The sequence below is a fragment of the Paenirhizobium selenitireducens ATCC BAA-1503 genome (assembly GCF_900492185.1).
In the GTDB taxonomy this organism is placed as follows: Bacteria; Pseudomonadota; Alphaproteobacteria; order Rhizobiales; family Rhizobiaceae; genus Allorhizobium; species Allorhizobium selenitireducens_A.
Window position 1 is genome coordinate 1 of record NZ_UEYP01000015.1, and the last position, 54,859, is coordinate 54,859.

At 61.5% G+C, this 54,859-nt stretch carries 58 protein-coding genes, 4 tRNA genes and 1 pseudogene (1 of these 63 cut by a window edge); 48 read left to right on the forward strand and 15 right to left on the reverse strand.

Annotated features, from left to right (window positions below):
* A partial coding sequence (locus RHIZ70P_RS18870; protein ID WP_147294007.1) for a transposase occupies positions 1-166 on the reverse strand: 166 nt, incomplete at its 3' end.
* A gap of 242 nt (positions 167-408) precedes the next feature.
* Positions 409-666, reverse strand: coding sequence for a YjhX family toxin (locus RHIZ70P_RS18875; RefSeq protein WP_115672028.1), 258 nt, complete (start codon positions 664-666; stop codon positions 409-411).
* Between the two features lie 427 nt (positions 667-1,093).
* On the opposite strand from RHIZ70P_RS18875, the gene RHIZ70P_RS18880 reads away from it, so the two are divergent.
* On the forward strand, positions 1,094-1,603 hold the full coding sequence (locus RHIZ70P_RS18880; protein WP_115672029.1) for a GNAT family N-acetyltransferase: 510 nt from the start codon (positions 1,094-1,096) through the stop codon (positions 1,601-1,603).
* Here the strand turns inward: RHIZ70P_RS18880 and RHIZ70P_RS18885 are convergent.
* Positions 1,600-1,932, reverse strand: a complete 333-nt coding sequence (locus RHIZ70P_RS18885) for a DUF1294 domain-containing protein (RefSeq protein WP_115672030.1) — start codon at positions 1,930-1,932, stop codon at positions 1,600-1,602. The two genes, RHIZ70P_RS18880 and RHIZ70P_RS18885, sit on opposite strands and share 4 nt — an antisense overlap.
* Positions 1,933-2,070: 138 nt before the next feature.
* Between RHIZ70P_RS18885 and gatB the strand changes: the two genes are divergently transcribed.
* Together gatB and RHIZ70P_RS18895 are read left to right on the forward strand one after the other, a co-directional pair.
* Complete coding sequence (gene gatB / locus RHIZ70P_RS18890) at positions 2,071-3,576, forward strand: Asp-tRNA(Asn)/Glu-tRNA(Gln) amidotransferase subunit GatB (protein ID WP_115672031.1); 1,506 nt, start codon at positions 2,071-2,073, stop codon at positions 3,574-3,576.
* Between the two features lie 4 nt (positions 3,577-3,580).
* Positions 3,581-4,078, forward strand: a complete 498-nt coding sequence (locus tag RHIZ70P_RS18895; RefSeq protein WP_115672032.1) for a GNAT family N-acetyltransferase — start codon at positions 3,581-3,583, stop codon at positions 4,076-4,078.
* Positions 4,079-4,105: 27 nt separating this feature from the next.
* Here RHIZ70P_RS18895 and RHIZ70P_RS18900 read toward each other — a convergent pair whose 3' ends face one another.
* A complete protein-coding gene (locus RHIZ70P_RS18900) occupies positions 4,106-4,543 on the reverse strand; it encodes a hypothetical protein (RefSeq protein ID WP_115672096.1) in 438 nt (145 codons plus the stop codon).
* A 57-nt stretch (positions 4,544-4,600) separates the two neighbouring features.
* On the opposite strand from RHIZ70P_RS18900, the gene RHIZ70P_RS18905 reads away from it, so the two are divergent.
* The 4 genes and pseudogenes from RHIZ70P_RS18905 (at position 4,601) to RHIZ70P_RS18920 (ending at position 6,841) form a co-directional block, all read left to right on the forward strand.
* On the forward strand, positions 4,601-5,068 hold the full coding sequence (locus RHIZ70P_RS18905) for a GNAT family N-acetyltransferase (protein ID WP_115672033.1): 468 nt from the start codon (positions 4,601-4,603) through the stop codon (positions 5,066-5,068).
* 104 nt (positions 5,069-5,172) lie between these two features.
* Positions 5,173-5,571, forward strand: coding sequence for an NADH:ubiquinone oxidoreductase subunit NDUFA12 (locus tag RHIZ70P_RS18910; protein WP_115672034.1), 399 nt, complete (start codon positions 5,173-5,175; stop codon positions 5,569-5,571).
* Positions 5,572-5,707: 136 nt separating this feature from the next.
* Positions 5,708-6,088, forward strand: a pseudogene (locus RHIZ70P_RS23310) (DUF2155 domain-containing protein); the annotation flags it as partial.
* Between the two features lie 513 nt (positions 6,089-6,601).
* The gene (locus RHIZ70P_RS18920) at positions 6,602-6,841 is read left to right on the forward strand and encodes a hypothetical protein (protein WP_115672035.1); all 240 of its coding nucleotides are present in this window, start codon (positions 6,602-6,604) and stop codon (positions 6,839-6,841) included.
* A gap of 40 nt (positions 6,842-6,881) precedes the next feature.
* Here RHIZ70P_RS18920 and aat read toward each other — a convergent pair whose 3' ends face one another.
* From aat to RHIZ70P_RS18945, 5 genes are all read right to left on the reverse strand, one after another.
* On the reverse strand, positions 6,882-7,496 hold the full coding sequence (gene aat, locus RHIZ70P_RS18925; protein WP_115672036.1) for a leucyl/phenylalanyl-tRNA--protein transferase: 615 nt from the start codon (positions 7,494-7,496) through the stop codon (positions 6,882-6,884).
* A gap of 12 nt (positions 7,497-7,508) precedes the next feature.
* Positions 7,509-8,855 (reverse strand): acetyl-CoA carboxylase biotin carboxylase subunit, encoded by a 1,347-nt coding sequence (gene accC / locus RHIZ70P_RS18930; protein ID WP_115672037.1) that lies wholly within the window; start codon positions 8,853-8,855, stop codon positions 7,509-7,511.
* Between the two features lie 4 nt (positions 8,856-8,859).
* Positions 8,860-9,330, reverse strand: a complete 471-nt coding sequence (gene accB, locus RHIZ70P_RS18935; RefSeq protein ID WP_115672038.1) for an acetyl-CoA carboxylase biotin carboxyl carrier protein — start codon at positions 9,328-9,330, stop codon at positions 8,860-8,862.
* A gap of 22 nt (positions 9,331-9,352) precedes the next feature.
* Entirely contained in the window at positions 9,353-9,790 is a 438-nt protein-coding gene (gene aroQ / locus RHIZ70P_RS18940; RefSeq protein WP_115672039.1) for a type II 3-dehydroquinate dehydratase, read from the reverse strand.
* Between the two features lie 129 nt (positions 9,791-9,919).
* Entirely contained in the window at positions 9,920-10,681 is a 762-nt protein-coding gene (locus tag RHIZ70P_RS18945; RefSeq protein WP_115672040.1) for a DsbA family protein, read from the reverse strand.
* Between the two features lie 204 nt (positions 10,682-10,885).
* Here RHIZ70P_RS18945 and RHIZ70P_RS18950 point away from each other — a divergent pair, with 204 nt between their 5' ends.
* Entirely contained in the window at positions 10,886-12,055 is a 1,170-nt protein-coding gene (locus tag RHIZ70P_RS18950; protein WP_115672098.1) for a pyridoxal phosphate-dependent aminotransferase, read from the forward strand.
* A gap of 128 nt (positions 12,056-12,183) precedes the next feature.
* Here RHIZ70P_RS18950 and RHIZ70P_RS18955 read toward each other — a convergent pair whose 3' ends face one another.
* Positions 12,184-15,039 (reverse strand): Rne/Rng family ribonuclease, encoded by a 2,856-nt coding sequence (locus RHIZ70P_RS18955; RefSeq protein ID WP_115672041.1) that lies wholly within the window; start codon positions 15,037-15,039, stop codon positions 12,184-12,186.
* 750 nt (positions 15,040-15,789) lie between these two features.
* Here RHIZ70P_RS18955 and RHIZ70P_RS18960 point away from each other — a divergent pair.
* The 3 genes from RHIZ70P_RS18960 (at position 15,790) to prfB (ending at position 20,874) form a co-directional block, all read left to right on the forward strand.
* The gene (locus RHIZ70P_RS18960; protein WP_115672042.1) at positions 15,790-17,001 is read left to right on the forward strand and encodes an N-acetylmuramoyl-L-alanine amidase; all 1,212 of its coding nucleotides are present in this window, start codon (positions 15,790-15,792) and stop codon (positions 16,999-17,001) included.
* A gap of 189 nt (positions 17,002-17,190) precedes the next feature.
* A complete protein-coding gene (locus RHIZ70P_RS18965) occupies positions 17,191-19,644 on the forward strand; it encodes a penicillin-binding protein 1A (protein WP_115672043.1) in 2,454 nt (817 codons plus the stop codon).
* A gap of 101 nt (positions 19,645-19,745) precedes the next feature.
* Positions 19,746-20,874, forward strand: a protein-coding gene (gene prfB, locus RHIZ70P_RS18970; RefSeq protein ID WP_115672044.1) for a peptide chain release factor 2 whose coding sequence is annotated in 2 segments (ribosomal slippage) — positions 19,746-19,814 and positions 19,816-20,874 — 1,128 coding nt in all. Because the reading frame shifts where the segments join, the coding sequence is not laid out codon by codon here.
* 88 nt (positions 20,875-20,962) lie between these two features.
* Here the strand turns inward: prfB and RHIZ70P_RS18975 are convergent.
* Complete coding sequence (locus RHIZ70P_RS18975; RefSeq protein WP_235842280.1) at positions 20,963-21,508, reverse strand: hypothetical protein; 546 nt, start codon at positions 21,506-21,508, stop codon at positions 20,963-20,965.
* 13 nt (positions 21,509-21,521) lie between these two features.
* Entirely contained in the window at positions 21,522-22,295 is a 774-nt protein-coding gene (locus RHIZ70P_RS18980; RefSeq protein WP_115672045.1) for an NAD kinase, read from the reverse strand.
* Between the two features lie 171 nt (positions 22,296-22,466).
* Between RHIZ70P_RS18980 and RHIZ70P_RS18985 the strand changes: the two genes are divergently transcribed.
* Positions 22,467-22,542, forward strand: a tRNA-Thr gene (locus tag RHIZ70P_RS18985).
* 300 nt (positions 22,543-22,842) lie between these two features.
* On the opposite strand, the gene RHIZ70P_RS18990 is transcribed toward RHIZ70P_RS18985, so the two are convergent.
* Positions 22,843-23,136 carry a hypothetical protein gene (locus tag RHIZ70P_RS18990; RefSeq protein ID WP_115672046.1) on the reverse strand — a complete coding sequence of 98 codons (294 nt, stop codon included), beginning with the start codon at positions 23,134-23,136 and terminating at the stop codon, positions 22,843-22,845.
* Between the two features lie 291 nt (positions 23,137-23,427).
* Positions 23,428-24,312 carry a 23S rRNA (guanosine(2251)-2'-O)-methyltransferase RlmB gene (gene rlmB, locus RHIZ70P_RS18995; protein ID WP_115672047.1) on the reverse strand — a complete coding sequence of 295 codons (885 nt, stop codon included), beginning with the start codon at positions 24,310-24,312 and terminating at the stop codon, positions 23,428-23,430.
* 207 nt (positions 24,313-24,519) lie between these two features.
* On the opposite strand from rlmB, the gene RHIZ70P_RS19000 reads away from it, so the two are divergent.
* The 14 genes from RHIZ70P_RS19000 (at position 24,520) to RHIZ70P_RS19065 (ending at position 41,257) form a co-directional block, all read left to right on the forward strand.
* Positions 24,520-24,604 (forward strand) — tRNA-Tyr (locus RHIZ70P_RS19000).
* Between the two features lie 21 nt (positions 24,605-24,625).
* A tRNA-Gly gene (locus RHIZ70P_RS19005) sits at positions 24,626-24,699 on the forward strand.
* Positions 24,700-24,838: 139 nt separating this feature from the next.
* A complete protein-coding gene (locus RHIZ70P_RS19010) occupies positions 24,839-25,915 on the forward strand; it encodes an NAD(P)-dependent alcohol dehydrogenase (RefSeq protein WP_115672048.1) in 1,077 nt (358 codons plus the stop codon).
* A gap of 208 nt (positions 25,916-26,123) precedes the next feature.
* The gene (gene tuf / locus RHIZ70P_RS19015) at positions 26,124-27,299 is read left to right on the forward strand and encodes an elongation factor Tu (RefSeq protein WP_115672049.1); all 1,176 of its coding nucleotides are present in this window, start codon (positions 26,124-26,126) and stop codon (positions 27,297-27,299) included.
* Between the two features lie 326 nt (positions 27,300-27,625).
* Positions 27,626-27,701, forward strand: a tRNA-Trp gene (locus tag RHIZ70P_RS19020).
* A gap of 193 nt (positions 27,702-27,894) precedes the next feature.
* Positions 27,895-28,095: a preprotein translocase subunit SecE gene (gene secE / locus RHIZ70P_RS19025; RefSeq protein ID WP_115672050.1), complete on the forward strand. Its 201-nt coding sequence runs from the start codon at positions 27,895-27,897 to the stop codon at positions 28,093-28,095.
* A 15-nt stretch (positions 28,096-28,110) separates the two neighbouring features.
* Positions 28,111-28,641, forward strand: coding sequence for a transcription termination/antitermination protein NusG (gene nusG, locus RHIZ70P_RS19030; protein ID WP_115672051.1), 531 nt, complete (start codon positions 28,111-28,113; stop codon positions 28,639-28,641).
* Positions 28,642-28,789: 148 nt separating this feature from the next.
* A complete protein-coding gene (gene rplK / locus RHIZ70P_RS19035; protein ID WP_115672052.1) occupies positions 28,790-29,221 on the forward strand; it encodes a 50S ribosomal protein L11 in 432 nt (143 codons plus the stop codon).
* 2 nt (positions 29,222-29,223) lie between these two features.
* The gene (rplA, locus tag RHIZ70P_RS19040; protein ID WP_115672053.1) at positions 29,224-29,919 is read left to right on the forward strand and encodes a 50S ribosomal protein L1; all 696 of its coding nucleotides are present in this window, start codon (positions 29,224-29,226) and stop codon (positions 29,917-29,919) included.
* A 341-nt stretch (positions 29,920-30,260) separates the two neighbouring features.
* On the forward strand, positions 30,261-30,779 hold the full coding sequence (rplJ, locus tag RHIZ70P_RS19045) for a 50S ribosomal protein L10 (RefSeq protein WP_115672054.1): 519 nt from the start codon (positions 30,261-30,263) through the stop codon (positions 30,777-30,779).
* Between the two features lie 66 nt (positions 30,780-30,845).
* A complete protein-coding gene (gene rplL / locus RHIZ70P_RS19050; protein ID WP_115672055.1) occupies positions 30,846-31,223 on the forward strand; it encodes a 50S ribosomal protein L7/L12 in 378 nt (125 codons plus the stop codon).
* 256 nt (positions 31,224-31,479) lie between these two features.
* Positions 31,480-35,616 carry a DNA-directed RNA polymerase subunit beta gene (gene rpoB / locus RHIZ70P_RS19055; RefSeq protein ID WP_115672056.1) on the forward strand — a complete coding sequence of 1,379 codons (4,137 nt, stop codon included), beginning with the start codon at positions 31,480-31,482 and terminating at the stop codon, positions 35,614-35,616.
* A 186-nt stretch (positions 35,617-35,802) separates the two neighbouring features.
* Positions 35,803-40,017 carry a DNA-directed RNA polymerase subunit beta' gene (gene rpoC, locus RHIZ70P_RS19060; protein ID WP_115672057.1) on the forward strand — a complete coding sequence of 1,405 codons (4,215 nt, stop codon included), beginning with the start codon at positions 35,803-35,805 and terminating at the stop codon, positions 40,015-40,017.
* A 184-nt stretch (positions 40,018-40,201) separates the two neighbouring features.
* Entirely contained in the window at positions 40,202-41,257 is a 1,056-nt protein-coding gene (locus RHIZ70P_RS19065) for a cytochrome-c peroxidase (protein WP_115672058.1), read from the forward strand.
* 80 nt (positions 41,258-41,337) lie between these two features.
* On the opposite strand, the gene RHIZ70P_RS19070 is transcribed toward RHIZ70P_RS19065, so the two are convergent.
* Positions 41,338-41,631, reverse strand: coding sequence for a transcriptional regulator (locus RHIZ70P_RS19070; protein WP_115672059.1), 294 nt, complete (start codon positions 41,629-41,631; stop codon positions 41,338-41,340).
* Positions 41,632-42,137: 506 nt separating this feature from the next.
* On the opposite strand from RHIZ70P_RS19070, the gene rpsL reads away from it, so the two are divergent.
* From rpsL to rplR, 22 genes are all read left to right on the forward strand, one after another.
* Complete coding sequence (gene rpsL, locus RHIZ70P_RS19075; RefSeq protein ID WP_003507760.1) at positions 42,138-42,509, forward strand: 30S ribosomal protein S12; 372 nt, start codon at positions 42,138-42,140, stop codon at positions 42,507-42,509.
* 75 nt (positions 42,510-42,584) lie between these two features.
* The gene (rpsG, locus tag RHIZ70P_RS19080) at positions 42,585-43,055 is read left to right on the forward strand and encodes a 30S ribosomal protein S7 (RefSeq protein WP_115672060.1); all 471 of its coding nucleotides are present in this window, start codon (positions 42,585-42,587) and stop codon (positions 43,053-43,055) included.
* Between the two features lie 34 nt (positions 43,056-43,089).
* The gene (gene fusA / locus RHIZ70P_RS19085; RefSeq protein WP_115672061.1) at positions 43,090-45,189 is read left to right on the forward strand and encodes an elongation factor G; all 2,100 of its coding nucleotides are present in this window, start codon (positions 43,090-43,092) and stop codon (positions 45,187-45,189) included.
* 72 nt (positions 45,190-45,261) lie between these two features.
* A complete protein-coding gene (gene tuf / locus RHIZ70P_RS19090; RefSeq protein WP_115672049.1) occupies positions 45,262-46,437 on the forward strand; it encodes an elongation factor Tu in 1,176 nt (391 codons plus the stop codon).
* A 258-nt stretch (positions 46,438-46,695) separates the two neighbouring features.
* On the forward strand, positions 46,696-47,004 hold the full coding sequence (rpsJ, locus tag RHIZ70P_RS19095; RefSeq protein WP_006728688.1) for a 30S ribosomal protein S10: 309 nt from the start codon (positions 46,696-46,698) through the stop codon (positions 47,002-47,004).
* 174 nt (positions 47,005-47,178) lie between these two features.
* Entirely contained in the window at positions 47,179-47,820 is a 642-nt protein-coding gene (rplC, locus tag RHIZ70P_RS19100) for a 50S ribosomal protein L3 (protein ID WP_115672062.1), read from the forward strand.
* Between the two features lie 12 nt (positions 47,821-47,832).
* Positions 47,833-48,453 (forward strand): 50S ribosomal protein L4, encoded by a 621-nt coding sequence (gene rplD / locus RHIZ70P_RS19105; protein ID WP_115672063.1) that lies wholly within the window; start codon positions 47,833-47,835, stop codon positions 48,451-48,453.
* Complete coding sequence (locus RHIZ70P_RS19110) at positions 48,450-48,743, forward strand: 50S ribosomal protein L23 (protein WP_115672064.1); 294 nt, start codon at positions 48,450-48,452, stop codon at positions 48,741-48,743. The genes rplD and RHIZ70P_RS19110 overlap by 4 nt, the downstream gene beginning before the upstream one ends.
* A gap of 17 nt (positions 48,744-48,760) precedes the next feature.
* Positions 48,761-49,597 carry a 50S ribosomal protein L2 gene (gene rplB / locus RHIZ70P_RS19115; protein ID WP_115672065.1) on the forward strand — a complete coding sequence of 279 codons (837 nt, stop codon included), beginning with the start codon at positions 48,761-48,763 and terminating at the stop codon, positions 49,595-49,597.
* A 16-nt stretch (positions 49,598-49,613) separates the two neighbouring features.
* Positions 49,614-49,892 carry a 30S ribosomal protein S19 gene (gene rpsS, locus RHIZ70P_RS19120; RefSeq protein ID WP_028735901.1) on the forward strand — a complete coding sequence of 93 codons (279 nt, stop codon included), beginning with the start codon at positions 49,614-49,616 and terminating at the stop codon, positions 49,890-49,892.
* A gap of 2 nt (positions 49,893-49,894) precedes the next feature.
* A complete protein-coding gene (gene rplV / locus RHIZ70P_RS19125) occupies positions 49,895-50,284 on the forward strand; it encodes a 50S ribosomal protein L22 (RefSeq protein WP_037172647.1) in 390 nt (129 codons plus the stop codon).
* Positions 50,284-51,018 (forward strand): 30S ribosomal protein S3, encoded by a 735-nt coding sequence (gene rpsC, locus RHIZ70P_RS19130; RefSeq protein WP_115672066.1) that lies wholly within the window; start codon positions 50,284-50,286, stop codon positions 51,016-51,018. The genes rplV and rpsC overlap by 1 nt, the downstream gene beginning before the upstream one ends.
* Positions 51,019-51,055: 37 nt before the next feature.
* Positions 51,056-51,469, forward strand: coding sequence for a 50S ribosomal protein L16 (gene rplP, locus RHIZ70P_RS19135; RefSeq protein WP_009109534.1), 414 nt, complete (start codon positions 51,056-51,058; stop codon positions 51,467-51,469).
* Positions 51,470-51,480: 11 nt separating this feature from the next.
* The gene (gene rpmC / locus RHIZ70P_RS19140) at positions 51,481-51,681 is read left to right on the forward strand and encodes a 50S ribosomal protein L29 (RefSeq protein WP_028735898.1); all 201 of its coding nucleotides are present in this window, start codon (positions 51,481-51,483) and stop codon (positions 51,679-51,681) included.
* Between the two features lie 14 nt (positions 51,682-51,695).
* Positions 51,696-51,932, forward strand: a complete 237-nt coding sequence (rpsQ, locus tag RHIZ70P_RS19145) for a 30S ribosomal protein S17 (protein ID WP_045017083.1) — start codon at positions 51,696-51,698, stop codon at positions 51,930-51,932.
* Positions 51,933-52,166: 234 nt separating this feature from the next.
* Positions 52,167-52,535 carry a 50S ribosomal protein L14 gene (gene rplN, locus RHIZ70P_RS19150; RefSeq protein WP_003495199.1) on the forward strand — a complete coding sequence of 123 codons (369 nt, stop codon included), beginning with the start codon at positions 52,167-52,169 and terminating at the stop codon, positions 52,533-52,535.
* A gap of 12 nt (positions 52,536-52,547) precedes the next feature.
* The gene (gene rplX / locus RHIZ70P_RS19155; protein WP_115672100.1) at positions 52,548-52,856 is read left to right on the forward strand and encodes a 50S ribosomal protein L24; all 309 of its coding nucleotides are present in this window, start codon (positions 52,548-52,550) and stop codon (positions 52,854-52,856) included.
* Positions 52,849-53,406 carry a 50S ribosomal protein L5 gene (gene rplE, locus RHIZ70P_RS19160; RefSeq protein WP_115672067.1) on the forward strand — a complete coding sequence of 186 codons (558 nt, stop codon included), beginning with the start codon at positions 52,849-52,851 and terminating at the stop codon, positions 53,404-53,406. The genes rplX and rplE overlap by 8 nt, the downstream gene beginning before the upstream one ends.
* A gap of 33 nt (positions 53,407-53,439) precedes the next feature.
* Positions 53,440-53,745: a 30S ribosomal protein S14 gene (gene rpsN / locus RHIZ70P_RS19165; RefSeq protein ID WP_115672068.1), complete on the forward strand. Its 306-nt coding sequence runs from the start codon at positions 53,440-53,442 to the stop codon at positions 53,743-53,745.
* A 12-nt stretch (positions 53,746-53,757) separates the two neighbouring features.
* The gene (rpsH, locus tag RHIZ70P_RS19170; RefSeq protein WP_115672069.1) at positions 53,758-54,156 is read left to right on the forward strand and encodes a 30S ribosomal protein S8; all 399 of its coding nucleotides are present in this window, start codon (positions 53,758-53,760) and stop codon (positions 54,154-54,156) included.
* Positions 54,157-54,198: 42 nt separating this feature from the next.
* Complete coding sequence (gene rplF, locus RHIZ70P_RS19175) at positions 54,199-54,732, forward strand: 50S ribosomal protein L6 (RefSeq protein ID WP_115672070.1); 534 nt, start codon at positions 54,199-54,201, stop codon at positions 54,730-54,732.
* 12 nt (positions 54,733-54,744) lie between these two features.
* On the forward strand, positions 54,745-54,859 hold the 5' end (the start) of the coding sequence (rplR, locus tag RHIZ70P_RS19180; RefSeq protein ID WP_115672071.1) for a 50S ribosomal protein L18. It continues 248 nt past the right edge of the window; only the first 115 of its 363 coding nucleotides appear in the window; the start codon lies at positions 54,745-54,747; its stop codon lies beyond the right edge, outside the window.

Below are 54,859 nucleotides of genomic sequence, written 5' to 3' on the forward strand. Positions count from 1 at the left end.
TTTGCTTTTCCGCTTCACCGTCCATGCCGCCATACTTCGCCTTGTACTTGTAGAAGGTTGCATCCGAGATGCCGTGCTTGCGGCAGACATCGACTGTCTTCGCGCCCGCCTCCTGCTCCTTCAATATCCCGATGATCTGTTCTTCCGTGAACCGTGAACGCTTCATTCGTCCGTCTCCTTGATGTGACGGACTCTACCAAATTCTGGAGGAAGTTCAGGGTCTCAGGTCAGGCTAAGCAAAACATCCCGGACTGCATTCGCGAAGGCTACTGCAATTTCACGACAATAGGTGGTGTCTTTTGTCTGCTTGGCCTTGCGCGCTATGAGGGGCGCGGCACCTACAGCGCCACTGCGCCTGCAGATTGATTTGACCGCCGGAACAGCGTCCGACGGTCGAGGAAGAACCTCTTACCTGTTGTCCGGCTGTGACCTCACCAGCACCAGGCCGCGTTCGGTGATGCGGTAGGGGTGGCCGCCGGAAGACCTGATCGCCTTCTTCTGCTTCAGCTTGCGGAAGGCGATGACGTCGAGGCCGCTGAACACCCAGCCTTCGCGGGTGAAGAGCTGGATTTTCTCGATCTTTCGATTTTCATCACGCGTGAGTTCGATGCGCCCGCCCTGGGCGAGCAGGTGGAGGATGCGCTGTTCGGCGCGGGAGATGTCCATGGTGTCGATCCGGATAAGCGCTCTGGGGCGAGCGCACAAAAACGATACCGGCGCCGCAAGGGCGTCGGGGCTTCGCTTTTTTCGGGCCCAAGCGCGCGGATCATGAGGATCGCGGGCAGGGGCCTTTACCGGGACTCCGACTGACGGAACATCCAAACTCCATTGGTTACGGCTTGAAAATGGGCGTGGCCGGCCTCCCGGTCAAGCTCCCGATGCCGCGACAGGACGTCATCGGCGGGCGCCGTGTCGAATCGGACACATCCTGGCCTCAACCGGCGGCGGTGTTCGCGCAAGGTCTCGCAATGTCCACGACCGCAGCTAACCGACCGAAAAAACTGGAGAAAAAACGGCCGGCAAGGAGCGCCGGACGGCAGGCTGGAAAATCCCGCGGCGCGATGGTCTACTATCGGTGAAAGATGGGGTGCCGATGATCACCATACGCAATGCCCGCCGCGACGAAGCGGAACTGCTGGCCGCCATCGGCTTCCGCGCCTGGGAAAAGGCGATGATCCCGGTCGGCGAGACGAAGGCCATGGTCGAGGGCGCCCGGTCCGCCTTTCTCAATTTCACCCGCTCGGGATGGCTGACGATCTCGGTGATCGAGCTGAACGGCCAGCCCGCCGGCTGGGCGGCGCGCGAGGAACTCGACGAGAACATCACCGACTTCTGGATCGATCCGGATTTCCAGGGGCAGGGCTTAGGGGCGGCGCTGCTCGAGGAGATCGAGAAGGAGGTCCTGCACCAGGGCTTCACCAAGGCCAGTCTGCAGACCCATGCCAAGAACGACGAGGCGGTGCGCTTCTTCGAGAAGCACGGCTATGCGGTGCACTGGCTGACGATCGCCTACAATCCCAAGCTTGATCGCGACGTGCAGTCGGTCGGCCTGTCGAAGCAACTGGCCGCGCCGGTCGCTCCCGCCTACGGCCAGGAATTCTAGCGCCCGGCAATCGCCAGAACGCCGGCCCGGATGGCGGCAAGGGCTGTCTCCGGGGCGAGAAGCGTGGCGAGGCCGAGGAACACCTGCAGCACGAACAGGACAGGCAGCACCACATGGAAGGGCGGCTTGCGCGTCTTGTGGCGCAGCAGTCGCTGGCCGAGAAAGGCGCCGATGCCGCCGCCGAGCAGGGCGAGCCAGAGCAGGGTGGATTCCCGCACCCGCCAGTCGCCGTTGCGCGCCGCCGCCTTGTCGTAGGCGTAGACGCCGAAGACGACGAGGTTGTAGAGCGCGGCGATCGCCACCAGGATGGGCAGGTTTGCAGAGGTCATGCGCACCACCCTAGCGGCTGTCGTTTAACGCTTTGCAAGCAGCCGGAGCCTTCGGCGCGAACCGCACAAGCCTTGCGCCACCGCCGCATTTGTTCTACCTCACGGGCTTGAGAAATCCACGCATGACACGAGCAGCCGATGACCCTTGTTGACACCCGCACGCCCGATCCGAAACGCTTCATCCCCGGCGCTACCGGTGACTGGGAGATCGTCATCGGCATGGAAGTCCACGCCCAGGTGACGAGCAATTCCAAGCTGTTTTCGGGCGCGTCGACGACCTTCGGCAATGCGCCGAACGCCAACGTGTCGCTGGTCGATGCGGCCATGCCCGGCATGCTGCCCGTCATCAACGAGGAATGCGTGGCCCAGGCCGTGCGCACCGGTCTTGGCCTGAAAGCCCAGATCAACAAGCGCTCGATCTTCGACCGTAAGAACTATTTCTATCCCGACCTGCCGCAGGGCTACCAGATTTCGCAGTTCAAGGAACCGATCGTCGGCGAGGGCAAGATCATCATCTCGCTCGGTCCCGACCGCCAGGGCAATTTCGAGGACATCGAGATCGGCATCGAGCGCCTGCATCTGGAGCAGGATGCCGGCAAGTCGATGCATGACCAGCATCCGACCATGTCCTATGTCGACCTCAACCGCTCCGGCGTCGCGCTGATGGAAATCGTCTCCAAGCCCGACATGCGCTCTTCCGACGAGGCCAAGGCCTATATGACCAAGCTGCGCTCGATCGTGCGCTATCTCGGCACCTGCGACGGTAACATGGACGAGGGCTCGATGCGCGCCGACGTCAACGTCTCCGTGCGCAAGCCCGGCGGCGAGTTCGGCACGCGCTGCGAGATCAAGAACGTCAACTCGATCCGCTTCATCGGTCAGGCCATCGAATACGAGGCCCGTCGCCAGATCGCCATCCTCGAGGACGGCGGCGTCATCGACCAGGAGACCCGTCTCTTCGATCCGGGCAAGGGCGAGACGCGCTCGATGCGCTCCAAGGAAGACGCGCATGACTATCGCTATTTCCCCGATCCGGACCTGTTGCCGCTCGAATTCGACGACGCCTTCATCGAGGCGCTGAAGAAGGACCTGCCGGAACTGCCCGACGACAAGAAGGCTCGTTTCGTGCGCGAACTCGGCCTCTCGGTCTACGACGCCTCCGTGCTGGTTTCGGAAAAGGCGATCGCCGACTATTTCGAGGCCGTGGCCGAAGGCCGCGACGGCAAGACGGCCGCCAACTGGGTTATCAACGACTTGCTGGGCGCTTTGAACAAAGCCGGAAAAGCCATTGAAGATACTCCGGTTTCGCCCGCCCAGCTGGGCGGCATCATCGATCTGATCAAGGCCGAGACCATTTCCGGCAAGATCGCCAAGGACCTGTTCGAAATCGTCTTCAACGAGGGCGGTGACCCGGCCGAGATCGTCGAGAGCCGCGGCATGAAGCAGGTCACCGACACCGGTGCCATCGAGAAGGCCGTCGACGAGATCATCGCCGCCAACCCCGACCAGGTCGCCAAGGTGCTGGCCAAGCCGACGCTTGCCGGCTGGTTCGTCGGCCAGGTGATGAAGGCGACCGGCGGCAAGGCCAACCCCCAGGCCGTCCAGGCGCTGGTCAAGGCCAAGCTCGGCATCGTCGAGGAATAAGGTCTTGTTCTTCGTCCGCACCGCCAGCCTCAAGGACGCGGATGCTCTCCGCGCCCTGCTGTCGGAGACTTTTCACGCCACCTATGACCCGCTCTACGGTGAGGCGAAGGTGCGCGAACTGGTGGATGCCTGGCACTCGATCCCGGCCCTCAAGACACGGATCGAGAAGAAGGGCGGCGAGTTCCTCGTGGCGGACGATGGACGCCAGCTCGGCGGCATGGCCTATGCGGCCATGTCAACGAAGATGGCCAAGACCGCCTTCCTGCACCAGCTCTACGTCCGGCCTTCGTGCCAGCGCATGGGCATCGGCAGGGATCTCTTCGCCGAACTGGAAACCTGCTTTCCCGATGCCGAGATCATGCGGCTCGAGGTCGAGCCGCGCAACACGGCGGCGGTCGCCTTCTATCAGGAACACGGTTTCGTCGAGGTCGACCGCACGACGAGCTGTGGCGGGCCGGACAGCGGTCTGCCGGCCATCGTCATGGAAAAGCGGCTTGGTTGAGCAATGCCCTTTTGAGCCGGCCCGGCCTCAGTTGTCCATCTCGACTTCTTCCGACCTGCCGTCCTCGTCATAGATCAGAACCGGCGTGCACTCGATCAGATAGGGCCGCTTGATGTTGTCGCAGGCAATCTTTGCCGCGGCGAGCGCCAGTTCCTTGGTGTCCCAGCCGCAGTAATATTCGTGCCAGTGCGGCCCTTCCGACGACTGCATCACGACGTCGACGCTGAAGCGTGCCGGGAAGCAATAGGCCTGTTCCAGGCAGTCCTCGTCCGTTCCGCCGCCGTCGACGCATTGCTTCTTCGCGCAGTCGAAGGCGGTGGCGGCATCCTTGCCGGTGCACACCCCGCTGGACATCTCCGGTGCCTGGACGAAGGCGATGCCTTGGCGCCCGCCTTCCTCTGCGATCACACCCGTCGCCGTGAGCGCGAACACGAAAATAAGCGTGCAAAACCCTCTCACTGTCATGCGGCCCTCCTGCATTCTCCATAACCTCGGCATCAGTAACGCGCGGAAGGGAAGAATATGCAAGGGTCGGCGATCACCATCAGGAAGGCTCGCGAGCAGGACGTCGCGGCAGTCGTTGCGATCCTCGCCTCGGACGATATCGGCGGCCATGGCGACACGACCGACGAAGCCGCGCGTGCAGACTATCTGCATGCCTTCCGCACCCTAGAGCAGGCGCCGCGCGAAACCCTCTATGTCGCCGAGTGCGACGGGGAGATCGTCGGTACGTTCCAGACGCTCCTCACCACCACCCTGACCGGGCGTGGCGCAACCTCGATGATCGTCGAAGCGGTACAGACGCGGCCCGATATGCGGGGCCGCGGCATCGGCGGCCAGATGATCGGCTTCTGCCTGGAAGAGGCAAGGCGGCTCGGTCTGCGCCAGGTACAATTGACCTCGAATGCCGCCCGCACCGATGCGCATCGCTTCTACGAACGGCTCGGATTCGCCAAGAGCCATTTCGGCTTCAAGTACAAGCTGAAATGAGTCCTGCGACACGGCGAATCACTGGACAATCGCCCATCGAGGCGGCATAAGCGGAGAACGATGACAAGCCGGTGGTCGACAAGGCCCGGAGCCAAGGACGAGATATGAAGCAGCTTCTGTTGGAACTTTTCACCTGGTGGAACGGTCAGACCATGGGCACGCGTTTCTTCACCTGGCGCAAGGGCACGAAGGTCGGCGAAGACCAGTTCGGCAACATATATTACGAGGGCGGCACCACCACCTTCGGACTGCCGCGCCGCTGGGTCATCTACAAGGGCTATGCCGACGCCTCGACCATTCCGGCCGGCTGGCATGGCTGGATGCATTACCGCACCGACGTTCCGCCATCCAAGGAAGACTACAAGGCCGCGGAATGGCAGAAACCGCACCGCGCCAATGCCACCGGCACGGCGAATGCCTATCGTCCCCAGGGTTCGATCGCCGTTGCCGGCGAGCGTCCGCGCGTCACCGGCGACTATGACGCCTGGACCCCCGGCAACTGACACCGGATTTGGCCACAATTCGGTTCTAGGGCCTCTGTGTGGAGGCCGCTCTGATCGCGGCACCCGCATATTCGAAGGCTGGAGAATGGCAGACATGAAGCGTATCGGGCGTGGCTCAACCCTGGCTGTGATGGGCATGGCGGCCTTGGCCGCATCCATCGGCACCTTGGGGAGCGTTGGCCCGGCCTTGGCCGAGCGGATCTCCAACCCGGTCGCCGAGTTCGCCGGCATCGACAAGATCACCGGCCGCATTACCTCCTTTGATGTCTACATCGACGAGACGGTGCAGTTCGGCGCCCTGCAGGTCACGCCGAAGGTCTGCTATTCCCGAGACGAGAGCGAGGCGCAGAAGATCGACGCCTTCGTCGAGGTCGACGAGATCACCCTCGACCGCAAGATCCGTCGCATTTTTTCCGGCTGGATGTTCGCTGACAGCCCGGCGCTGAATGCCGTCGAGCATGCGATCTATGACGTCTGGCTGACCGGCTGCAAGCAGACCTCCGATGTTCCGGCTCCAAAGGGCGTCAAGGCTGCTCACCCGGCTCCGGTCCCCGCCAGCGAGGCCCAGAAGGCCGCGGAGACGCAGCAGCCAGTCCAAGGGCAGCAGCAGCCTGCCGCAGGCACGCAGCCGCAGCCGGCGGGTGAGCAGGGTGGTACGTTGCCTGCCGAGACCGCCCCGGTTGCCGCCCCCCCGCTCGATGCGCCGCAAGAGATACCGGATGATGTAACCGGCGACAGCGTGCCGCCCCTCGACTTGCCCCCAGGCGGGGAGGAAGTGCCGCAGGGGCAGCCTGTACCGCCGGCAGCGGTGACGCCACCGGGAAGTGTCGGACTGTTCTGACGTCCTGAGGCAAACGGCTCAAGTGGACGAAGGGTGATGCGGTGCCGCCGCTGCCTTCTCAAGCAAGCGCGCAAAACCAATCCAAGTACTTATCTTCGCAATTCGGTTCATCCGCACGACGCAAGGAGATGCGCCGCTTGACATTGTCTCTCAATGGGAACAATCAGGGAACGAACAGGAGTTGCGATCATGGCCCTTTCTGAAAAGTTCATCGTCTTGCCGTTCAAGAAGAACCGCGGCAATCTGGTTCCGGGCGAGATGCGCCAGGCCTCCAACGCCGCTGCCGCCGAGAAGATCGCCACCGCCATGTCGGCGCGCCATATCGGCGTCGCGGCCTATTCGGTGCAGGTGGACGAGGAGAGCGGCGACATGACGAGCCCGCGCCTGCTGATCCAGTTCGGCGAAACCGCCGATCTCAACGCCGCCTGAGCCGGCATTGCGGATCTTGTCGGTCGCCTGAGGATGGGGTTCAGAACGGCAGCGTTGCACTGTCGACCGCCTTGTCGAGCAGTTTCAGATAGTCCTGCTTGGGAACGTCGATGGCGCCGAAGGTCTTGAGGTGCTCGGTGGTGAACTGCGTGTCGAGCAGGGTGAAGCCGCGCATCTTCACTCGTTCGACCAGATGCACAAGGCAGATCTTCGAGGCATTGGTGCGCCGCGAAAACATGCTTTCGCCGAAGAAGGCCGAGCCGAGCGAAACGCCGTAGAGCCCGCCGACCAGCGCCTCGCCCTCCCAGGCCTCGACCGAGTGGGCGTGGCCCAGCTTGTGCAGCGCCCCGTAGAGTTCCTTGATGGTGTCGTTGATCCAGGTGCTCGGCCGGTCTTCGGCTTCCTCGGCACACTTCTCGACCACTGCGTCGAAGGCGGTGTCGAAGCGGATGTCGAAGGGCTTCTTGCGCACCGCCTTGGCGAGGCTCTTGGAAATATGGAAGGCGTCGAGCGGCAGGATGCCGCGCATTTCCGGCTCGACCCAGAAGATTTCCGGGTCGTCTGCGGCATCCGACATCGGGAAGAGCCCGATGGAATAGGCGCGCAGCAGGAGTTCCGGGGTTATCCTCTGGTCCCTGCTGCGGCGCCCTGCCATGTCTGTCTCACCTCACGGCGCAGTCCTGGCCAGGTAGTCTTCCAGCCAGTGGATGTCGTAGTCGCCATTGGCGATGTCCTGGTTGGCCACCAGATCCTGGAACAGCGGCAGCGTCGTCTTGATGCCGTCGACGACGAACTCGTCGAGCACGCGGCGAAGGCGCATCATGCATTCGACGCGCGTGCGGCCGTGCACGATCAGCTTGCCGATCAGGCTGTCGTAGTAGGGCGGGATCTTGTAGCCGGCATAGGCGCCACTGTCGACGCGAACGCCAAGGCCGCCCGGCGCGTGGAAATGCGTGATCGTACCCGGCGAGGGAACGAAGGTGCGCGGATCCTCGGCATTGATGCGGCATTCGATGGCGTGGCCGGAAAACGTGATCTCGTCCTGCGTGACCGACAGGCCGGCGCCGGAGGCGACGCGGATCTGCTCGTGCACCAGGTCGATGCCGGTAATGGCCTCCGTGATCGGATGCTCGACCTGCAGGCGGGTGTTCATTTCGATGAAATAGAACTCGCCGTTCTCGTAGAGGAATTCGATCGTGCCGGCGCCCCGGTACTTCATCTTTTTCATCGCGTCGGCGCAGATCTGGCCGATCTTCATCCGCTGCTCGACGTTGAGGGCAGGGGAGTTGGCCTCTTCCCAGACCTTCTGGTGGCGGCGCTGCAGCGAGCAGTCGCGTTCGCCGAGGTGGATCGCATTCCCGGCGCCGTCGCCGACCACCTGCACTTCGATATGGCGAGGCTTGCCGAGATATTTTTCCATGTAGACGGCGTCGTTGCCGAATGCCGCCAGCGCCTCGGAGCGGGCCGTGGAGACGGCTTCCTCGAGCTCGGCTTCGGTCTTTGCGACCTTCATACCGCGGCCACCGCCACCGGCTGTCGCCTTGATCAGGACAGGAAAACCGATTTCCCGGGCGATCTCCAGCGCATTCTCAGGCAGAACTTCGCCGGCGGAGCCCGGAACGACCGGAATGCCGAGTTCGACGGCGGTCTTCTTGGCGGTGATCTTGTCGCCCATCAGGCGGATATGCTCGGCGGTCGGCCCGATGAAGGTGATGCCGTGGGCGTCGAGGATGTCGGCGAACTTGGCGTTTTCCGACAGGAAGCCGTAACCGGGATGGACGGCATCCGCCCCGGTGATTTCGCAGGCCGCGACGATCTGGTGGATATTGAGATAGCTGTCGCGCGACGGCGGCGGGCCGATGCAGACACTTTCGTCGGCGAGGCGCACATGCATCGCGTCGGCGTCAGCCGTCGAGTGCACGGCAACGGTGGCGATGCCGAGCTCCTTGCAGGCGCGAAGCACCCGGAGCGCGATTTCGCCGCGATTTGCGATGAGGATCTTTGAAATGGTCATCGGCTTACTCGATGACGATCAGGGGCTCGCCGTACTCGACCGGGCGACCGTCTTCGACGATGATTTCGACGACCTTGCCGGAACGCGGCGCCGGGATCTGGTTCATTGTCTTCATCGCTTCGATGATCAGAAGCGTTTGGCCTTCCTTGACGATCGAGCCGACCTCGACGAAGGGACGGGCACCCGGGGCAGGGGCGAGATAGACGGTGCCGACCATCGGCGCGGTCAGGGCATTGGCGAGATTGCGGACAGGTTCCGCGGACACGACCGGAGCCGCCGGCGCTGCGACCGGTGCCGGGGCGGCGAACTGCTGATAAGCCATTTGCGGCATCGCCATCATCTGCGGCGCGGCGCGCGAGACGCGGATGCGAATGTCGTCCTGCTCGACCTCGATCTCGCTGAGGTCCGTGTCGTTGAGGATGTTCGCCAGATCACGGATCAGCGCCTGATCGATTCCCGATTTCTTGTCAGCCATGGAAAGGGGTCCTGTATTCTTGTTATTGCGTGAGGGTCTTCAGCGCATGGAGCGCCAGGATGTAGCTTTGCGGGCCGAAGCCGCAGATCATGCCTTTGGTCGCGGGCGCTATCATCGATTTATGGCGGAATTGCTCCCGCGCATGAATGTTGGAAATATGCACCTCGACAACCGGGATGCCGATGGCGCGGATCGCATCGTGCAGCGCGACGGAGGTATGCGTGTAGGCACCGGCATTGATCGCCACGCCGGCCGCCTTGTCGCTCGCTTCATGCAGCCAGTCGACCAGCAAGCCTTCGTGATTGGATTGGCGGAAATCCACCGAGAGCCCCAGATCCGCCCCGGCGGCCTTGCACTCGGCTTCGATGTCCGCAAGTGTCTTGCCGCCGTATATCCCCGGTTCACGCTTTCCCAGCATGTTGAGATTAGGGCCGTTCAGGACGAAAATTGTGTTGCTCATCTGCGGTTCCGTCGACTTTCAACCGCCTCCTATAGACCGGCGAGGCCGCAAGGGAAAGCCCCTTGCGGCCTCGGGCATTGATCGTTCCCCGGAAAATGGCGGGAAGGTTAAGCGCGGCGTGCCGGATGCTCAGCAGGTCGCCTCGCCGCACTTGCGGACGTTCGCCAGTTTCTGCTCGATCGCCTCGGAGCCGATCGCTCCGAACATTGCCTCATTGCCGACGATATAGGATGGCGTCCCGGTGATGCCGAGGCTGGTGGCCAGTTGATAGGCTTCCTTGACCGAAGCGTCATTGGGGTTTTCGGTCATCATCTTGCGGATCTGTTCTTCGCTGACGCCAAGCGATGTCGCAACCTCGATCGCGCTCTCCTCGCCGTGGCGGCCTTCGGCGGTCATCAGGGCGCGGTGGAAGTCGCCGTATTTCTCAGGGGCGATCTTGCGGAAGGCGTCCGACACCTTGTGGGCGGCCTCCGACTCGGGGCCGAGGATCGGGAACTCCTTGAGCACGAAGCGAACATTCTTGTCCTTGGCGATGATCTCGTCCATGTCGGACAGGGCGCGCTTGCAATAGCCGCAATTATAGTCGAAGAACTCGACGATGGTTACGTCGCCATTGGGGTTGCCGAGCGCGATGTCATGCTTCGAGGCAAAGAGTGCCTCCTGATTGTCCTTCACCGCCGCCGAAGCCTGCTGCAGGCGTGCATCCTGCTGCTTCTTCTCGAGCGCATCCTGGACATCGAGCATGATCTCCGGATTGGCGATCAGGTATTCCTTGATGAACGCGCCGAACTCCTTCTTCTGCGCATCGTCCAGCGCGCCGGCCGCGGTGGGCAGGGCCACCGGCAGGAGCACGAGGGCGGTCGCGGCAAGCTTCCTGAAATTCAAGGCCATGTCTTTCCTCTTGCATATTGTCCGCCATGGCGGATGTCGTGCGGATGACGGGGTCCATCCGAAACCGTTGATTTGCTGTAGCGTATCGGCAGCGAACGGCAAGTGGAATTGGAAAAATGGCCGCAGCGGAACGCTCTCGCCATTGTGAAGACTTGAATAATACGGCAATTGTCGGGCGCCCTCATCGACCGGAGTAAGTTGTTCGTGGTTTCCCTTTCAAGACGCAGCGCAGTCGAACCCTTTCATGCCATGGATCTTCTGGCGGAGGCGACCAGACGGCGCAATGCCGGGAGACCGGTGATCTCGATGGCTGTCGGCCAACCCGGCCACCCGGCGCCGCAGGCGGCACTTGCCGCGGCGCGCGAAGCGCTCGGTCACGGCCGGATCGGGTATACCGACGCGCTTGGTCTTGCCGAGCTTCGGGCCAAGCTCGCCGACTATTATCGCCGGCGCCACGGTGTGGCCGTGGATCCGGCCCGCGTCGTGGTCACCACCGGTTCCTCGGCCGGCTTCAATCTGGCCTTCCTGGCCCTGTTCGACGCCGGCGACGCCGTGGCGATAGCCAGGCCCGGCTATCCGGCCTATCGCGCCATCCTCTCGGCGCTGGGTCTCAAGGTGATTGAAGTGCCCGTCAATGCCGAGACACACTTCACGCTCACGCCGGAAAGCCTCGAAGCCGCCCAGGCGAGGGAAGGCGTGCGCCTGAAGGGCGTTCTGCTGGCGAGCCCCGCCAACCCGACCGGCACGGTGACGGGCCGCGCCCAGTTGAAGGCGGTCTATGACTATTGCCAGGGGCAGGGGATCACGCTGATCTCCGACGAGATCTATCATGGCTTGACCTATGCCGGCGAGGAGGCGACCGCGCTGGAAATCGGCGATGAGGCGATCGTCATCAATTCCTTCTCCAAGTATTATTGCATGACCGGCTGGCGTATCGGCTGGATGGTGGTGCCCGACCATATCGTCAGGCCGCTCGAATGTCTTGCGCAGAGCCTCTACATTTCCGCACCCGAACTGTCGCAGATCGCAGCGATCGCCGCACTCGGCGCCGAACAGGAACTGGAGCACTACAAGGCGAGCTGCCGGAGGAACCGTGACTTCCTGATGGCGCGCCTGCCGGAACTGGACCTGCCGCTTCTCTCGCCGATGGACGGCGCGTTCTACGCCTATGTGGATGTCACCCGCTATACCAATGACAGCATGGCATTTGCCCGGCGGATGCTTGCCGAGATCGACGTGGCGGCGACGCCCGGAATGGATTTCGATCCGCTCGACGGCCATGGCGCGCTGCGCATTTCCTATGCCGGGACCTATGCCGAGATGGTCGAAGCGACCGACAGGATGGCTGCCTGGCTTCCCGAAATTGCAATCTGATCAGATGGTTATGCGCGCAGGCGGAATCGGATCGCGAAGCGCTTGAATCACTCTCTGAACGATGACCGCAAACGAAGAGGGCCGCGTCGAACGCGGCCCTTTTGATTTCAGCGATGGCGATGCGCTTCTCAGAAGAAGCCGCGCTTCTGCCACCAGCCGCCCTTTTTCGGCTTGGTCGGTTCATCGTCGCCGTCCGTCGTGGCCTTGACCGAGGTCACCACCGGTTCGGAGGAGGTGACGTTGGATTGGCGATTGGCGCGGGCGGGCTTCGCCTCCTCGGGGGCTTCCACCACCGCTTCGGCCTCGGCAGGTGCCGCCGCGTCTTCCGCAACGGGCTCCACGGCAACGGGCGCCTCGACCTCGGCTTCTGCCACGGCGACCGGCTCGGCTGCAATCACGGGCTCCTCGACGGGAGAAGCGACGACCTTGGCCTTGCGGCTGCGGCGCGGCTTCGGCTGGACCACCTCCTCGGCGGATTCGATCGCCGTCATGGCTGCCGGCTCTTCGGCGACGGCCTGTTCGGCGATCTCCTCGATCAGCGCGGCTTCGGTATCGCTATCGTTGCTTTCGCCATCGTCACCTTCGGCCGATCCTTCGGCGCCGTTTTCCAGACCCTCTTCGCCCGGACGGCTACGGCGACCGCCGCGCTTGCCGCGGCGGCGGCGCTTGCGCTTCTGGCCGTCTTCGCCGACGGTTTCGTCCTGCTCGCGGGCCTCGCCGGCGGTCTCGACGGCGCCGTCTTCGTCGCCCTCTTCACCGTCGTCTTCGTCGCCCTCCATCTCGCCCTCGGCGCCGGCCTGAGCGCCGTTGCCGGGCTGGCCGTTCTTGCCCCGGCGGCGGCGGCGGCGCTTGCGCTTGCGGTTCTGCTCGTCGCTATTGGCCGAAGCCGCGGGCTGCGCGGCCGGTGCGGCTGCGATGATCTCTTCCTCTTCGTCCTCTTCCTCCGGTTCGGGGACGTAGTCGTCCTCCTCGATCGCCGGCAGAAGCTGCATGAGGCTCTCGATCTTCACCGGATTGGCAACCGCCTCGCCACGATCGATACCGAAGTGCTGGGCGCCGACCGAGTCGTCGCTGTCGATGGTGATCGCGACGCCGAAGCGGTGCTCGTAATCGACAATCGTGCCGCGCTTCTGGTTCAAGATATAGAGCGCCGTCTCCGGCGTGGTGCGAACCGTGATGTCGTGCGTCGTGTTCTTCAGCAGATATTCTTCGATGCCGCGCAGGACATGCAGGGCGACCGACGACTGCGAGCGGATGAGGCCCGTTCCGCCGCAATGCGGGCAGAGCTGGGTCGTCGATTCCAGGACGGAGGCGCGAATGCGCTGGCGCGACATTTCCAGGAGGCCGAAATGCGAGATCCGGCCGACCTGGATGCGGGCGCGATCGTTCTTCAGGCAGTCCTTCAGCTTCTTCTCGACGGCGCGGTTGTTGCGCTTTTCTTCCATGTCGATGAAGTCGATGACGATCAGGCCGGCAAGGTCGCGCAGGCGCAGCTGGCGGGCCACTTCTTCCGCCGCTTCGAGATTGGTCTGGAGCGCGGTGTCCTCGATCGAGTATTCGCGGGTCGAGCGGCCGGAGTTGACGTCGATCGCCACCAGCGCTTCGGTCTGGTTGATGATGATGTAGCCGCCGGATTTCAGCGTCACCTGCGGCTGCAGCATCTTGTCGAGCTGGCCTTCGATGCCGGAGCGCGAGAAGATCGGGTGCAGGTCGCGATAGGGCTGAACCACCTTGGCGTGGCTCGGCATCAGCATCTTCATGAAGTCTTTCGCTTCGCGATAGCCTTCCTCGCCGGCGACGACGATCTCGGAAATGTCCTTGTTGTAGAGGTCGCGGATCGAGCGCTTGATCAGCGAGCCTTCCTCATAGACCAGGCAGGGCGCAGTCGAGCTGAGCGTGAGCGTCCGCACGTTTTCCCACAGGCGCATGAGGTATTCGAAGTCGCGCTTGATCTCAACCTTGGTGCGGTTGGCGCCGGCGGTGCGCAGGATCACGCCCATGCCCTGCGGCACTTCGAGACCGCGGGCGATTTCCTTCAGCCGCTTGCGGTCGGTCGGCTGGGTGATCTTGCGGGAAATGCCGCCGCCACGCGCCGTGTTCGGCATCAGCACCGAATAGCGGCCGGCGAGCGACAGGTAGGTGGTCAGCGCCGCGCCCTTGTTACCGCGCTCTTCCTTGGCGACCTGCACCAGCAGGATCTGGCGCCGCTTGATCACTTCCTGGATGCGGTACTGCTTGCGCGGCTTGCGCACGATCCGGTCCGGAACCTCTTCCATGGCGTCTTCGGCGCCGACGGATTCGATTTCTTCCTTCTCCTCGATGTGGTCGTCATCGTCGTCGTCGAAATCGTCGTCGCGGCCGCGGCGTCCGCCGGCATCTTCGGAGATCTCGTCGTCGGTCTCGAACAGGGCGGCCATGTCGCCCTTGCCGTCGTCCTCGATGGCCTCGGCGGCCTCGGAGACCTGTTCCTCGGTCTCGGTGGTTTTTTTGGCGCGCGGCTTGCGGGTGCGCTTCGGCTTGGCCTTGGGGGCCTCTTCGGCGGCGGCTGCCTCGTCGGCCACAACTTCGGCCGAAACTTCAGCTTCAGCTTCCGGTTCAACGGTTTCGACCGGCACGATGCCGACGTCGGGCTGTTCTTGTGAGGCCAGATCCGAGGCGGGCGCCTCGTCGCCGTCCGATTCGTCTTCGCGCCGGTGTTCTTCGGCTTCGGCGTTCAACAACGCCTGCCGGTCGGCATAGGGGATCTGGTAGTAGTCGGGGTGGATTTCGGCGAAGGCCAGGAAACCGTGGCGATTGCCGCCATAGTCGACGAAGGCCGCCTGTAGCGAAGGTTCGACGCGTGTCACCTTCGCCAGATAGATATTGCCCCGTATCTGCTTCTTGTGCTGGGACTCGAAATCGAATTCTTCGATGCGGTTACCGCGTACGACGACAACCCGCGTCTCTTCTTCGTGAGACGCGTCGATCAACATTCTGTCTGCCATTTAAGCTGTGCTCCTCGGCGCCGCCGGGAAGGGGGTCACTCGCTCGCTGTACTCTGGTGCGGGTGATGCCTTGGGGGCTTGGCGCCGGATATAAATGTTCCCGCCCGACGGGGTGCGCTAGCAGCAATTGAACAGCTGCCGGGGTGCTTGAAAAGCCCGATCCGCCAAAAGTGTTCAAGATCAACTGCAATGACATCAAAGACCGAACGAAAACGACAATGACATAGGCCCCATGGGGCCCGATGAGTGCTCTTCAGAGCATGCGGTGGAAAACCACCAGTTGCATGTGCCGGCCGGGCCGGCGTGTTAAACCAGTTTCAGGAAAAAAAGCGGAGACGGCGGATGAAGATCCGACAAGCTTAGGCGCCAAGTCCTTGAAGAGGTTGGCAGCCGTGGCGGTCATTCTATCCCGTTGGCACTTTTAACCCTCATCTGCCTTGTATGTTTTCTCCGTGACAATAGCAAGGGGAAACGAAATTATGCCATAATATCGATTGATTAGCGTGGTTTGAGGTGGAGTGCCGATTCTCGGACGAAAGGCGCGGTCGTGTCGCTGAAGCGCAGGCCAGCTGCGGGAAATCCGGCCGTTTCCAGAAAGATTGGATTGATTTCATGCATGATCGGCACGCTGGCGGCGGCAATGGGGCGATCGTCGACGATCCGGGGTGGGGAGGCGATTTGCTGCGGGGCCGGTCCTGTCGGGGGCGGTGCGCGCACCCTGGGCGGTTGTTCTCGCGAATCGCTGTCCTCATGCTGCTGGTGGTTGCGGGCGCCGGGGCAGCCGGGAGCGTGACCTTTGCCGCGCAGGCGGAGCCCGCCGATCCGTTGGCGGTTTATGCGGCGCGCATCGTCGGCGACCGGGCCCGTACCCGAATCGTGCTCGAATTCGACCGGAAGCCGGAAATTGCCGTGCGCTACATTGCCAGGCCCGACCGGATCGTCGTCGACCTGCCGTCGACCGTCTTCACTTTCCCCGAGGCAGACCTCGAGGCGCGGGGCCTGTTCCGCGACATCCGCTACGGCTCGATGGACGCGGATTCCGCCCGTCTGGTGCTGACCGCCGATCGGCCCGCCCGGCTCGTCGCGAGCGAGGTGATGGCCAATGAAAGCGGCACGGGCTATCGCCTCGTGCTCGACGCCGAAATGGTGTCGCAACAGGATTTCGAAAAACTGGTCAACGACCAGAGCTGGATGACGGCGAGCGTAGACGCGACCGCCACAGCGCAGCGCGGCGATCGGGTCGGGCAGAGCGAGCCCGCCGCGCCGGGTGCCTTTGTCATCGCCATCGACGCGGGGCATGGCGGCATTGACGCCGGCGCGACGGGGGCGGCGACCAAGACGCAGGAGAAGGAAATCACGCTCGCCTTCGCCAAGGCCCTTTTCGATCGGCTGAAGGGCGAGCCGGGCATCGAGGCCTTTCTGGTGCGCGAGGGAGACGAGTTCCTGTCGCTGTCGGAGCGCGTGACCATCGCCCGGCAGCGCGGGGCAAATCTCCTCATTTCCTTCCATGCCGACACGCTTCGCCAGAGCAACATCCGCGGCGCCACCGTCTATACCATATCGGACAAGGCATCCGACCGCATGGCCGCCGATCTCGCCGAGCGCGAGAACCTCTCCGACGCGGTGGGCGGCGTCAGCGATACCGGCGAGCCGGCCGAAGTGTCCGACATCCTTCTCGATCTGACGCGGCGCGAGACCCAGGCCTTTTCGATTTCCATGGCGGATTCCGTTGTCAGGTCGTTCGAAGGGCAGGTGGCGCTGATCAACAATCCGCATCGCTATGCCGGCTTCCGCGTGCTGCAGGCCCATGATGTCCCGTCGATCCTGCTGGAACTGGGCTTCCTGTCCAACAAGGAGGACGAGAAGCTCCTGCTCGATCCCGCCTGGCGGGTGAAGATCGCCGATTTGCTGGCGGCGGCCATCAGGCGCTACCGTCTTCCGGTCGTCGCCAACGGTGGCTGATGCCGACGGCAGCAGGGCCGATGGGCGGTGCATAAGCGAGGGATGGCCCTATTTTCCTCACAATCGGGCCGTTACTCCGAACTGGGTCGCTTGCGTCTTGCCAAGCAGGGCATGACGTGCAAAACGCCACGCTATGTGCGATGTTCGCCCATTGCGCGCTGAACCGAAAGCATTGCCGGTAGCTCGAATATGATCAGACTGATTGGTTATCTCTTCGGACTCGCGTCCGTCCTCGCCCTCGGCGTCGCCGGCGTCGTCGCCGTGTACCTGAACGGGGTCTCGAAGGACTTGCCGGACTATGCGGTTCTGTCGAGCTATGCGCCGCCGGTCACGACGCGCATTCACGCCGGCAATGGCGCGCTGATGGCGGAATATGCCCGCGAACGTCGTCTCTTCCTGCCGATCCAGGCCATCCCCGACCGGGTGAAGGCCGCATTCCTGTCGGCGGAAGACAAGAATTTCTACAACCACCCCGGCGTCGACATCTATGGTCTTGGTCGCGCCATCCTGGTCAACGTCCAGAACCTCGGCTCCGGCCGCCGTCCCGTCGGCGCGTCGACCATCACCCAGCAGGTGGCGAAGAACTTCCTTCTGTCCTCCGACCAGACGATCGACCGCAAGGTCAAGGAAGCGATCCTGTCCTTCCGCATCGAGCAGACCTATTCGAAGGACAAGATCCTCGAACTCTACCTCAACGAGATCTTCTTCGGAATGAATGCCTATGGCATCGCCGGGGCGGCACTCACCTATTTCGACAAGTCGGTGACCGAACTCACCATCGCCGAGACCGCCTATCTTGCCGCCCTGCCGAAGGGGCCGTCGAACTACCATCCTTTCCGTCACACCGAGGCGGCGATCGAACGTCGCAACTGGGTCATCGACCGGATGGTGGAGAATGGTTTCGTTGCCAAGGCCGACGGCGATGAGGCCAAGAAGCAGCCGCTCGGGGTGACCGGCCGCCGGACCGGTTCCTATCTCTTTGCCTCGGACTATTTCGCCGAGGAGGTTCGCCGCCAGATCATCGAGAAGTACGGTGACAAGTCGCTCTACGAAGGTGGCCTGTCGGTGCGCACGTCCCTCGATCCGCAGATGCAGATCTTCGCCCGCAAGGCCCTGCAGGACGGACTGCTAACCTACGACCAGCGCCGCGGTTTCCGTGGTCCTGTGGCAAAGATCTCCGCCTCGGGGGACTGGGGTGCCGAACTTGCCAAGGTCAATGCGCTGAGCGACGTCCCGGAATGGAAGCTCGCCGTCGTGCTCGCCGTCTCCGCGTCACGCGTCGACATTGGCCTTCAGCCCGCCAAGGAAGCCGGCGGCAAGGTCGTGTCGGATCGCCAGACCGGCCGGATCATGGCCGACGACATGGAATGGGCCTATCGCTCTGCCACTGGTGACCGCAAGACCGCGAAGTCGCCGGAAGGCGTGCTGGCGCCGGGCGATGTTGTCTTCGTCGAGCCGCTGGCGGATGCCGAGGGCGGTTACAGATTGCGTCAGCCGCCGAAGGTGCAGGGTGGCCTGGTCGCCATGGACCCGCATACGGGCCGCGTCCTCGCCATGGTCGGCGGCTTTTCCTATGCCCAGTCGGAATTCAACCGTGCCACCCAGGCCATGCGCCAGCCCGGTTCGTCCTTCAAGCCGTTCGTCTACGCGGCGGCGCTCGACAATGGCTACACCCCCGCCTCGGTCATCATGGACGCGCCGATCGAATTCGTCTCGGGTGGCCAGGTCTGGCGTCCGCAGAACTACGGCGGCGGCTCGGCCGGCCCGTCGACCTTGCGTCTCGGCATCGAGAAGTCGCGCAACCTGATGACGGTTCGCCTCGCCAACGACATGGGCATGAACCTGGTGGCCGAATATGCCGAGCGCTTCGGGATCTATGACAAGATGATGCCCTTGCTGTCGATGTCGCTCGGCTCGGGCGAGACCACGGTGCTGCGCATGGTCTCCGCCTATGCGGTGCTGGCCAACGGCGGCAAGCAGATCAAGCCGACCCTCATCGACCGTATCCAGGACCGCTACGGCAAGACCATCTTCCGCCATGAGGAACGCGTCTGCGAAGGCTGCAACGCCAATGGCTGGGAAGGCCAGGAAGAGCCGACCGTGGTCGACAATCGCGAGCAGGTGCTCGACCCGATGACCGCCTACCAGATCACCTCGATGATGGAAGGCGTCGTCTCGCGCGGCACTGCGGCCGGCAAGATCAAGCTCGATCGTCCGGTCGCCGGCAAGACCGGCACGACCAATGACGAAAAGGATGCCTGGTTCGTCGGCTACACGCCCGACCTGGTCGCCGGCCTCTACATCGGTTTCGACAATCCCGCGCCGCTTGGCCGGGGCTCGACCGGCGGCTCCATGTCGGCACCGATCTTCAACGAGTTCATGCAGGCTGCCGTGGCCGGGACCCCGCCGGGCAAGTTCCGCCTGCCGGAAGGCATGCAGCTCATACCCGTCAATCGCAAGACGGGCATGCAGGCCTATGACGGCGAGCCCGACACCATCATCGAAGCCTTCAAGCCCGGCACCGGCCCGGCCGACACCTTCTCGGTCATCGGCATGGAGGAATATGTGGCGCCCGAGGAAATCCTCAGGGAATCGCCGCAGGCCAACCAGGCCGTCACATCGGGCGCCGGCGGCCTGTTCTGAAGTCCAGCGTCATCATCCTGCGTGCGGCCGCCCCTTTACATCGGGGGCGGCCGCAACTAATTGACGATCCAGTTTTTACACCGAGGTGAAGATCAACCGCGATGCGCAATGAAATCGAGAATGTAGTCGACGAAATCAAGCAGGCCATAAGCCTGCTGAGGAGGCATCTTTGACTGGGATCAGGCGGTAAGGCGACTGGACTGGTTGAACAACAAGGCAGAGGATCCGAACCTCTGGAACGATGCCGCCGAGGCCCAGAAGCTGATGCGCGAGCGCCAGCAGCTGGATGACAGCATCAATGGCGTCAAGCGTCTCGAACAGCAGTTGACCGACAACATCGAGCTGATCGAGATGGGCGAGGAAGAGGGCGACGAGCAGGTCGTAAAGGAAGCCGAGGACGCGCTGAAGGCGCTAAAGGCGGAATCCGGCAAGCTTCAGGTCGAGGCCATGCTGTCCGGCGAGGCCGACGGCAACGACACCTATCTCGAAGTCCATTCCGGCGCCGGCGGTACCGAGTCCCAGGACTGGGCCAACATGCTGCTGCGCATGTATATCCGCTGGGCCGAGAAGCAGGGCTTCAAGGTCGAGGTCATGGAAGTCCACGACGGCGAAGAAGCCGGCATCAAGTCCGCGACCATCCACGTCAAGGGCCACAATGCCTATGGCTGGCTGAAGACCGAATCGGGCGTGCATCGCCTCGTGCGCATTTCGCCCTATGACAGCAATGCGCGGCGCCATACCTCGTTCTCGTCGGTCTGGGTCTATCCCGTCGTCGACGACTCGATCAACATCGAGATCAACGAGAGCGACTGCCGCATCGACACCTATCGTTCGTCGGGCGCCGGTGGCCAGCACGTCAACACGACCGACTCGGCCGTGCGGATCACGCATATCCCGACCGGCATCGTGGTCGCCTGCCAGCAGGAGCGGTCGCAGCACAAGAACAAGGCCAAGGCCTGGGAAATGCTGCGGGCCCGCATGTACGAGGCGGAACTGATGAAGCGCGAGGCGGCGGCCAATGCCGAAGCCGCCTCCAAGACCGACATCGGCTGGGGACACCAGATCCGCTCCTATGTGCTGCAGCCCTACCAGTTGGTCAAGGACCTTCGCACCGGTGTCGAAAGCACCGATCCCGACGCGGTGCTCAACGGCGGCCTGAACGAGTTCATGGAGGCGGCCCTCGCGCATCGCATCAGCGGCAGCGCCGATTCGGTCTCCGACATCGATTGATCGGCTCCGAGGCCATCGCGGACATTGACGGCGGGACGGAGGTTCCGCCGTTTCGCGTTCGGCAAGGTTCGCCTGATGGCGCTGAGCTTCAGTTCGTCGCCCGCTCGACGCGGATCTCGCCGAACTCGTCGATCAGCACAGTCCAGCCCTCCGGCTCCACCGCTGCCGGATCGGTCTTCAGATAGACGGTGGCGAAAAAACCCGGCTGGCGGCTGATACCGGTCGAATCCTCCGGCCGGATGTCGGTGACATAGGGACGGATCGCGGTAAACTCCTCGAGCTCGACGCTTTCCAGAACTTCAGGGCCGGCATCTCTCGAAAGGATCTGCTGAAGATAGACCTTGGCGGTACGATCCGGCTGGCGGATTGCGATCAGCTTGTAATAGCCGCGGCGCGGCGTCGGCGAAACAGCGTCCTCGGCCGGAGCCGGGGCGGTTGCGCCGGCGGGCGCCGGTGCCGGCGTCGGTGAAGCCGGCGGGGCGGACAAAGAGGTCTCGGCATCGCCCTCCCAGGAACCGCCACTGATGACGAAGGTCGCCGTCACCGGCAACTGGTCGATGTCCTCGGCAAGGGCCGGGCCGCCAGCCAGCATCAGGCCCAGAAAGCCGGCGCGGAGAAGTAGGGTAGGGGCCATGCGTCGATCTCCCTCAGTCGGAAAACTGTTCGGCAAGGATGCGATCCGACCAGGAGCGATCGGGATCGGAGAGGATGCGCGCGGTCGTATCCTCGGACTGGGCGATCTGCACCCTGATCACGGACTTGACCTCGGTATGGTCGGCGACCGCGTTGACCGGACGTTTTTCCGGTTCCAGCACGATGATCTCGACGCTCACCTTGTTCGGCAGCAGGGCGCCGCGCCACCGCCGCGGACGAAACGGACTGACCGGCGTCAGGGCCAGAAGCGGCGCCTCCAGTGGCAGGATCGGCCCGTGGGCGGAGAGATTGTAGGCCGTCGAGCCGACCGGCGTGGCGACCATCAGGCCGTCGCAGATCAATTCGTCCAGCCTCACCTTGCCGTCGATGACGACGCGCAGCTTCGCGGCCTGGTAGGATTGCCTGAGCAGCGAAACCTCGTTGATGGCGAGCGCCACCGACTGCGTGCCGTCGGCATTGGTGGTCGTCATCTTCAGCGGGTGAAAATCGTTCTCCACCGCCGCGGCAATCCGTTCGCGCAGGCTCTCGGTGGAATAGTCGTTCATCAGGAAACCGACCGATCCACGGTTCATGCCGTAGACCAGCTTGCCGGAGTTCATGGTGTCGTGCAGCGTCTGCAGCATGAAGCCGTCACCGCCGAGCGCGACGATGACGTCCGCCTCGGCCGGTTCGACACTTCCGTAGCGCGCGGCAAGCTCCGCCCGCGAGGCCTGGGCCTCGTCGGAATTGGAGGCGATGAAGGAAAGCGACCGGAACGAACGCGACATGGGCAGCCCTTTGTTATCGGCGCCAGTGGTACATGACAAAGCCCTGTAACCACAAGCCATTCACCGCCGCAAACGGTTCTCCCGCCGCCCGCGCGGCAAAGCGCGGTTCCTGTCTGCCGCACGAAATTTTGCTTTACCGCAATTCGATTTGCCCTTAATGACGGCACCACTGCCCTTGTAGCTCAGTTGGTAGAGCACCTGATTTGTAATCAGGGGGTCGCGGGTTCGAATCCTGCCGGGGGCACCAATCTTCCACTATCCATAGCGAAAGACATAGGTAACATCGTGTACCTTAGACATGGGTGACAACCCCGTGCCGAAAGGGTTGTCGATGGATCGGCCTATAAACGCTCGGTTTGGTCGGTTGAAATGATCTCTCTGCGCCGGGCGATGGCGCCGATCAGTCGTATGTCGTGGATAGCGCGCCCGCAGATTGCGCGAACTCGGCGCTCTTGGGGAAGGGCGCCGAGTTCGCCGGACTTACATCATTTCGCTAGCATGGCACCTCGGTGCCTCACGGAAGTGCGCCATCTGCGGGGGCGGCAGTTTATTTCTTGCTGCCGCGACCGGCGCCCGTGTTCTTGGAACTGCTTGCACCACCTGTCGTGGCCGTGCCTTTGCCCTTGGTCGCGCTGACACCGGTTTTGCCGAAGGCGACGCCGGTCTTGCCGCCATACATTTCGTCTTCGCCTGGAGTGCCCTCGCTCTTGGCCTGGTTTTCGTCGTGGTATTTCTCCAGGACGGTGTCCTCGGCTGTCGCCCAGGGATTGTTGTGCGATGCCATGGCCGGCGTCATCGCCAACAGGCCCGCACTCACTCCGCAGATGATGATCTTCAACATGATATTGCCTTTCCTGCATCCTCGTAATGCAATCGATCAAAACATAAGAAGATTGATATATATAAAATGGAATATGTTAATTTGACGGCTGGCTTCGCCGGACCTCTAGGCGGGCAGCGATGCTGTCCCGGACGCTAAGGGCACAGATACGTGCAAGCACACGGATCGCTGACACTGGAGGCTAAGCTCCGCAATCACCAAGACGTTTATCGGGGTTTTTCACAGCCCGAACTGCCGGCAGATTGGCGCGGTGTCTTCGCGCCCTGCCGTCGAGGTCGGTAAAGGCGACGATCATGCCGTCTTTTTCAGCAAATGCTGCCGGGTGGCGTAGAGCGCGATCGCCGCCGCGTTGGAGACGTTGAGCGACTTGATCTCACCCGGCATGTCGAGCCGCGCCAGCGCGTTGACCGTCTCGCGCGTCTTCTGCCTCAGTCCCTTGCCCTCCGAGCCGAGAACCAGCGCCACCTTGTCGCCGGTGAGCGCGCGTTCCAGCGGGGCCGGGCCTTCCGAATCAAGTCCGACGGTGAAGAAACCGAGCTTGTGCAACTCGCCGAGCGCGTCGGACAGGTTGGTGATCTGGATATAGGGAATCATTTCCAGCGCGCCCGAGGCCGATTTGGCCAGCACGCCGGATTCGGTCGGGCTGTGGCGCATGGTGGTGATCACCGCGCCGGCCCCGAAAGCGACGGCGGTGCGCATGATGGCGCCCACATTGTGCGGATCGGTCACCTGGTCGAGGACCAGAAGCAGCGGGCTGTCCTTCAGCGCCTCCAGCCGGCGCATCGGGAGGGGGCGCGTTTCCAGCATCACGCCCTGGTGGATCGCATCCGGCCCGAGCTGCTTGTCGAGATCCTGCGGGGTGACGATCTCCACGGGAAAGCCAAGCGAATCGACGGGGCCGATTTCCAGCCTGACGAGCGCATTCTGCGTGACGGAGAGCTTGATCAGCTTGCGCTCGGGATTGTCGATCGCCGCGCGCACGGTGTGCAGGCCGTAGAGGCGCACCTGGTCGGGCGCCAATTGCGGCGGCGTCCAGTCGGTCTCCTTGCGGCGATCCTTGCGGGGATCGGGGGTGGGTATCTCACCCCGTTCGCGCTTGGCATCGCGCACCTGGCGGCGCAGCGTCGCATAGTGGGTATCGCGGGCGGTCTTGTCGATCTTTGTATCTTTTACCATGCGCTCTTATAGCCGCCCGCAATCGTCGGGGATAGACCCGCCGGGCTCCGGCCTGTTTTCCGCGGCGCGAAATTTTTTCCAGATTTTTCCACATTCATCGTGTTGACATGAGGGGGAAGGGCCGTCATATACCCGCCGCAGATCACGGGGCTAACGCCAACGCGATCTCGACTGAAAGCTTGGTCGCTTGATCCGGACGAATAGACTGGAGAGATGCCCGAGTGGTTAAAGGGGACGGACTGTAAATCCGTTGGCTTCGCCTACGTTGGTTCAAATCCAACTCTCTCCACCATTCGTCCTCGGATCGAACATCGCGGGTATAGCTCAATGGTAGAGCAGCAGCCTTCCAAGCTGAATACGCGGGTTCGATTCCCGCTACCCGCTCCAGGCCATCTTCTCCGAAGTCATTATTGAATTGCGCCGATCCTTGACGCTGGAAGCGTGACGACCTTCCCGTGGATCCGTATTCACGCCTTCATACAAATGCTCTAGCCTGCGACGGATCATCATCCCAGGAGGAGCTATCATGGCGCAGAAAATGAAAGCCGCGATCTTTGTCGAGAAAGGCCGCATCGTTCTCGATGAGAAGCCCGTTCCTGATGTCGGCCCGCTCGATGCACTGATCCGCATAACGACGACGACGATCTGCGGCACCGACGTCCATATCCTGAAAGGCGAGTATCCGGTCGCAAAAGGGCTGACGATCGGCCACGAGCCGGTGGGCGTCATCGAGAAACTGGGCTCCGCCGTCGAGGGCTACACCGAAGGCCAGCGCGTCATCGCCGGCGCGATCACGCCGTCTGGTCACAGCTATGCCTGCCTGTGCGGCTGCGGCTCGCAGGACGGCGCCGGCACCAGGCATGGCTTCAAGGCGATGGGTGGCTGGAAGTTCGGCAACACGATCGACGGCTGCCAGGCCGAATACGTTCTGGTCAAGGATGCGATGGCCAATCTGAGCCCGATCCCCGACCATTTGAGCGACGAGCAGGTGCTGATGTGCCCCGACATCATGTCGACCGGCTTTTCCGGTGCGGAGAGCGGTGGCGTCCGGATCGGCGATACGGTCGTCGTCTTTGCGCTCGGGCCGATCGGCCTTTGCGCGGTCGCAGGTGCGAAACTGATGGGTGCGACGACGATCATCGGCGTCGACACGCTGGCCTCGCGCATGGAGGTCGCAAAGAAGCTCGGCGCCGACCATGTGATCGACTTCAAGGCCGGCGATCCCGTCGAGCAGATCATGGCGCTGACCGACGGTCGCGGCGTCGATGTCGCGATCGAAGCGCTCGGCACCCAGGGGACCTTCCGCTCGGCGCTCGAATCCTTGCGCCCCGGCGGCACGCTGTCGAGCCTCGGCGTCTATTCCAGCGATTTGACGATACCGCTCGGTGCCTTCTCGGCCGGTCTCGGCGACAACAAGATCGTGACGACCCTTTGCCCCGGCGGCAAGGAGCGCATGCGCCGGCTGATGGAAGTCTGCGCGTCGGGCCGCGTGGACCTCAAGCCGCTGGTCACCCATCGCTACAAGCTCGACGACATCGAGGCGGCCTACGACCTCTTCGCAAACCAGCGCGACGGCGTGCTGAAGGTCGCCATCGAGCCGTGAGTCCGCTTCGCAACAGACCGGTCGCCGATGCCGGATCGGCCGGCCGCGGATTCGATCTGGTGCCGGTCGGCGGGGCGGGGGTAGGCCTCGTCCCGACGATCCGGCGCCAAATCATTTAAGTCTTGCGCAATCCTCGGGAAAGCCTTAAACGGCGGGACCAAACCGGTTCGCCGGCTCCACATCTTTCTCGATCATAGGAAGCATTCAAATGGCAAAGAGTAAGTTTGAGCGCAATAAGCCGCACGTCAACATCGGTACGATCGGCCACGTCGACCATGGCAAGACGTCCCTGACGGCAGCGATCACCAAGTACTTCGGTGAATTCAAGGCCTATGACCAGATCGACGCGGCACCGGAAGAAAAGGCCCGCGGCATCACCATTTCGACGGCGCACGTGGAATACGAGACGGCGAACCGCCACTACGCCCACGTCGACTGCCCCGGCCACGCCGACTACGTCAAGAACATGATCACCGGTGCTGCCCAGATGGACGGCGCGATCCTGGTTTGCTCGGCTGCCGACGGCCCGATGCCGCAGACCCGCGAGCACATCCTGCTCGCCCGTCAGGTCGGCGTTCCGGCAATCGTCGTCTTCCTCAACAAGGTCGACCAGGTCGATGACGCGGAGCTTCTCGAACTCGTCGAGCTGGAAGTGCGCGAACTCCTGTCGTCCTACGACTTCCCCGGCGACGAGATCCCGATCATCAAGGGTTCGGCACTGGCCGCTCTCGAAGACTCTGACAAGAAGATCGGCGAAGACGCGATCCGCGAACTGATGGCGGCAGTTGACGCCTACATCCCGACGCCTGAGCGTCCGATCGACCAGCCCTTCCTGATGCCGATCGAAGACGTGTTCTCGATCTCGGGCCGTGGTACGGTTGTCACCGGCCGCGTCGAGCGTGGCATCGTCAAGGTTGGCGAAGAAGTCGAGATCGTCGGCATCCGTCCGACCACCAAGACGACGGTGACCGGCGTTGAAATGTTCCGCAAGCTGCTCGACCAGGGCCAGGCCGGCGACAACATCGGCGCTCTGATCCGCGGCGTTGCCCGTGACGGCGTCGAGCGTGGCCAGATTCTCTGCAAGCCGGGTTCGGTCAAGCCGCACAAGAAGTTCATGGCCGAAGCCTACATCCTGACGAAGGAAGAAGGCGGCCGTCATACGCCGTTCTTCACCAACTACCGTCCGCAGTTCTACTTCCGCACCACCGACGTGACGGGCATCGTCTCGCTGCCGGAAGGCACGGAAATGGTCATGCCGGGCGACAACGTCACGGTTGAAGTCGAACTGATCGTGCCGATCGCGATGGAAGAAAAGCTGCGCTTCGCCATCCGCGAAGGCGGCCGCACCGTCGGCGCCGGCATCGTCGCCTCGATCATCGAGTAAGTCGTTCCCGCAAGGGATCGAGAAAGCCCCGCCGGCAACGGCGGGGCTTTTTTCGTTCGAGGGCGTTCTGGCAATGTCCATGAAGAATCGTTGAGCGGGGGAGGGACCCGCGTCCGAGGTGGCCGGAACGCGTCTTCGGCGCCTCAGCGACGCTCTTGTGTCGAGGGAAACTTGTCGTCATTGCGGCGTCAACCATGCCAGCGGGGACGGCTGTGGGCTCTTTGAAAAAGCTTGAAAAAGAGACTTGCCATTTTCTTCAGACCACCTTAAACAGCGCCAAGCTCGCAAGTGACGGTCGGTGACCAGGGCTTGTCGAGAGACGGCTTAGGGGTATAGCTCAGTTGGTAGAGCGGCGGTCTCCAAAACCGCAGGTCGTAGGTTCGAGCCCTGCTGCCCCTGCCAAGCCCGACAATTCGGCGCAGAGATTTGCGACGATCGCTTTGAGAGTGTGTCGGCTTGATGAAGGCAAAAGTTGCGGACGGATGGATTCTCTCTTGTGCAAAGAGGAATCGATCTTTATGTAGGGTTCAAACAGACACGCGGTGCGTGGGGCTGACATCGTCGGCTTTACGCGCCGTAAATGCGTGGGCATTAAATGGCATCCAAGACTAATCCATTCGCGTTTCTGCAGCAGGTCCGCTCCGAGACGTCCAAGGTCACATGGCCGTCGCGCCGCGAGACAATGATCTCGACGGCGATGGTGCTGTTCATGGTCATCTTTGCCGCGCTGTTTTTCTTTGCGGCCGATCAGTTGATCGGCTGGCTGATCAGCCTCGTGCTGAACATCAGCATTTAATCGGCGGAGACGAACATGGCTGCACGTTGGTATATCGTCCACGCTTATTCCAATTTTGAAAAGAAGGTCGCGGAAGACATCGAGCACAAGGCTCGACAGAAGGGGCTTGATCACCTCTTCGAGAAGATCCTTGTCCCGACCGAGAAGGTCGTCGAAATCCGTCGCGGCCGCAAGGTCGACAGCGAGCGCAAGTTCTTCCCCGGTTATGTGCTGGTGCGGGCGAACCTGACCGACGAGGCCTATCACCTGATCAAGAACACGCCGAAGGTCACTGGTTTCCTCGGTTCCGACAACAAGCCGGTGCCGATCCCGGATTTCGAAGCCGAGCGCATCCTGGGCCAGGTCCAGGAGGGCGTCGAGCGTCCCAAGTCCTCCGTCTCCTTCGAGATCGGCGAGCAGGTTCGCGTATCCGACGGCCCGTTCGCTTCGTTCAACGGTGTCGTTCAGGATGTCGACGAGGAGCGTTCGCGTCTCAAGGTCGAGGTTTCGATCTTCGGTCGCGCGACCCCGGTCGAGCTGGAATACGGTCAGGTCGAAAAGGTCTGATCGGCAGGGGTCGTTGAGACTCCGAAAAGCGCGTGGGAGTGCGAGGGTCTGAAGCCGGGCCCGTCAAACGCACCACGCAACCGCAGCCGCCGGTTTGAACCGGCACATCTGGGCCGGGCAACCGGTCCTCATCGAAAGGCAGAGAGATATGGCTAAGAAAGTTGCAGGCCAGCTCAAGCTCCAGGTCAAGGCAGGATCGGCGAACCCGTCCCCGCCGATCGGCCCGGCCCTTGGTCAGCGTGGCATTAACATCATGGAATTCTGCAAGGCGTTCAATGCCGCTACGCAGGAAATGGAAAAGGGTATGCCGATCCCGGTCGTCATCACCTATTACCAGGACAAGTCCTTCACCTTCGCTATGAAGCAGCCGCCGGTTACCTACTGGCTGAAGAAGGAAGCAAAGATCACCTCCGGCTCGAAGACGCCGGGCAAGGGTGCGAAGGTCGGAACCATCACCAAGGCTCAGGTCCGTGCGATCGCCGAAGGCAAGATGAAGGACCTGAACGCAGCCGACGTCGATGGCGCAATGGCAATGGTCGAGGGCTCTGCCCGCTCCATGGGCCTGGAAGTGGTAGGTTGATCATGGCTAAGCTCGCAAAGCGCATGCAGAAGATCCGCGAAGGCGTTGACCCGACGAAGCTCGTCGCTCTGTCGGACGCCATCGCAATGGTCAAGGAACGGGCCGTCGCCAAGTTCGACGAAACCGTTGAAATCGCGATGAACCTCGGCGTCGATCCGCGTCACGCCGACCAGATGGTTCGCGGCGTTGTCAACCTGCCGAACGGCACCGGCCGCGACGTTCGCGTCGCCGTCTTCGCACGTGGCGCCAAGGCTGATGAAGCCAAGGCTGCTGGTGCAGACATCGTCGGCGCCGAAGACCTCGTCGAAATCGTCCAGGGTGGCAAGATCGACTTCGATCGTTGCATCGCCACTCCGGACATGATGCCGCTCGTCGGTCGTCTCGGTAAGGTGCTCGGCCCGCGTGGCATGATGCCGAACCCGAAGGTCGGCACCGTCACCATGGACGTCGCTGGCGCCGTCAAGGCTTCCAAGGGTGGTGCGGTCGAGTTCCGCGTCGAGAAGGCTGGTATCATCCATGCCGGTATCGGCAAGGCCTCCTTCGACGCCAAGGCGCTCGAAGAAAACATCAAGGCTTTCGCCGACGCCGTCGTCAAGGCGAAGCCGGCTGGCGCGAAGGGCAACTACGTCAAGCGCGTGGCCATCTCCTCGACCATGGGCCCGGGCGTCAAGATCGATCCGGCGACCGTTTCGGCCTGATAGAATTTCTCCGGAGCTTCGGCTTCGGGAACAACGAATTCCTGGCCCCTCGGGGCCGGGAATTTCCGGGGAAACCCGGAATTCCTGTCCGAGATTGCGGGTGGCCTTGCGGCCTTAATATTCACCTGCATGAGACGGGGTAAGACCCGATATTTAAACGTCTGATGACGTCTTGAAGTTCGGTTCGAGCCTTATTCGCCTTGGCGCGGAAGCATAGCTTCGGCGCGAGGGGACAGGATCCTCAAGCGTCGCTTGGGATCTCGGTAACCTGGATCCCTTGAGGCAAAAGGCAAACCCGGTGGGGCCTGCAGGATTGCGGTCCCATCAACTGGAGACAGACAGTGGAAAGAGCGGAAAAACGCGAATTCGTCACGGAGCTGAACGAAGTCTTCAAGACTTCCGGTTCGGTTGTCGTGGCCCACTATGCTGGTGTCACGGTTGCGCAAATGAACGACTTCCGTTCGAAGATGCGCGCAGCTGGCGGTACCGTCAAAGTCGCGAAGAACCGCCTGGCCAAGATCGCTCTTCAGGGCACGGAGTCGGAAGAGATGTCGGATCTCTTCAAGGGTCAGACGCTGATCGCATTCAGCGAAGACCCGATTGTGGCTCCGAAGGTCGTCATGGATTTCGCCAAGACCAACGACAAGCTCGTTGTTCTCGGTGGTGCCATGGGGGCAACCAAGCTCAACGCCGAAGCAGTCAAGTCGCTTGCGACCCTGCCTTCGCTCGACGAGCTGCGCGCGAAGCTGCTGGGCCTTCTCAATGCCCCGGCAACCCGCGTCGCCACGGTTGTTGCAGCACCGGCAAGCCAGCTTGCCCGCGTGTTCGCAGCCTATGCCAAGAAGGACGAAGCCGCGTAAGGCGGTTTTTCGCTGTTCATACCCTAATCGTTCGTTTCGAACCGAACCTACTAAGGAAATAGTAAAATGGCTGATCTCGCTAAGATCGTTGAAGACCTCTCCTCGCTGACCGTTCTGGAAGCTGCTGAGCTTTCCAAGATGCTCGAAGAAAAGTGGGGCGTTTCCGCCGCTGCTCCGGTAGCTGTCGCTGCTGCTGGCGGCGGTGCTGCTGCAGCTCCGGCTGAAGAAGAAAAGACCGAGTTCGACGTTATCCTCGTTGACGCTGGCGCCAACAAGATCAACGTCATCAAGGAAGTCCGCGCCATCACCGGCCTGGGCCTCAAGGAAGCCAAGGACCTCGTCGAAGGCGCTCCGAAGGCTGTCAAGGAAGCTGTTTCGAAGGCTGAAGCCGCTGACCTCAAGAAGAAGCTCGAAGACGCTGGCGCCAAGGTTGACGTCAAGTAAGTCTGGATTGGCGTTTGGGAGACGGCATCCGCCGTCTCCCATTCGTCTTTTCTTCTGGAACGAATTACCCAAAAGCCCGTCAAACGGCTTTTGGGTAATGGGTTCTCAAGAGGATGGTCCTTGATCGAGGCACCCGGCAATCCGGCCGGCGGCTTCGGAACCAGGACGAGATTGAACGATCCATTGATTGACGGAACCGACTGGCCAGCGGTTTCCGTCTGTTGCAGGCCCGGATGCAAATTGACAAGGAGCGACGATGGCTCAGACCCTTTCCTTTAATGGTCGCAGGCGCGTACGCAAGTTTTTTGGAAAAATTCCAGAAGTGGCGGAAATGCCGAACCTCATCGAGGTTCAGAAGGCTTCCTATGATCAGTTCCTCATGGTCGACGAGCCGGTTGGCGGCCGTCCCGACGAGGGGCTTAATGCCGTTTTCAAGTCCGTCTTCCCGATCACCGACTTCTCCGGTGCTTCGATGCTGGAATTCGTCTCCTATGAATTCGAGCAGCCGAAGTTCGACGTCGACGAATGCCGCCAGCGCGACCTGACCTATGCAGCCCCGCTCAAGGTGACGCTGCGCCTCATCGTGTTCGATATCGACGAGGATACGGGCGCCCGTTCGATCAAGGACATCAAGGAACAGTCGGTCTACATGGGCGATATGCCGCTCATGACCAACAACGGTACCTTCATCGTCAACGGCACCGAGCGCGTCATCGTCTCGCAGATGCACCGTTCGCCGGGCGTTTTCTTCGACCACGACAAGGGCAAGAGCCACTCGTCGGGCAAGCTTCTGTTTGCGGCCCGCGTCATCCCCTATCGCGGCTCCTGGCTCGACATCGAATTCGACGCCAAGGACATCGTCCACGCCCGTATCGACCGTCGCCGCAAGATCCCCGTGACCTCGCTGCTGATGGCGCTCGGCATGGACGGCGAAGAAATCCTCTCGACCTTCTACACCAAGTCGACCTATGTCCGTGACGGCAAGGGCTGGCGCATTCCTTTCGTTCCGGAAACGCTGAAGGGTGCCAAGACCATCTCCGACATGATCGACGCCGACACCGGCGAAGTCGTGGTCGAAGGCGGCAAGAAGCTCACCCCGCGCCTGCTGCGTCAGCTGCAGGACAAAGGCCTGAAGGCCCTGAGGGCGAGCGACGAGGACCTCTACGGCAATTATCTCGCCGAAGACATGGTCAACATGGCGACCGGCGAGATCTATCTCGAAGCCGGCGACGAGATCGACGAGAAGTCCCTGCCGCAGATCCTCGAATCCGGCTTTGGCGAAATCCCGGTTCTGGGCATCGACCACATCAATGTCGGCGCCTACATCCGCAACACGCTGGCTGCCGACAAGAACGAGAACCGTCAGGACGCTCTGTTCGATATCTACCGCGTCATGCGCCCGGGCGAACCGCCGACCATGGAATCGGCCGAAGCCATGTTCAACTCGCTGTTCTTCGACAGCGAGCGTTACGACTTGTCGGCCGTCGGTCGCGTCAAGATGAACATGCGTCTCGACCTCGATTGCCCGGACACCGTGCGCGTCCTGCGCAAGGAAGACATCCTGGCGGTGGTCAAGATGCTGGTCGAACTGCGTGACGGCAAGGGCGAGATCGACGACATCGACAATCTCGGCAACCGCCGTGTGCGTTCCGTCGGCGAACTGATGGAGAACCAGTACCGTCTCGGCCTGCTGCGCATGGAGCGCGCCATCAAGGAACGCATGTCGTCGATCGAGATCGACACCGTCATGCCGCAGGACCTGATCAACGCCAAGCCGGCGGCCGCCGCCGTTCGCGAATTCTTCGGCTCCTCGCAGCTGTCGCAGTTCATGGACCAGGTGAACCCGCTCTCGGAAATCACCCACAAGCGCCGTCTTTCGGCCCTTGGACCGGGTGGTCTGACCCGCGAGCGCGCCGGCTTCGAAGTCCGCGACGTTCACCCGACCCATTACGGCCGTATTTGCCCGATCGAAACGCCGGAAGGCCCGAACATCGGTCTGATCAACTCGCTCGCCACCTTTGCCCGTGTCAACAAGTACGGTTTCATCGAGAGCCCGTACCGCAAGATCATCGACGGCAAGGTGACGAAGGATGTCGTCTACCTGTCGGCCATGGAAGAAGCGAAGTACTACGTCGCGCAGGCTAATTCCGAGCTCACCCCCGACGGCCAGTTCGTCGAAGAGTTCGTCGTTTGCCGGCATGCCGGCGAAGTCATGCTGTCGCCGCGCGACACCATCAACCTGATGGACGTTTCGCCGAAGCAGCTCGTATCGGTCGCAGCAGCGCTCATCCCGTTCCTGGAAAACGACGACGCCAACCGCGCTCTCATGGGCTCGAACATGCAGCGTCAGGCCGTGCCGCTGGTGCGCGCCGAAGCGCCGTTCGTCGGCACGGGCATGGAGCCGATCGTCGCGCGTGACTCCGGCGCCGCCATTGCCGCTCGTCGCAGCGGCGTGGTCGACCAGGTCGACGCGACCCGTATCGTTATCCGTGCAACCGAAGATCTCGAAGCCGGCAAGTCCGGCGTCGACATCTACCGCCTGCAGAAGTTCCAGCGTTCCAACCAGAACACCTGCGTCAACCAGCGTCCGCTGGTCACCGTCGGCGACGTTCTGAACAAGGGCGACATCATCGCGGACGGTCCGTCGACCGACCTCGGCGACCTGGCCCTCGGCCGCAACGCGCTCGTCGCGTTCATGCCGTGGAACGGCTACAACTACGAAGACTCGATCCTGATGTCGGAACGCATCGTCGCTGACGACGTGTTCACCTCCATCCACATCGAGGAATTCGAAGTGATGGCCCGCGACACCAAGCTTGGTCCGGAAGAAATCACCCGCGACATTCCGAACGTCTCGGAAGAAGCGCTGAAGAATCTCGACGAAGCCGGTATCGTCTACATCGGTGCTGAAGTTCAGCCGGGCGACATCCTGGTCGGCAAGATCACGCCGAAGGGCGAAAGCCCGATGACGCCGGAAGAAAAGCTCCTGCGCGCCATCTTCGGCGAAAAGGCCTCGGACGTTCGCGACACTTCCATGCGCATGCCTCCGGGCACCTTCGGCACGATCGTCGAGGTTCGCGTTTTCAACCGCCACGGCGTTGAAAAGGACGAACGTGCGATGGCGATCGAGCGCGAGGAAATCGAACGCCTGGCCAAGGACCGCGACGACGAACAGGCGATCCTCGACCGCAACGTCTACGGCCGCCTGCTCGACATGCTGCGTGGCCAGATGGCGGTCGCCGGCCCGAAGGGCTTCAAGAAGGGCGTCGAGCTGTCGAACGGCGTCATCTCTGAGTATCCGCGTTCGCAGTGGTGGATGTTCGCCGTCGAGGACGAGAAGGTCCAGGGTGAGATCGAAGCCCTGCGTGGCCAGTACGACGAGTCGAAGTCGCTGCTCGAGCATCGCTTCATGGACAAGGTCGAAAAGGTTCAGCGCGGCGACGAAATGCCTCCGGGCGTCATGAAGATGGTCAAGGTCTTCGTCGCTGTGAAGCGCAAGATCCAGCCGGGCGACAAGATGGCCGGCCGTCACGGCAACAAGGGCGTTGTCTCGCGCATCGTTCCGGTCGAAGACATGCCGTTCCTCGAAGACGGAACGCACGTCGACATCTGCCTTAACCCGCTCGGCGTGCCTTCGCGCATGAACGTCGGCCAGATCCTCGAAACCCATCTGGCCTGGGCTTGCGCCGGCATGGGCAAGAAGATCGGCGATATGCTGGAGGCTTACCACAAGTCGCTCGACATCACCGAGCTGCGTACCGAACTCACCGACATCTATGCGAGTGAATCGCATGACGAGGTGAAGCGCTTCGACGACGAGTCGCTGGTTCGTCTGGCCGAGGAAGCCAGGCGCGGCGTATCGATCGCCACGCCGGTCTTCGACGGTGCGCACGAGCCTGACGTCGCTGCCATGCTGACCCGCGCCGGTCTCGATCCGTCGGGCCAGTCGGTTCTCTATGACGGCCGTACCGGCGAGCAGTTCGACCGCAAGGTCACCGTGGGCTACATGTACATGATCAAGCTCAACCACTTGGTCGATGACAAGATCCACGCCCGTTCGATCGGTCCGTACTCGCTCGTCACGCAGCAGCCGCTGGGCGGCAAGGCGCAGTTCGGCGGTCAGCGCTTCGGGGAAATGGAAGTCTGGGCGCTCGAAGCCTACGGCGCCGCCTACACCCTGCAGGAAATGCTGACTGTGAAGTCGGATGACGTGGCTGGCCGTACCAAGGTCTACGAGGCGATCGTCCGCGGCGACGACACCTTCGAGGCGGGCATTCCGGAGAGCTTCAACGTTCTCGTCAAGGAAATGCGCTCGCTGGGTCTCAGCGTCGAGCTCGAGAACTCGAAGGTCGACGAGGCGGCAGCCGGCCAGCTGCCCGACGCGGCGGAATAACAAGTTGACAAGGGCGTGCGGGGGCTTCCTCGCACGCCATTCCCGCCTTGATCCGGTCGGACCGGGGCAGGGAAGTTTCGCCGCATTTGGCGGTTATTGTCATTTAAGGGTCCGGTTCGGCATCCCGGGAATTTGCCGGCACCGCGATCCCATTGAGGGCTCTTCTGCCCCATCAAGGAGACAGGCATGAACCAAGAGGTCATGAACCTTTTCAACCCGTCGGTACCGGCGCAGCACTTCGATTCCATCCGGATTTCGATTGCCAGCCCGGAAAAGATTCTTTCGTGGTCGTATGGCGAGATCAAGAAGCCGGAAACGATCAACTATCGTACCTTCAAGCCGGAACGCGACGGTCTGTTCTGCGCGCGCATCTTCGGGCCGATCAAGGACTACGAGTGCCTGTGCGGCAAGTACAAGCGCATGAAGTACAAGGGCATCATCTGCGAAAAGTGCGGCGTCGAAGTCACGCTGTCGCGCGTTCGCCGCGAGCGCATGGGCCATATCGAGCTCGCAGCGCCCGTTGCCCATATCTGGTTCCTGAAGTCGCTTCCCTCGCGCATCTCGACGCTGCTCGACATGACGCTGAAGGATGTCGAGCGCGTTCTCTACTTTGAGAACTACATCGTCACCGAGCCGGGCCTCACCGCCCTCAAGGAGCACCAGCTCCTCTCGGAAGAAGAATATATGCTGGCCGTGGATGAATATGGCGAAGACCAGTTCACCGCGATGATCGGCGCCGAGGCGATCTACGAGATGCTCGCCTCGATGAACCTCGAGAAGATCGCTGGCGATCTGCGTGCCGAACTGGCTGAGACCACTTCGGATCTCAAGCAGAAGAAGCTGATGAAGCGCCTGAAGATCGTCGAGAACTTCATGGAATCCGGCAACCGTCCGGAATGGATGATCATGAAGGTCGTCCCGGTCATCCCGCCGGACCTGCGCCCGCTGGTGCCGCTCGACGGCGGCCGCTTCGCGACCTCCGACCTGAACGATCTCTATCGTCGCGTCATCAACCGTAACAACCGTCTGAAGCGCCTGATCGAGCTTCGTGCGCCGGGCATTATCATCCGCAACGAAAAGCGCATGCTGCAGGAATCTGTGGACGCGCTGTTCGACAACGGCCGCCGCGGCCGCGTCATCACGGGTGCCAACAAGCGTCCGCTGAAGTCGCTGTCCGACATGCTCAAGGGCAAGCAGGGCCGCTTCCGTCAGAACCTACTCGGCAAGCGCGTCGACTATTCCGGCCGTTCGGTCATCGTGACCGGCCCGGAACTGAAGCTGCACCAGTGCGGCCTGCCGAAGAAGATGGCGCTCGAACTGTTCAAGCCGTTCATCTATGCCCGCCTCGACGCCAAGGGTTACTCCTCGACCGTCAAGCAGGCCAAGAAGCTGGTCGAAAAGGAAAAGCCGGAAGTCTGGGATATCCTCGACGAGGTCATCCGCGAGCATCCGGTTCTCCTGAACCGTGCACCGACGCTGCACCGTCTGGGCATCCAGGCTTTCGAACCGATCCTGGTCGAAGGCAAGGCCATCCAGCTGCACCCGCTCGTCTGCACGGCCTTCAACGCCGACTTCGACGGCGACCAGATGGCCGTTCACGTTCCGCTGTCGCTCGAAGCCCAGCTTGAAGCCCGCGTGCTGATGATGTCGACCAACAACATCCTGCACCCGGCCAACGGCGCACCGATCATCGTTCCGTCTCAGGACATGGTTCTCGGCCTCTACTACCTGTCGATCCAGAACCAGAACGAGCCGGGCGAGGGCATGGCCTTCTCCGACATGGGCGAACTGCAGCATGCCCTGGAAAACAAGGTCGTTACCCTGCACTCCAAGGTGAAGGGCCGCTTCAAGACGGTTGACGCCGAAGGCAAGCCGGTTTCGAAGATCTATGAAACGACCCCGGGTCGCATGATCATCGGCGAACTTCTGCCGAAGAACGTCAACGTGCCGTTCGACATCTGCAACCAGGAAATGACCAAGAAGAACATCTCCAAGATGATCGACACGGTCTACCGCCATTGCGGCCAGAAGGACACGGTCATTTTCTGCGACCGCATCATGCAGCTCGGCTTCAGCCACGCCTGCCGCGCCGGCATTTCGTTCGGCAAGGACGACATGGTCATTCCGGAAACCAAGGCGAAGATCGTCGGTGACACCGAGTCCTTGGTCAAGGAATACGAACAGCAGTACAATGACGGTCTGATCACCCAGGGTGAGAAGTACAACAAGGTCGTCGACGCCTGGGGCAAGGCAACCGAAAAGGTCGCCGAGGACATGATGGCCCGCATTAAGGCCGTCGAGTTCGATCCGGAAACGGGTCGCCAGAAGCCGATGAACGCCATCTACATGATGTCGCACTCGGGTGCCCGCGGTTCTCCGAACCAGATGCGCCAGCTGGGCGGCATGCGCGGCCTCATGGCCAAGCCGTCGGGCGAAATCATCGAGACGCCGATCATCTCGAACTTCAAGGAAGGCCTGACCGTTAACGAGTACTTTAACTCGACCCACGGTGCCCGTAAGGGTCTTGCAGACACGGCCTTGAAGACCGCGAACTCCGGCTACCTGACCCGTCGTCTGGTCGACGTGGCACAGGATTGCATCGTCAACCTCGTGGATTGCGGCACCGACAAGGGCCTGACCATGACGGCGATCGTCGATGCCGGTCAGGTCGTGGCATCGATCGGTGCGCGCGTCCTGGGCCGTACGGCGCTCGACAACATCGACCATCCGGTCACCGGCGAGCGTATCGTTGATGCCGGCCGCATGATCCTCGAGGCCGATGTCGTCGAGATTGAAAAGGCTGGTATCCAGTCGATCCGCATCCGCTCCGCTCTGACCTGCGAAGTCCAGACGGGCGTCTGCTCGATCTGCTACGGCCGAGATCTGGCCCGCGGCACGCCGGTCAACATGGGCGAAGCCGTCGGCGTCATCGCGGCACAGTCGATCGGCGAGCCGGGCACCCAGCTCACCATGCGTACCTTCCACCTGGGCGGTACCGCGACCGTGGTCGACCAGTCGTTCCTGGAAGCCTCGTACGAAGGTACGGTGCAGATCAAGAACCGCAACATGCTGCGCAATTCCGAAGGCAATCTCATTGCCATGGGCCGCAGCATGGCCGTGACCCTCCTCGACGAGCGTGGCGTCGAGCGCTCCTCGCAGCGCGTGGCCTACGGTTCGAAGGTCTTCGTCGATGATGGCGACAAGGTGAAGCGCGGCCAGCGTCTGGCCGAGTGGGACCCCTATACCCGTCCTATGATGACGGAAGTCGAAGGCATCGTGCATTTCGAGGACGTCATCGACGGTCTCTCGGTGCTCGAGGCGACCGACGAGTCGACCGGCATCACCAAGCGTCAGGTCATCGACTGGCGTTCGACCCCGCGCGGTTCGGACCTCAAGCCGGCGATCGTCATCAAGGACGCCTCCGGAAACGTGCTGAAGCTGTCGCGTGGTGGCGAAGCCCGCTTCCAGCTTTCGGTCGACGCGATTCTCTCGGTCGAACCGGGCCAGAAGGTCTCCCAGGGTGACGTTCTCGCGCGTTCGCCGCTGGAAAGCGCCAAGACCAAGGACATCACCGGCGGTCTGCCGCGTGTTGCCGAACTGTTCGAGGCCCGTCGTCCGAAGGACCACGCCATCATCGCTGAGATCGATGGTACGATCCGCCTCGGCCGCGACTACAAGAACAAGCGTCGCGTCATCATCGAGCCGGCGGAAGACGGCGTCGAGCCGGTCGAATACCTGATCCCGAAGGGCAAGCCCTTCCATCTTCAGGACGGCGACTATATCGAAAAGGGTGACTACATCCTCGACGGTAACCCGGCACCGCACGACATCCTGGCGATCAAGGGCGTCGAGGCACTCGCCTCGTACCTGGTCAACGAGATCCAGGAAGTCTACCGCCTGCAGGGCGTCGTGATCAACGACAAGCACATCGAGGTGATTGTTCGCCAGATGCTGCAGAAGGTCGAGATCACCGATGCTGGCGACAGCCAGTACATCGTCGGCGACAATGTCGACCGGATCGAACTGGACGACAACAACGAGCGTCTGATCGAGGAAGGCAAGAAGCCGGCTTACGGCGAACCGGTCCTTCTCGGCATCACCAAGGCTTCGCTGCAGACCCCGTCGTTCATCTCGGCCGCATCCTTCCAGGAGACCACTAAGGTTCTCACGGAAGCTGCCATCGCCGGCAAGACCGACACCCTGCAGGGCCTCAAGGAGAACGTCATCGTCGGCCGCCTGATCCCGGCTGGAACCGGCGGCACCATGACGCAGATCCGCCGCATCGCTTCCTCGCGCGACGAACTCATCCTCGAGGAACGCCGCAAGGGCACGGGCGCCGATCTGGCCACCCCGATGCTGCAGGATCTGGCCTCGGCCGAAGAGGCTCCGGCCGCCGAATAAGGGCCGCCGACCTGCGGGCGATTATGTCGCATCGCAAGTTTGACGAATGACAGGCGCCCGGGGCTTCCGGGCGCCTTTTTTGTTTGCACCCTCCAAGCCCTGGCTCTATTCATTGATCTGGAACAAGGCTGCACATTATAATCATTCTAAAATGATCTTCGTTCACAACCGAACGGAGGCTATAATGAAAAGCTTATTTACTTCGGCCGCAGTCCTGGTCCTGGCAACGACGGCATTTGCTGCCGATCCTGCCCCGGCAGATTTGCGGGCGTCAGCCCTGGAAATTTTCAAGCCCCTGCCGTCAACCACGCCGGCAGTGACCAACAACCCGATCACCCCCGACAAGATCGCGCTCGGAAAGGCGCTGTTCTTCGATCCGAGGATTTCGGCTTCGGGCGTTTTCTCGTGCAATTCTTGCCACAATCTCGGCACCGGTGGCGACGACAATCTCGAAACCTCGATCGGCCACGGCTGGCAGAAGGGTCCGCGCAACTCGCCGACGGTGTTCAACGCCGTCTTCAACAGCGCCCAGTTCTGGGACGGCCGGGCCGACGACCTGGCGGCACAGGCCAAGGGCCCGGTCCAGGCCGGTGTTGAAATGGCCAACACGCCCGATCAGGTCGTTGCCACGCTGAAATCCATGCCGGACTATGTCACCTGGTTCAAGGCGTCCTTCCCCGGCGAGGAAGATCCGGTGACCTTCGACAACTTCGCCAAGGCGATCGAGGCCTTCGAAGCGACCCTGATCACGCCGGCACCCTTCGACGCCTTCCTGAACGGCGATGATAACGCCATGACGGCGGATCAGCAGAAGGGCCTGGCGCTCTTCATCGACAAGGGATGCTCGTCCTGCCATGCCGGCATCAATCTGGGCGGTGAGGGCTATTTCCCCTTCGGCCTGATCGAAAAGCCCGGCGCCGACGTGCTGCCGGAAAACGACAAGGGACGCTTCGCCGTCACCGCGACGGCCGACGACTCCTACGTGTTCCGCGCGGCTCCGCTGCGCAACGTGGCGATGACCGCACCCTATTTCCACTCAGGTAAGGTCTGGGATCTGAAGCAGGCTGTCGGTATCATGGGCGTGTCGCAGTTGGGCGAGGACATCAACGATGCCGAAGCCGATCTGATCGTGGCCTTCCTCGGCGCGCTGACCGGCAAGTTTCCGGAAGTCACCTATCCGATCCTGCCCGCGGAAACCGGCACGACGCCGCGTCCGAGCGGCGAGGTGATCGCCAAGTAGCGGGGCTTCAAGCGCGCATGCAAAAGGGCCGCCCGGCCATCGGGCGGCCCTGAACATTTCCGGCCGAACCGGCCGACAGATCAGTTGAAGCGGATGATGGCCACTTCGCCTTCCAATGCGCCCTGATAGGCGGAGGCATGCGGCTCCTCGTTCGGGGCGCCGGTGATCATGCCGATCTGGTCGAGATCGGCTTCGAGGAAGCCCTCTTCCGACAGGGCATTGAGTGCGAGCCGCACGGCCGTGTCGTCGTCCGGTGCAGCCAGCATGACATGCAGGTCGATGCCTTCGCCACCCTCGACCTCGTAGGCCTTGGCGATAATGATGAAGACCATCGGTTCGTCTGGGGAATTGTCGTTGTCGGGGCTGGAGATCATGGCCTGGTCTTCTTTTGATGGCGTTGCGTGATTCCCCGGCCTTTCGAATCATATGCGGCGGGGAGGGGAGTTGACGACTGCCCCCGCGACTATTTAAGACTTCCGCCAACAAATCCCAAACCAATTTGTTCCCATCGTGGGGGATTCACCCCGGACACCCGCCAAGCCCTGCCGTTGCGGGCCTTCAAGCCACTATTTTGCGATAGAGACTTGACGTCTACGGGTGAAAACAGTAGTACGCCCCCCATCGGAGCCTATGTGAGGCTAGGCTTTTCGGAACGTCGCGTTCCGGAGTTCGCCTCAAACAGGGTTCTTTTCGCACGTTGACGACACAAATGCTGCACGCAAGACGCACTCGACGTGCGTCCTCTGCCTTTTGTGGTCCATCCGTTGAATTCGGATTGGGCCACATTTTGCGCATGAGTAAATCGTGTGATCACTGCCGGTAACGGTTAAACCGAGGCTCGAGAGAGTCTTAGAGACATGAATTTGCAAGGGATGGTTATATGCCTACCGTAAACCAGCTTATCCGCAAGCCGCGTCAGGCACAGGTAAAGCGCAACAAGGTTCCTGCCCTGCAGGAAAACCCGCAGAAGCGTGGTGTTTGCACCCGCGTTTACACCACGACCCCGAAGAAGCCGAACTCGGCTCTGCGTAAGGTTGCCAAGATCCGCCTGACCAATGGCTTCGAAGTCATCGGCTACATCCCGGGCGAGGGTCACAACCTGCAGGAACACTCCGTCGTCATGATCCGTGGCGGCCGCGTCAAGGACTTGCCGGGCGTTCGTTACCACATCATCCGCGGCGTACTCGATACCCAGGGCGTCAAGAACCGCAAGCAGCGCCGCTCCAAGTACGGTGCGAAGCGTCCGAAGTAATTCGGTTATCATTTTTCCGGCGCTGCGCGAGGTTCTCCGCGTGATAAAGCGTCCCAACAAGTTGAGAGACAAAGCATGTCCCGTCGCCACAGTGCAGAAAAGCGCGAGATCAACCCGGACCCGAAGTTCGGCGATCTGGTTGTCACCAAATTCATGAACGCCATCATGCTTCACGGCAAGAAGTCGGTCGCTGAAAGCATCGTCTACGGTGCGTTTGACAGCGTTCAGGCCAAGACCAAGCAGGAGCCGATCACGATCTTCCATCAGGCGCTCGAAAACATCGCGCCGCATGTCGAAGTCCGTTCGCGCCGCGTTGGTGGTGCGACCTACCAGGTCCCGGTCGATGTTCGTCCGGAGCGCCGCCAGGCTCTCGCCATTCGCTGGCTGATCACCGCTGCTCGCAAGCGCAACGAGACCACCATGGTTGATCGCCTGTCGGGCGAACTCATGGATGCCGCGAACAATCGCGGTTCTGCTGTCAAGAAGCGCGAAGACACGCACAAGATGGCCGACGCCAACCGCGCGTTCTCGCATTACCGCTGGTAATCTGAACCGATCGAATATTGAAAGGCAGTCCACAATGGCTCGCGAATATAAAATCGAAGACTACCGCAACTTCGGCATCATGGCGCATATCGACGCCGGCAAGACGACGACCACCGAGCGTATTCTCTATTACACCGGTAAGTCGCACAAGATCGGCGAAGTGCATGACGGCGCTGCCACCATGGACTGGATGGAGCAGGAGCAGGAACGCGGTATCACCATCACGTCCGCTGCCACCACGACCTTCTGGAAGGGTCGCGACGGCAAGATGCGCCGCTTCAACATCATCGACACCCCCGGCCACGTCGACTTCACCATCGAAGTCGAGCGTTCGCTGCGCGTTCTCGACGGTGCGATCGCCCTCCTCGACGCCAATGCCGGCGTTGAGCCGCAGACGGAAACCGTCTGGCGCCAGGCCGAGAAGTATCATGTTCCGCGCATGATCTTCTGCAACAAGATGGACAAGACCGGTGCTGACTTCTACCGCTCGGTGGAAATGATCAAGACCCGTCTTGGCGCAACCGCCGTCGTCATGCAGTTGCCGATCGGTGCGGAATCCGATTTCAAGGGCGTCGTCGATCTGATCGAGATGAATGCTCTGATCTGGCGCGACGAATCGCTCGGCGCCGCCTGGGATGTCGTCGAGATCCCGGACGACCTGAAGGAAAAGGCCGAAGAATATCGCGAAAAGCTGATCGAGACGGTTGTCGAAGTCGACGAACAGGCGATGGAAGACTACCTCAACGGCATCATGCCGGACAATGAGAAGATCCGTTCGCTCGTTCGCCGTGGCACCATCGACGTCAAGTTCCACCCGATGTTCTGCGGTACCGCCTTCAAGAACAAGGGCGTGCAGCCTCTGCTCGACGCTGTTGTCGAATACCTGCCTTCGCCGCTGGACATTCCGGCTATCAAGGGCATCGACTTCAAGACCGAAGCCGAAATCGAGCGTCATGCCGATGACAGCGAGCCGCTCGCCATGCTCGCCTTCAAGATCATGAACGACCCCTTCGTCGGTTCGCTGACCTTTGCTCGTATCTATTCCGGCAAGCTCGAAAAGGGCGTTTCGGTTCTGAATACGGTCAAGGACAAGCGCGAGCGCGTCGGCCGCATGCTGCAGATGCATTCCAACAGCCGTGAAGACATCGAAGAAGCCTTCTCGGGCGACATCGTCGCTCTGGCCGGTCTCAAGGAAACCACCACCGGCGACACGCTCTGCGATCCGCTGAAGCCGGTTATCCTCGAACGCATGGAATTCCCGGAGCCGGTCATCCAGATCGCGATCGAGCCGAAGTCCAAGGGCGACCAGGAAAAGATGGGCCTCGCGCTCAACCGCCTGGCAGCTGAAGACCCGTCTTTCCGCGTCAAGACCGACCAGGAATCCGGCCAGACGATCATCGCCGGCATGGGCGAACTTCACCTCGACATTCTCGTCGACCGCATGCGTCGCGAGTTCAAGGTTGAAGCCAACGTCGGTGCTCCGCAGGTTGCCTACCGCGAAACCATCACGCGTCAGCACGAAGAAGACTACACCCACAAGAAGCAGTCGGGTGGTACCGGTCAGTTCGCGCGCGTCAAGCTCGTGTTCGAACCGAACCCGGACGGCGACGAGTTCAAGTTCGAATCGAAGATCGTCGGTGGTGCTGTTCCGAAGGAATACATCCCGGGCGTTCAGAAGGGCATCGAAAGCGTTCTGTCTTCGGGTCCGCTCGCGGGCTTCCCGATGCTCGGCGTCAAGGCAACCCTGATCGACGGCGCCTACCACGACGTTGACTCCTCGGTCCTCGCCTTCGAAATCGCCTCGCGTGCTTGCTTCCGTGAAGCAGCCAAGAAGGCCGGTGCCCAGCTTCTTGAGCCGATGATGAAGGTCGAAGTCGTCACCCCGGAAGATTACGTCGGTGACGTTATCGGCGACCTGAACTCGCGTCGCGGCCAGATCCAGGGCCAGGAAAGCCGCGGCATCGCCGTGGTGATCAACGCCCACGTGCCGCTCGCCAACATGTTCAAGTATGTCGACAACCTGCGCTCCATGTCGCAGGGCCGCGCCCAGTACTCGATGGTGTTCGATCACTACTCGCCGGTACCGAGCAACGTCGCAGCTGAAATCCAGGCAAAGTATTCCGGTCAGAAGTGATCGGAATACATTCCAAGCCTTAAAGAATAAACGGAATTTCCCGCAAGCGGGACCAAGAATGGAGAGCCGAAAATGGCAAAGAGTAAGTTTGAGCGCAATAAGCCGCACGTCAACATCGGTACGATCGGCCACGTCGACCATGGCAAGACGTCCCTGACGGCAGCGATCACCAAGTACTTCGGTGAATTCAAGGCCTATGACCAGATCGACGCGGCACCGGAAGAAAAGGCCCGCGGCATCACCATTTCGACGGCGCACGTCGAATACGAGACGGCGAACCGCCACTACGCCCACGTCGACTGCCCCGGCCACGCCGACTACGTCAAGAACATGATCACCGGTGCTGCCCAGATGGACGGCGCGATCCTGGTTTGCTCGGCTGCCGACGGCCCGATGCCGCAGACCCGCGAGCACATCCTGCTCGCCCGTCAGGTCGGCGTTCCGGCAATCGTCGTCTTCCTCAACAAGGTCGACCAGGTCGATGACGCCGAGCTTCTCGAGCTCGTCGAGCTGGAAGTGCGCGAACTCCTGTCGTCCTACGACTTCCCCGGCGACGAGATCCCGATCATCAAGGGTTCGGCACTGGCCGCTCTCGAAGATTCGGACAAGAAGATCGGCGAAGACGCGATCCGCGAACTGATGGCGGCAGTTGACGCCTACATCCCGACGCCTGAGCGTCCGATCGACCAGCCCTTCCTGATGCCGATCGAAGACGTGTTCTCGATCTCGGGCCGTGGTACGGTTGTCACCGGCCGCGTCGAGCGTGGCATCGTCAAGGTTGGCGAAGAAGTCGAGATCGTCGGCATCCGTCCGACCACCAAGACGACGGTGACCGGCGTTGAAATGTTCCGCAAGCTGCTCGACCAGGGTCAGGCCGGCGACAACATCGGCGCTCTGATCCGCGGCGTTGCCCGTGACGGCGTCGAGCGTGGCCAGATTCTCTGCAAGCCGGGTTCGGTCAAGCCGCACAAGAAGTTCATGGCCGAAGCCTACATCCTGACGAAGGAAGAAGGCGGCCGTCATACGCCGTTCTTCACCAACTACCGTCCGCAGTTCTACTTCCGCACCACCGACGTGACGGGCATCGTCTCGCTGCCGGAAGGCACGGAAATGGTCATGCCGGGCGACAACGTCACGGTTGAAGTCGAACTGATCGTGCCGATCGCGATGGAAGAAAAGCTGCGCTTCGCCATCCGCGAAGGCGGCCGCACCGTCGGCGCCGGCATCGTCGCCTCGATCATCGAGTAATCGATTGACGAATAGCCGGCGGCAGTGTATGTCGCCGGCCAGAACAGAGTCGGATGGTGATTTGCATCGTCCGATTCTTGCGCTGCATTTTCCGGTCAGCTCTTGCGATCGGGGCGGGCAGGGCACCTCATGCTTTATAAGTGACAGGGACACCCCGCGGTGTCCCTGTGATTTTTGAAAATCAGGGGCCGGCCAGCAATTCGTAATTCACTGTCTCTGCGCATGCGAGACGCAAGAAAAGAAACAAGGATAAGTCGAATGAACGGCCAGAATATCCGCATCCGCCTCAAGGCGTTTGATCACCGGGTTCTCGATGCCTCTACGCGGGAGATCGTCTCGACCGCAAAGCGCACCGGTGCAAGCGTTCGCGGCCCGGTACCGCTCCCGACCCGCATTGAAAAGTTCACCGTGAACCGGTCGCCCCACGTCGACAAGAAGAGCCGTGAACAGTTCGAGATGCGCACCCATAAGCGCCTGCTCGACATCGTTGATCCGACCCCGCAGACCGTTGACGCCCTGATGAAGCTCGACCTGGCTGCCGGCGTAGACGTCGAGATCAAGCTCTAAGAAAAAGATTCCGGCGAGAGCCGAAATAACAAGGAAGGTACGTGGCAAGACCTGCCAACGACTTCTCGAAACGGGAAACCTGATAGTCCGGAAGGGCTTGAATGGAATCCTTAAACAAAGAGGCAAGCTTCGGGTTCTTCGGAACCTGGTGCGACTCTCAAGAGGAATGAACCAATGCGTTCAGGTGTGATTGCACAGAAAGTGGGAATGACCCGCGTCTACAACGACGCCGGCGAGCATATCCCCGTAACAGTTCTGCGTCTGGATAACGTACAGGTCGTTGCCCAGCGTACGGCCGAGAAGAACGGCTATGTCGCCGTGCAGCTCGGCGCCGGCCAGGCAAAGGTCAAGAATACGTCGAAGGCCATGCGCGGCAATTTTGCCGCGGCCAGCGTCGAGCCGAAGGCGAAGCTCGTCGAGTTCCGTGTCTCGGAAGAAAACCTCATCGACGTCGGCACCCAGCTCACCGCCGGCCATTTCGCCGCGGGTCAGCTGGTCGACGTGACCGGCACCACCATCGGTAAGGGTTTTGCCGGCGCCATCAAGCGCCATAACTTCGGCGGCCTGCGTGCAACGCACGGCGTGTCGGTATCGCACCGTTCGCACGGTTCGACCGGTTCCAACCAGGATCCGGGTCGCGTGTGGAAGGGCAAGCGCATGGCCGGTCACATGGGTCAGACCCGCGTCACCACCCAGAATCTGGAAGTCGTTTCGACCGATGAAGATCGCGGTCTGATCCTTGTGAAGGGTGCCGTTCCCGGCTCCAAGGGTTCCTGGATCATCGTGCGCGACGCCGTCAAGTCGGCAGCGAAGTAAGGGAGCCACACCATGGAATTGAACGTCACGACCCTCGAGGGCAAAGACGCCGGCAAGGTTTCCCTGTCGGATGCGATCTTCGGTCTCGATCCGCGCGAGGACATTCTCGCCCGCATGATCCGCTACCAGCTCGCCAACAAGCGCCAGGGTACGCACAAGACGAAGACCCGTGCGGAAGTTTCCCGCACCGGCGCCAAGATGTACAAGCAGAAGGGCACCGGCCGGGCGCGTCACCATTCGGCACGCGCTCCGCAGTTCCGCGGCGGCGGCAAGGCTCATGGCCCGGTTGTTCGCAGCCACGCCCATGATCTGCCGAAGAAGGTTCGCGCCCTTGCCCTGCGCCATGCGCTCTCGGCCAAGCTCAAGTCGGAAGACTTGATCATCGTCGATCAGCTGACGGCTGCGGAAGCCAAGACCAAGGCTCTGGTCGGCAACTTCGCCACCCTCGGCCTCACCAATGCTCTGGTCATCGGCGGCGCCGAGATCGACAGCAACTTCAAGCTCGCAGCGGCAAACATCCCGAACATCGATGTTCTGCCGGTTCAGGGCATCAACGTTTACGACATCCTGCGTCGCGGCAAGCTCGTGCTTTCCAAGGCTGCGGTTGAAGCTCTGGAGGAGCGGTTCAAATGACTGATCTTCGCCACTACGATGTGATCGTCTCTCCGTCGATCACGGAAAAGTCGACCATGGTATCCGAACAGAACCAGGTTGTCTTCAACGTCGCCAAGGGTGCCAGCAAGCCGGAAATCAAGGCTGCTGTCGAAGCGCTCTTCGGTGTCAAGGTCACCGCTGTGAACACGCTGGTCCGCAAGGGCAAGGTAAAGCGTTTCCGCGGCTTCGCCGGCAAGCAGAAGGACGTCAAGAAGGCGATCATCACGCTCGCCGAAGGTCAGTCCATCGACGTGTCGACGGGCGTCTGAGGTAGGGAACAAGAACAATGGCATTGAAACATTTCAATCCGATCACGCCGAGCCAGCGCCAGCTCGTCATCGTCGACCGCGCCAGCCTCTACAAGGGCAAGCCGGTCAAAGCGCTGACGGAAGGTCTGTCCAAGAGCGGTGGCCGTAACAACCTCGGCCGCATCACCGCCCGCTTCATCGGCGGTGGTCACAAGCGCACCTATCGTCTGGTTGACTTCAAGCGTCGCAAGTTCGAGGTCGAAGGCACCGTCGAGCGTCTGGAATACGACCCGAACCGCACCGCGTTCATCGCGCTGGTGAGCTATGCCGATGGCGAGCAGGCCTACATCCTGGCGCCGCAGCGTCTCGCCGCCGGTGACAAGGTCATCGCGTCCGAGAAGGCTGTCGACGTCAAGCCCGGCAACGCCATGCCGCTGCAGTACATCCCGGTCGGCTCGATCGTGCACAACGTCGAAATGAAGCCGGGCAAGGGTGGTCAGATCGCTCGCTCTGCAGGCACCTATGTCCAGCTGGTCGGCCGCGATGCCGGCATGGCAATCCTTCGCCTGAATTCCGGTGAACAGCGTCTGGTCCCCGGCTCGTGCCTGGCCACCATTGGCGCCGTTTCCAACCCGGACCACGGCAACATCAACGACGGTAAGGCCGGTCGTACCCGCTGGCGTGGCAAGACCCCGCACAACCGCGGTGTCGTCATGAACCCGGTCGACCACCCGCACGGTGGTGGTGAAGGCCGCACCTCCGGTGGCCGCCACCCGGTTTCGCCGTGGGGCAAGCCGACCAAGGGCAAGCGGACTCGCTCGAACAAGTCGACCGACAAGTTCATCATGCGCTCCCGCCACCTGAAGAAGAAGTAAGAGAGGTTAGTCAGAAATGGCTCGTTCAGTATGGAAAGGCCCGTTTGTTGACGGCTATCTTCTCAAGAAGGCTGAGAAGGTTCGTGAGGGCGGTCGTAGCGAAGTGATCAAGATCTGGAGCCGTCGCTCCACGATCCTGCCGCAGTTCGTCGGTCTCACCTTCGGCGTCTACAACGGCAGCAAGCATGTTCCGGTCAGCGTCAACGAAGACATGGTCGGACACAAGTTCGGTGAATTCTCTCCGACCCGGACCTATTACGGTCACGGTGCGGACAAGAAGGCGAAGAGGAAGTAACAATGGGCAAGGCAAAAGCCGAACGTCGGCTGAAGGACAACGAGGCGCAAGCTGTTGCGCGCACGATCCGCGTCAGCCCGCAGAAGCTCAACCTGGTTGCCGCGCTGATCCGCGGCAAGAAGGTCGAGCGCGCGCTCGCCGACTTGGAATTCTCCCGCAAGCGCATCGCCGGCACGGTTCGCAAGACCCTGGAATCGGCGATCGCAAACGCCGAGAACAACCATGATCTCGACGTCGACCAGCTGATCGTGGCGGAAGCCTATGTCGGCAAGTCGATCACCATGAAGCGTTTCCACGCTCGTGGCCGTGGCCGCGCATCGCGCATCGAAAAGCCGTTCTCGCACCTCACCATCGTTGTGCGCGAAGTCGAAGCCAATGGGGAGGCCGCATAATGGGTCAGAAAATCAATCCGATCGGTTTCCGTCTCGGCATCAACCGCACCTGGGACAGCCGTTGGTTCGCCGACAATGCCGAATACGGCAAGCTGCTCCACGAGGATCTGAAGATCCGCGCTTACCTGATGGAAGAGCTGAAGCAGGCTGGTATCGCCAAGGTGGTCATCGAGCGTCCGCACAAGAAGTGCCGCGTCACGATCCACTCGGCTCGTCCGGGTCTGATCATCGGCAAGAAGGGCGCGGACATCGAGAAGCTTCGCAAGAAGCTCTCGGAGATGACCAACTCCGAAACGCACCTCAACATTGTTGAAGTGCGCAAGCCGGAAGTCGACGCAACGCTCGTTGCCCAGTCGATCACCCAGCAGCTGGAGCGTCGTATCGCGTTCCGTCGCGCCATGAAGCGCGCCGTGCAGTCGGCCATGCGTCTGGGTGCCGAAGGCATCAAGATCACCTGCGCCGGCCGTCTCGGCGGTGCCGAAATCGCGCGTACCGAATGGTACCGCGAAGGTCGCGTTCCGCTTCATACGCTCCGCGCCGACATCGACTACGGCACGGCTGAAGCCGAAACCGCTTATGGCATCTGCGGCGTCAAGGTCTGGATCTTCAAGGGCGAAATCCTTGAGCATGATCCGATGGCCTCCGAGCGTCGCGCTCTCGATAGCGATGCCCAGGGTCCCGCAAGCCGTGGCGATCGTGGCGATCGTGGCGATCGTCGCCGCGAAAACGCTTGATTGACGCTGGCGAAAGATAAGTTCGGAGAATAAGAAAATGTTGCAGCCAAAGCGTACAAAGTACCGCAAGCAGTTCAAGGGCCGCATCAAGGGTGTTGCCAAGGGCGGTTTCGACCTGGCATTCGGCGAGTTCGGTCTCAAGTCTCTTGAGCCGAACCGCGTCAACGCCCGCGAAATTGAAGCTGCTCGTCGTGCGATCACCCGCTACATGAAGCGTGCTGGCCGTGTCTGGATCCGGGTATTCCCCGACGTTCCGGTTACCGCCAAGCCGACCGAAGTGCGTATGGGTAAGGGTAAGGGTTCGGTCGAGTACTGGGCCTGCAAGGTCAAGCCCGGCCGTATGATGTTCGAGATCGACGGCGTGTCCGAGGAGATCGCCCGCGAGGCGCTTCGTCTCGGCTCGGCCAAGCTCTCGGTCAAGACGCGCTTCGTTCAGCGCATTGCAGAGTGAGGATCAAGCCCATGAAAGCCGCAGACGTTCGCGCCATGAGCGCCGATCAATTGAATGATGAGCTTGCCAAGCTGAAGAAGGAGCAGTTCAACCTGCGCTTCCAGAAGGCGACCGGCCAGCTCGAAAAGTCTTCGCGTATCCAGGAAGTCCGTCGTGACATCGCACGCGTGAAAACCATTGCCCGCCAGAAGGCGGCAGAAGCCAAGGCCTAAAGGACCAGAAAATTATGCCTAAACGCATTCTGCAGGGCGTCGTTGTCTCCGACAAGAACGAAAAGACCGTTGTTGTCCGCGTCGAGCGTCGATTCGCTCATCCGCTGCTTCAGAAGACCGTTCGCCGGTCGAAGAAGTACAAGGCTCACGACGAGAACAACCAGTACAAGGTTGGTGACGTGGTTTCCATCGAGGAATGCGCACCGATCTCCAAGGACAAGCGCTGGACGGTGGTATCCGCCCACGCTTAATTTTATAGAGTTTTGCGCCTGGCCCTTGCGCCAGACGCAGAAATCTGTATGAAGCAGGCCATTGGCGCAGGAACGCTCCGGCAACGGGCGTTCTTTTGCTTTGAGCGCACGGAAGGTCCCTTTACGGGAAACCACCCTGGCAAGTTCTTTCCGCGCGACAATCGAAATTACTCATAAGCCGGGATAGGGGGCTTCCAGCCCAACCGTTTCGGTACAACAAGAAGGCGACCTGACATGATTCAGATGCAGACTAACCTCGACGTGGCGGATAATTCCGGCGCACGTCGTGTCATGTGCATCAAGGTGCTGGGCGGCTCCAAGCGCAAATATGCTTCTGTCGGCGACATCATCGTCGTTTCGATCAAGGAAGCTATTCCGCGCGGCCGCGTGAAGAAGGGTGACGTGATGAAGGCGGTTGTCGTGCGCACCGCCAAGGACATCCGTCGCGCCGACGGCAGCGTCATCCGCTTCGATAACAACGCAGCTGTTCTTATCGACAACAAGAAAGAGCCGATCGGCACCCGTATCTTCGGACCGGTTCCGCGCGAACTTCGCGCCAAGAACCACATGAAGATCATCTCGCTGGCTCCGGAAGTACTGTAAGGAGCCATGGCGATGCAAAAGATCCGCAAGGGCGACAAGGTCGTCGTATTGACCGGTAAGGACAAGGGCCGCACCGGTGAAGTCATTCAAGTGATGCCGAAGGAAGATCGCGCGGTTGTGCGTGGCGTGAACATGGTGAAGCGTCACCAGCGCCAGACCCAGACCGCCGAAGCCGGCATCATCAACAAGGAAGCCTCCATCCACCTGTCCAACCTTGCTGTCGCTGACACGGACGGCAAGCCGACCCGCGTCGGTTTCAAGGTCGTCGAGGGCAAGAAGGTGCGTGTGGCCAAGCGTTCGGGAGATGTGATCGATGGCTGATGCAAAGTATGAGCCGCGGCTCAAGCAGGAATATGTCTCCCGCATCCGCAAGGCGCTGCAGGAGCAGTTCAACTTCTCGAACGAGATGCAGATCCCGAAGCTCGACAAGATCGTGATCAACATGGGCGTCGGTGAAGCGACCGCTGATTCGAAGAAGCCCACCGTGGCTGCTGCCGACCTGGCCGCGATTGCCGGTCAGAAGCCGGTCATCACCCGCGCCCGCAACTCGATCGCCGGCTTCAAGCTGCGCGAGAACATGCCGATCGGCGCAAAGGTCACCCTGCGCGGCGCTCGCATGTATGAGTTCCTGGACCGTCTGATCAACATCGCGCTTCCGCGCGTTCGCGACTTTAGGGGCCTGAACCCGAAGTCCTTCGATGGCCGTGGCAACTTCGCCATGGGCATCAAGGAACACATTGTGTTCCCTGAGATCAACTACGACAAGGTTGATCAGATGTGGGGCATGGACATCATCGTTTGCACGACGGCAAACTCGGACGACGAAGCTCGGGCTCTCCTGAAAGAGTTCAACTTCCCCTTCCGTCAGTAACCGTAACGACGAGCGTAGAAGAGGAACTTCCATATGGCGAAGACCAGCGCAGTTGAAAAGAACAAGCGCCGCCGCAAGATCGTTGCCAGCCAGGCTGCCAAGCGGGCTGGCCTCAAGGCGATCATCATGAACCAGTCGCTTTCGATCGAAGACCGGTTCAAGGCAACCCTTAAGCTGGCAGAACTGCCGCGCGATGGCTCCAAGACCCGTATTCGCAACCGTTGCGAAGTCACCGGTCGCCCGCGTGCGTTCTACCGCAAGCTCAAGATGTCGCGTATCGCGCTTCGCGAGCTGGGCAATACCGGCAAGGTGCCGGGCATTGTCAAGTCGAGCTGGTAAGGAGACGGACAAATGACGATGACTGATCCGTTGGGCGATATGCTCACCCGTATCCGCAATGGCGCCGCACGCCGCAAGAGCTCGGTTTCGACCCCGGCCTCCAATCTTCGTGCACGCGTTCTCGATGTCCTTCAGGCTGAAGGCTACATCCGCGGTTATTCCGAAGTTAAGTACGACAATGGCAAGGCCGAACTGCAGATCGAACTGAAGTATTACGAAGGTGCTTCGGTCATCCGCGAAATCGGCCGCGTCTCCAAGCCGGGCCGCCGAGTTTATGTCTCGGTCAAGTCCATCCCGCAGGTCGCGAACGGTCTCGGCATCACCATCCTTTCTACCCCGAAGGGTGTGATGGCCGATCACCAGGCTCGCGAACAGAATGTTGGTGGCGAGGTTCTTTGCTCGGTCTTCTAAGACTGAGCAAGGATCTCCCTAGCGAACAGACAGGATCAAAACATGTCTCGTATCGGTAAAAAGCCCGTTCCGGTTCCTGCAGGGATCACGGCCGTCGTTGACGGCCAGAAGGTGACTGCAAAGGGCCCGAAGGGCGAACTCTTCTTCGTCGCGAATGACGAAATCTCGGTTACGCTCGAAGACAACGCTGTCGTTGTCATGCCGCGCAACGAGTCCAAGGATGCTCGGTCCAAGTGGGGCATGTCCCGCACGATGGTCGAGAATATCTTCAAGGGCGTCAAGGACGGTTTCGAGCGCAAGCTCGAGATCAACGGCGTCGGTTACCGCGCTTCTCTGCAGGGCAAGAACCTGCAGCTGGCCCTCGGCTTCAGCCACGATGTGGTCTATGAGCCGCCGGTCGGTATCTCGATCGCGGTTCCGAAGCCGACTGAAATCATCGTCTCCGGCATCAACAAGCAGCAGGTCGGTCAGGTCGCTGCTGAAATCCGCGAATATCGCGGCCCCGAGCCCTACAAGGGCAAGGGTGTGAAGTATGCCGAAGAGCGGATCGTCCGCAAAGAAGGCAAGAAGAAGTAAGGAACGCGCGAAATGGCAAGCAGGAAAGAAGCACTTGTACGTCGTGCCAATCGCGTGCGGCGTCAGATCAAGGCGGTGGCCAATGGCCGTCCGCGTCTGTCGGTACATCGCTCGTCGAAGAACATCT

Bases quoted from the DNA above. Each gene is read 5' to 3' on its own strand.
- RHIZ70P_RS18875 (WP_115672028.1), bottom strand. From the start codon at position 666: ATGGACATCTCCCGCGCCGAACAGCGCATCCTCCACCTGCTCGCCCAG.
- RHIZ70P_RS18880 (WP_115672029.1), top strand. From the start codon at position 1,094: ATGATCACCATACGCAATGCCCGCCGCGACGAAGCGGAACTGCTGGCC.
- RHIZ70P_RS18885 (WP_115672030.1), bottom strand. From the start codon at position 1,932: ATGACCTCTGCAAACCTGCCCATCCTGGTGGCGATCGCCGCGCTCTAC.
- gatB (WP_115672031.1), top strand. From the start codon at position 2,071: ATGACCCTTGTTGACACCCGCACGCCCGATCCGAAACGCTTCATCCCC.
- RHIZ70P_RS18900 (WP_115672096.1), bottom strand. From the start codon at position 4,543: ATGACAGTGAGAGGGTTTTGCACGCTTATTTTCGTGTTCGCGCTCACG.
- RHIZ70P_RS18905 (WP_115672033.1), top strand. From the start codon at position 4,601: ATGCAAGGGTCGGCGATCACCATCAGGAAGGCTCGCGAGCAGGACGTC.
- RHIZ70P_RS18910 (WP_115672034.1), top strand. From the start codon at position 5,173: ATGAAGCAGCTTCTGTTGGAACTTTTCACCTGGTGGAACGGTCAGACC.
- RHIZ70P_RS18920 (WP_115672035.1), top strand. From the start codon at position 6,602: ATGGCCCTTTCTGAAAAGTTCATCGTCTTGCCGTTCAAGAAGAACCGC.
- aat (WP_115672036.1), bottom strand. From the start codon at position 7,496: ATGGCAGGGCGCCGCAGCAGGGACCAGAGGATAACCCCGGAACTCCTG.
- accC (WP_115672037.1), bottom strand. From the start codon at position 8,855: ATGACCATTTCAAAGATCCTCATCGCAAATCGCGGCGAAATCGCGCTC.
- accB (WP_115672038.1), bottom strand. From the start codon at position 9,330: ATGGCTGACAAGAAATCGGGAATCGATCAGGCGCTGATCCGTGATCTG.
- aroQ (WP_115672039.1), bottom strand. From the start codon at position 9,790: ATGAGCAACACAATTTTCGTCCTGAACGGCCCTAATCTCAACATGCTG.
- RHIZ70P_RS18945 (WP_115672040.1), bottom strand. From the start codon at position 10,681: ATGGCCTTGAATTTCAGGAAGCTTGCCGCGACCGCCCTCGTGCTCCTG.
- RHIZ70P_RS18955 (WP_115672041.1), bottom strand. From the start codon at position 15,039: ATGGCAGACAGAATGTTGATCGACGCGTCTCACGAAGAAGAGACGCGG.
- RHIZ70P_RS18960 (WP_115672042.1), top strand. From the start codon at position 15,790: ATGCTGCTGGTGGTTGCGGGCGCCGGGGCAGCCGGGAGCGTGACCTTT.
- RHIZ70P_RS18965 (WP_115672043.1), top strand. From the start codon at position 17,191: ATGATCAGACTGATTGGTTATCTCTTCGGACTCGCGTCCGTCCTCGCC.
- RHIZ70P_RS18975 (WP_235842280.1), bottom strand. From the start codon at position 21,508: ATGGCCCCTACCCTACTTCTCCGCGCCGGCTTTCTGGGCCTGATGCTG.
- RHIZ70P_RS18980 (WP_115672045.1), bottom strand. From the start codon at position 22,295: ATGTCGCGTTCGTTCCGGTCGCTTTCCTTCATCGCCTCCAATTCCGAC.
- RHIZ70P_RS18990 (WP_115672046.1), bottom strand. From the start codon at position 23,136: ATGTTGAAGATCATCATCTGCGGAGTGAGTGCGGGCCTGTTGGCGATG.
- rlmB (WP_115672047.1), bottom strand. From the start codon at position 24,312: ATGGTAAAAGATACAAAGATCGACAAGACCGCCCGCGATACCCACTAT.
- RHIZ70P_RS19010 (WP_115672048.1), top strand. From the start codon at position 24,839: ATGGCGCAGAAAATGAAAGCCGCGATCTTTGTCGAGAAAGGCCGCATC.
- tuf (WP_115672049.1), top strand. From the start codon at position 26,124: ATGGCAAAGAGTAAGTTTGAGCGCAATAAGCCGCACGTCAACATCGGT.
- secE (WP_115672050.1), top strand. From the start codon at position 27,895: ATGGCATCCAAGACTAATCCATTCGCGTTTCTGCAGCAGGTCCGCTCC.
- nusG (WP_115672051.1), top strand. From the start codon at position 28,111: ATGGCTGCACGTTGGTATATCGTCCACGCTTATTCCAATTTTGAAAAG.
- rplK (WP_115672052.1), top strand. From the start codon at position 28,790: ATGGCTAAGAAAGTTGCAGGCCAGCTCAAGCTCCAGGTCAAGGCAGGA.
- rplA (WP_115672053.1), top strand. From the start codon at position 29,224: ATGGCTAAGCTCGCAAAGCGCATGCAGAAGATCCGCGAAGGCGTTGAC.
- rplL (WP_115672055.1), top strand. From the start codon at position 30,846: ATGGCTGATCTCGCTAAGATCGTTGAAGACCTCTCCTCGCTGACCGTT.
- rpoB (WP_115672056.1), top strand. From the start codon at position 31,480: ATGGCTCAGACCCTTTCCTTTAATGGTCGCAGGCGCGTACGCAAGTTT.
- rpoC (WP_115672057.1), top strand. From the start codon at position 35,803: ATGAACCAAGAGGTCATGAACCTTTTCAACCCGTCGGTACCGGCGCAG.
- RHIZ70P_RS19065 (WP_115672058.1), top strand. From the start codon at position 40,202: ATGAAAAGCTTATTTACTTCGGCCGCAGTCCTGGTCCTGGCAACGACG.
- RHIZ70P_RS19070 (WP_115672059.1), bottom strand. From the start codon at position 41,631: ATGATCTCCAGCCCCGACAACGACAATTCCCCAGACGAACCGATGGTC.
- rpsL (WP_003507760.1), top strand. From the start codon at position 42,138: ATGCCTACCGTAAACCAGCTTATCCGCAAGCCGCGTCAGGCACAGGTA.
- rpsG (WP_115672060.1), top strand. From the start codon at position 42,585: ATGTCCCGTCGCCACAGTGCAGAAAAGCGCGAGATCAACCCGGACCCG.
- fusA (WP_115672061.1), top strand. From the start codon at position 43,090: ATGGCTCGCGAATATAAAATCGAAGACTACCGCAACTTCGGCATCATG.
- tuf (WP_115672049.1), top strand. From the start codon at position 45,262: ATGGCAAAGAGTAAGTTTGAGCGCAATAAGCCGCACGTCAACATCGGT.
- rpsJ (WP_006728688.1), top strand. From the start codon at position 46,696: ATGAACGGCCAGAATATCCGCATCCGCCTCAAGGCGTTTGATCACCGG.
- rplC (WP_115672062.1), top strand. From the start codon at position 47,179: ATGCGTTCAGGTGTGATTGCACAGAAAGTGGGAATGACCCGCGTCTAC.
- rplD (WP_115672063.1), top strand. From the start codon at position 47,833: ATGGAATTGAACGTCACGACCCTCGAGGGCAAAGACGCCGGCAAGGTT.
- RHIZ70P_RS19110 (WP_115672064.1), top strand. From the start codon at position 48,450: ATGACTGATCTTCGCCACTACGATGTGATCGTCTCTCCGTCGATCACG.
- rplB (WP_115672065.1), top strand. From the start codon at position 48,761: ATGGCATTGAAACATTTCAATCCGATCACGCCGAGCCAGCGCCAGCTC.
- rpsS (WP_028735901.1), top strand. From the start codon at position 49,614: ATGGCTCGTTCAGTATGGAAAGGCCCGTTTGTTGACGGCTATCTTCTC.
- rplV (WP_037172647.1), top strand. From the start codon at position 49,895: ATGGGCAAGGCAAAAGCCGAACGTCGGCTGAAGGACAACGAGGCGCAA.
- rpsC (WP_115672066.1), top strand. From the start codon at position 50,284: ATGGGTCAGAAAATCAATCCGATCGGTTTCCGTCTCGGCATCAACCGC.
- rplP (WP_009109534.1), top strand. From the start codon at position 51,056: ATGTTGCAGCCAAAGCGTACAAAGTACCGCAAGCAGTTCAAGGGCCGC.
- rpmC (WP_028735898.1), top strand. From the start codon at position 51,481: ATGAAAGCCGCAGACGTTCGCGCCATGAGCGCCGATCAATTGAATGAT.
- rpsQ (WP_045017083.1), top strand. From the start codon at position 51,696: ATGCCTAAACGCATTCTGCAGGGCGTCGTTGTCTCCGACAAGAACGAA.
- rplN (WP_003495199.1), top strand. From the start codon at position 52,167: ATGATTCAGATGCAGACTAACCTCGACGTGGCGGATAATTCCGGCGCA.
- rplX (WP_115672100.1), top strand. From the start codon at position 52,548: ATGCAAAAGATCCGCAAGGGCGACAAGGTCGTCGTATTGACCGGTAAG.
- rplE (WP_115672067.1), top strand. From the start codon at position 52,849: ATGGCTGATGCAAAGTATGAGCCGCGGCTCAAGCAGGAATATGTCTCC.
- rpsN (WP_115672068.1), top strand. From the start codon at position 53,440: ATGGCGAAGACCAGCGCAGTTGAAAAGAACAAGCGCCGCCGCAAGATC.
- rpsH (WP_115672069.1), top strand. From the start codon at position 53,758: ATGACGATGACTGATCCGTTGGGCGATATGCTCACCCGTATCCGCAAT.
- rplF (WP_115672070.1), top strand. From the start codon at position 54,199: ATGTCTCGTATCGGTAAAAAGCCCGTTCCGGTTCCTGCAGGGATCACG.